General features: G+C 60.0%; 48 protein-coding genes (1 of these 48 running past the window's edge). 23 read left to right on the top strand and 25 right to left on the bottom strand.

What is annotated here, in order from left to right:
- Positions 1-598: 598 nt before the first annotated feature.
- From E5J99_RS09120 to E5J99_RS09130, 3 genes are all read left to right on the top strand, one after another.
- Positions 599-868 (top strand): hypothetical protein, encoded by a 270-nt coding sequence (locus E5J99_RS09120; protein WP_135497420.1) that lies wholly within the window; start codon positions 599-601, stop codon positions 866-868.
- Positions 869-1023: 155 nt separating this feature from the next.
- Positions 1024-1443 (top strand): response regulator, encoded by a 420-nt coding sequence (locus E5J99_RS09125; RefSeq protein WP_135497421.1) that lies wholly within the window; start codon positions 1024-1026, stop codon positions 1441-1443.
- A 450-nt stretch (positions 1444-1893) separates the two neighbouring features.
- On the top strand, positions 1894-4569 hold the full coding sequence (locus E5J99_RS09130; RefSeq protein ID WP_245318829.1) for an alpha-L-rhamnosidase-related protein: 2676 nt from the start codon (positions 1894-1896) through the stop codon (positions 4567-4569).
- A 79-nt stretch (positions 4570-4648) separates the two neighbouring features.
- On the opposite strand, the gene E5J99_RS09135 is transcribed toward E5J99_RS09130, so the two are convergent.
- The 7 genes from E5J99_RS09135 to E5J99_RS09165 all read right to left on the bottom strand — a co-directional run bounded on the left by E5J99_RS09135 (position 4649) and on the right by E5J99_RS09165 (position 15758).
- Positions 4649-5506, bottom strand: a complete 858-nt coding sequence (locus E5J99_RS09135; RefSeq protein ID WP_135497423.1) for a dienelactone hydrolase family protein — start codon at positions 5504-5506, stop codon at positions 4649-4651.
- A 427-nt stretch (positions 5507-5933) separates the two neighbouring features.
- Positions 5934-11027 (bottom strand): DNA repair ATPase, encoded by a 5094-nt coding sequence (locus tag E5J99_RS09140; protein WP_135497424.1) that lies wholly within the window; start codon positions 11025-11027, stop codon positions 5934-5936.
- On the bottom strand, positions 11014-11502 hold the full coding sequence (locus E5J99_RS09145; protein ID WP_245318830.1) for an endonuclease domain-containing protein: 489 nt from the start codon (positions 11500-11502) through the stop codon (positions 11014-11016). Before E5J99_RS09145 ends, E5J99_RS09140 begins: the two co-directional genes overlap by 14 nt.
- Before the next feature lie 87 nt (positions 11503-11589).
- Positions 11590-13761, bottom strand: a complete 2172-nt coding sequence (locus E5J99_RS09150; protein WP_135497425.1) for a flotillin family protein — start codon at positions 13759-13761, stop codon at positions 11590-11592.
- Positions 13762-13920: 159 nt separating this feature from the next.
- Complete coding sequence (locus E5J99_RS09155) at positions 13921-14562, bottom strand: hypothetical protein (RefSeq protein WP_135497426.1); 642 nt, start codon at positions 14560-14562, stop codon at positions 13921-13923.
- Positions 14563-14631: 69 nt separating this feature from the next.
- The gene (locus E5J99_RS09160; protein WP_135497427.1) at positions 14632-15339 is read right to left on the bottom strand and encodes a PspA/IM30 family protein; all 708 of its coding nucleotides are present in this window, start codon (positions 15337-15339) and stop codon (positions 14632-14634) included.
- Between the two features lie 11 nt (positions 15340-15350).
- The gene (locus E5J99_RS09165) at positions 15351-15758 is read right to left on the bottom strand and encodes a YbjN domain-containing protein (protein ID WP_135497428.1); all 408 of its coding nucleotides are present in this window, start codon (positions 15756-15758) and stop codon (positions 15351-15353) included.
- Positions 15759-15903: 145 nt separating this feature from the next.
- Between E5J99_RS09165 and E5J99_RS09170 the strand changes: the two genes are divergently transcribed.
- Positions 15904-16689, top strand: a complete 786-nt coding sequence (locus E5J99_RS09170) for an XRE family transcriptional regulator (protein WP_135497429.1) — start codon at positions 15904-15906, stop codon at positions 16687-16689.
- 464 nt (positions 16690-17153) lie between these two features.
- Here the strand turns inward: E5J99_RS09170 and E5J99_RS09175 are convergent, their stop codons facing one another.
- A complete protein-coding gene (locus tag E5J99_RS09175; protein ID WP_135497430.1) occupies positions 17154-18182 on the bottom strand; it encodes a 2-hydroxyacid dehydrogenase in 1029 nt (342 codons plus the stop codon).
- 243 nt (positions 18183-18425) lie between these two features.
- Between E5J99_RS09175 and E5J99_RS09180 the strand changes: the two genes are divergently transcribed.
- The 3 genes from E5J99_RS09180 to E5J99_RS09190 all read left to right on the top strand — a co-directional run bounded on the left by E5J99_RS09180 (position 18426) and on the right by E5J99_RS09190 (position 22558).
- On the top strand, positions 18426-19247 hold the full coding sequence (locus E5J99_RS09180; RefSeq protein ID WP_167852052.1) for a universal stress protein: 822 nt from the start codon (positions 18426-18428) through the stop codon (positions 19245-19247).
- A 197-nt stretch (positions 19248-19444) separates the two neighbouring features.
- On the top strand, positions 19445-22078 hold the full coding sequence (locus tag E5J99_RS09185; protein ID WP_135497432.1) for a cation-translocating P-type ATPase: 2634 nt from the start codon (positions 19445-19447) through the stop codon (positions 22076-22078).
- A gap of 84 nt (positions 22079-22162) precedes the next feature.
- Positions 22163-22558, top strand: coding sequence for a hypothetical protein (locus E5J99_RS09190; RefSeq protein WP_135497433.1), 396 nt, complete (start codon positions 22163-22165; stop codon positions 22556-22558).
- A 387-nt stretch (positions 22559-22945) separates the two neighbouring features.
- Here the strand turns inward: E5J99_RS09190 and E5J99_RS09195 are convergent, their stop codons facing one another.
- The 5 genes from E5J99_RS09195 to E5J99_RS09215 form a co-directional block, all read right to left on the bottom strand.
- Positions 22946-24514, bottom strand: a complete 1569-nt coding sequence (locus tag E5J99_RS09195) for a TolC family protein (protein WP_135497434.1) — start codon at positions 24512-24514, stop codon at positions 22946-22948.
- Entirely contained in the window at positions 24511-25911 is a 1401-nt protein-coding gene (locus tag E5J99_RS09200) for an HlyD family secretion protein (RefSeq protein ID WP_135497435.1), read from the bottom strand. The genes E5J99_RS09195 and E5J99_RS09200 overlap by 4 nt, the downstream gene beginning before the upstream one ends.
- A 134-nt stretch (positions 25912-26045) precedes the next feature.
- A complete protein-coding gene (locus tag E5J99_RS09205; RefSeq protein ID WP_135497436.1) occupies positions 26046-27776 on the bottom strand; it encodes a peptidase domain-containing ABC transporter in 1731 nt (576 codons plus the stop codon).
- A gap of 71 nt (positions 27777-27847) precedes the next feature.
- Complete coding sequence (locus tag E5J99_RS09210) at positions 27848-28522, bottom strand: TetR/AcrR family transcriptional regulator (RefSeq protein WP_135497437.1); 675 nt, start codon at positions 28520-28522, stop codon at positions 27848-27850.
- A gap of 94 nt (positions 28523-28616) precedes the next feature.
- Positions 28617-30101, bottom strand: a complete 1485-nt coding sequence (locus tag E5J99_RS09215; RefSeq protein WP_135497438.1) for an NADP-dependent isocitrate dehydrogenase — start codon at positions 30099-30101, stop codon at positions 28617-28619.
- Positions 30102-30331: 230 nt separating this feature from the next.
- Between E5J99_RS09215 and E5J99_RS09220 the strand changes: the two genes are divergently transcribed.
- The 6 genes from E5J99_RS09220 (at position 30332) to E5J99_RS09245 (ending at position 34137) form a co-directional block, all read left to right on the top strand.
- Positions 30332-31384 carry a prohibitin family protein gene (locus tag E5J99_RS09220; RefSeq protein ID WP_245318834.1) on the top strand — a complete coding sequence of 351 codons (1053 nt, stop codon included), beginning with the start codon at positions 30332-30334 and terminating at the stop codon, positions 31382-31384.
- A 51-nt stretch (positions 31385-31435) separates the two neighbouring features.
- Complete coding sequence (locus E5J99_RS09225) at positions 31436-31936, top strand: hypothetical protein (RefSeq protein WP_135497439.1); 501 nt, start codon at positions 31436-31438, stop codon at positions 31934-31936.
- 57 nt (positions 31937-31993) lie between these two features.
- Positions 31994-32518, top strand: coding sequence for a hypothetical protein (locus E5J99_RS09230; protein WP_135497440.1), 525 nt, complete (start codon positions 31994-31996; stop codon positions 32516-32518).
- 69 nt (positions 32519-32587) lie between these two features.
- Complete coding sequence (locus E5J99_RS09235; protein ID WP_135497441.1) at positions 32588-32902, top strand: hypothetical protein; 315 nt, start codon at positions 32588-32590, stop codon at positions 32900-32902.
- Positions 32903-32985: 83 nt separating this feature from the next.
- The gene (locus E5J99_RS09240; RefSeq protein ID WP_135497442.1) at positions 32986-33522 is read left to right on the top strand and encodes a hypothetical protein; all 537 of its coding nucleotides are present in this window, start codon (positions 32986-32988) and stop codon (positions 33520-33522) included.
- 99 nt (positions 33523-33621) lie between these two features.
- Positions 33622-34137, top strand: coding sequence for a hypothetical protein (locus tag E5J99_RS09245; protein ID WP_135497443.1), 516 nt, complete (start codon positions 33622-33624; stop codon positions 34135-34137).
- 903 nt (positions 34138-35040) lie between these two features.
- Here the strand turns inward: E5J99_RS09245 and E5J99_RS09250 are convergent.
- Complete coding sequence (locus E5J99_RS09250) at positions 35041-35271, bottom strand: hypothetical protein (RefSeq protein WP_135497444.1); 231 nt, start codon at positions 35269-35271, stop codon at positions 35041-35043.
- A gap of 671 nt (positions 35272-35942) precedes the next feature.
- Here E5J99_RS09250 and E5J99_RS09255 point away from each other — a divergent pair.
- On the top strand, positions 35943-36164 hold the full coding sequence (locus tag E5J99_RS09255; RefSeq protein ID WP_135497445.1) for a hypothetical protein: 222 nt from the start codon (positions 35943-35945) through the stop codon (positions 36162-36164).
- A 312-nt stretch (positions 36165-36476) separates the two neighbouring features.
- Complete coding sequence (locus E5J99_RS09260; protein ID WP_135497446.1) at positions 36477-38000, top strand: hypothetical protein; 1524 nt, start codon at positions 36477-36479, stop codon at positions 37998-38000.
- A gap of 51 nt (positions 38001-38051) precedes the next feature.
- On the opposite strand, the gene E5J99_RS09265 is transcribed toward E5J99_RS09260, so the two are convergent.
- Both E5J99_RS09265 and E5J99_RS09270 read right to left on the bottom strand, forming a co-directional pair.
- Positions 38052-39098, bottom strand: a complete 1047-nt coding sequence (locus E5J99_RS09265; protein WP_135497447.1) for a response regulator — start codon at positions 39096-39098, stop codon at positions 38052-38054.
- On the bottom strand, positions 39076-40686 hold the full coding sequence (locus E5J99_RS09270; protein WP_135497448.1) for a sensor histidine kinase: 1611 nt from the start codon (positions 40684-40686) through the stop codon (positions 39076-39078). Before E5J99_RS09270 ends, E5J99_RS09265 begins: the two co-directional genes overlap by 23 nt.
- A gap of 159 nt (positions 40687-40845) precedes the next feature.
- Between E5J99_RS09270 and E5J99_RS09275 the strand changes: the two genes are divergently transcribed.
- The 3 genes from E5J99_RS09275 to E5J99_RS09285 all read left to right on the top strand — a co-directional run bounded on the left by E5J99_RS09275 (position 40846) and on the right by E5J99_RS09285 (position 42930).
- The gene (locus E5J99_RS09275) at positions 40846-41181 is read left to right on the top strand and encodes a thioredoxin (protein WP_135497449.1); all 336 of its coding nucleotides are present in this window, start codon (positions 40846-40848) and stop codon (positions 41179-41181) included.
- A gap of 231 nt (positions 41182-41412) precedes the next feature.
- On the top strand, positions 41413-41847 hold the full coding sequence (locus tag E5J99_RS09280; RefSeq protein WP_135497450.1) for a BLUF domain-containing protein: 435 nt from the start codon (positions 41413-41415) through the stop codon (positions 41845-41847).
- Positions 41848-41958: 111 nt separating this feature from the next.
- A complete protein-coding gene (locus tag E5J99_RS09285) occupies positions 41959-42930 on the top strand; it encodes a 1-phosphofructokinase family hexose kinase (protein ID WP_135497451.1) in 972 nt (323 codons plus the stop codon).
- Positions 42931-43349: 419 nt separating this feature from the next.
- On the opposite strand, the gene E5J99_RS09290 is transcribed toward E5J99_RS09285, so the two are convergent.
- Both E5J99_RS09290 and E5J99_RS09295 read right to left on the bottom strand, forming a co-directional pair.
- The gene (locus E5J99_RS09290; RefSeq protein WP_135497452.1) at positions 43350-43718 is read right to left on the bottom strand and encodes a cupin domain-containing protein; all 369 of its coding nucleotides are present in this window, start codon (positions 43716-43718) and stop codon (positions 43350-43352) included.
- A gap of 11 nt (positions 43719-43729) precedes the next feature.
- A complete protein-coding gene (locus E5J99_RS09295; RefSeq protein ID WP_135497453.1) occupies positions 43730-43975 on the bottom strand; it encodes a Kazal-type serine protease inhibitor domain-containing protein in 246 nt (81 codons plus the stop codon).
- Positions 43976-44228: 253 nt separating this feature from the next.
- Here E5J99_RS09295 and E5J99_RS22150 point away from each other — a divergent pair, with 253 nt between their 5' ends.
- A complete protein-coding gene (locus tag E5J99_RS22150) occupies positions 44229-44663 on the top strand; it encodes a CsbD family protein (RefSeq protein WP_135497454.1) in 435 nt (144 codons plus the stop codon).
- Between the two features lie 164 nt (positions 44664-44827).
- Entirely contained in the window at positions 44828-45223 is a 396-nt protein-coding gene (locus tag E5J99_RS09305) for a YtxH domain-containing protein (protein ID WP_135497455.1), read from the top strand.
- 547 nt (positions 45224-45770) lie between these two features.
- Here the strand turns inward: E5J99_RS09305 and lysS are convergent.
- From lysS to E5J99_RS09335, 6 genes are all read right to left on the bottom strand, one after another.
- Positions 45771-47333: a lysine--tRNA ligase gene (gene lysS, locus E5J99_RS09310; RefSeq protein WP_135497508.1), complete on the bottom strand. Its 1563-nt coding sequence runs from the start codon at positions 47331-47333 to the stop codon at positions 45771-45773.
- Between the two features lie 222 nt (positions 47334-47555).
- Positions 47556-48596: a hypothetical protein gene (locus E5J99_RS09315; protein ID WP_135497456.1), complete on the bottom strand. Its 1041-nt coding sequence runs from the start codon at positions 48594-48596 to the stop codon at positions 47556-47558.
- Positions 48597-48825: 229 nt separating this feature from the next.
- A complete protein-coding gene (locus E5J99_RS09320; protein ID WP_135497457.1) occupies positions 48826-50970 on the bottom strand; it encodes a carboxy terminal-processing peptidase in 2145 nt (714 codons plus the stop codon).
- 354 nt (positions 50971-51324) lie between these two features.
- Positions 51325-52122 (bottom strand): hypothetical protein, encoded by a 798-nt coding sequence (locus E5J99_RS22235; RefSeq protein WP_394345945.1) that lies wholly within the window; start codon positions 52120-52122, stop codon positions 51325-51327.
- A gap of 192 nt (positions 52123-52314) precedes the next feature.
- A complete protein-coding gene (locus tag E5J99_RS09330) occupies positions 52315-52683 on the bottom strand; it encodes a hypothetical protein (protein ID WP_135497458.1) in 369 nt (122 codons plus the stop codon).
- A gap of 116 nt (positions 52684-52799) precedes the next feature.
- Positions 52800-53990: a proline dehydrogenase family protein gene (locus tag E5J99_RS09335; protein WP_135497459.1), complete on the bottom strand. Its 1191-nt coding sequence runs from the start codon at positions 53988-53990 to the stop codon at positions 52800-52802.
- 173 nt (positions 53991-54163) lie between these two features.
- Here E5J99_RS09335 and E5J99_RS09340 point away from each other — a divergent pair, with 173 nt between their 5' ends.
- The gene (locus tag E5J99_RS09340) at positions 54164-55261 is read left to right on the top strand and encodes a bifunctional 3-deoxy-7-phosphoheptulonate synthase/chorismate mutase type II (protein WP_135497460.1); all 1098 of its coding nucleotides are present in this window, start codon (positions 54164-54166) and stop codon (positions 55259-55261) included.
- Between the two features lie 28 nt (positions 55262-55289).
- On the opposite strand, the gene E5J99_RS09345 is transcribed toward E5J99_RS09340, so the two are convergent.
- Complete coding sequence (locus E5J99_RS09345) at positions 55290-55655, bottom strand: hypothetical protein (RefSeq protein WP_135497461.1); 366 nt, start codon at positions 55653-55655, stop codon at positions 55290-55292.
- Positions 55656-55851: 196 nt separating this feature from the next.
- Here E5J99_RS09345 and aroB point away from each other — a divergent pair, with 196 nt between their 5' ends.
- Together aroB and E5J99_RS09355 are read left to right on the top strand one after the other, a co-directional pair.
- Positions 55852-56898, top strand: a complete 1047-nt coding sequence (gene aroB, locus E5J99_RS09350) for a 3-dehydroquinate synthase (RefSeq protein ID WP_135497462.1) — start codon at positions 55852-55854, stop codon at positions 56896-56898.
- A gap of 161 nt (positions 56899-57059) precedes the next feature.
- On the top strand, positions 57060-57671 hold the 5' portion of the coding sequence (locus E5J99_RS09355; RefSeq protein ID WP_245318836.1) for a 3-phosphoshikimate 1-carboxyvinyltransferase. It continues 531 nt past the right edge of the window; 612 of the gene's 1143 nt are visible here — the first part of the coding sequence; the start codon lies at positions 57060-57062; the stop codon falls past the right edge of the window.

Below are 57671 nucleotides of genomic sequence, written 5' to 3' on the forward strand. Positions count from 1 at the left end.
CGCTATTTATGGGCCGAAACGCTTTTTGACAACTCGCCCAAGGACACCGTCCTGCTCAAAATCCCGCGCCACCAACTCCACATCTGGCAAGAGGCCCTGGCATGGGCCGCGTAGGGCTAAAGTCAAGATAAGATAGGCCACAAAAATCAGATTTCGAATCAGGTTGCGCTGTAGTAAGAAAGAAGCGCGAGCCTCCAGGTTACCCCGGTTAGTGAGGTAGGTGCTTATGGTTTGGTCGAAGCCGAAGAATAAATAGAAAATACCTGTAATAGCCAGTGTGAGGGGCAGAATATCAATTAAGTAAGCTAGTAGGCGCTGAGAAGCTGATGCCAGTAGTATCGGTGATTCAGATGGATAGTCTTGCGGAAAAGGAGTAGCAAATTCGGGCATTATAGCGAAGAGTGAGGGTAACGTAAAACAATTAGGTGTAGCTGGAGCCGGCGCTCCACGCTTTGAGCAAGGCCCGTGCGAGGGTGGGAATTACGCTCTTATCAGCGGTATGTAGCATATTTTTTGTTGCCACTACCACCCGCTTTGCCTTCCGCGTACAGAAAATCCGGCCACCACCGCTACTGAAGTGCCCCTACGTTTCTGCTCTATGGAAAACCACCTGCCCGCTACCCCGCCCAGCATCGGCCGGCCCCTGAGCCGCGTCGATGGCCACCTGAAAGTAACCGGGCAGGCCCGCTGCGCTGCCGAGCACGCCGTGCCTGGTGTAGTCCACGGCGTGCTGCTGACCAGCGAAATCGGCCCTATTGGCTTTACGGCCGCCGTGGCCAACGCCGTATACCACGCCACGAGGCAGCGGATTCGGGAGCTGCCGATTACGCCGGATAAGCTGGTGGGAGGACCCAAACGCGGGGTGTGAAGCCGCTCGGGTAGTGGTAGCGCACCAGTGCACCGCCTGGCCAAGGCTGAAATCCACGATTCCGGCTGAAGGTGAACGATGCGGCAAGACTTGCGTATGCACGCAGATTGACCGGTGCTGAAGGCGTCTGTTTCTGCTCTTACTCTTTCTTCCGCATGCAAAAACTGCCCTGTGTTCTCCTGGTTGATGATGACCCGATTACTAACTTTCTGAATCAGCGCCTGCTCGACGAGCTGGCGCTAACCGATAAGCTGTTGGTCGCCCTGAACGGCAAGGAGGCAATTGCCCTCATTGAAGAGCATTGTCCTTTCTCGGTGGGCTGCCCGGCGCTGATTCTGCTGGATGTGAACATGCCCGTCATGAACGGCTTCGACTTTCTGGATGCGTACCAGCAGCTTATCGGCGCTCAGCAGAAGCCCAGCGTGATTATTATGCTTACTACCTCGCTGCACCCACGCGACGTGCAGCGGGGCGAAACACTGAATATTGCCGGCTTTCTGAACAAGCCTCTCACGAAGGAGAAGATCAGAGAGATTCTACATACCCACTTTGGCCAGTCGGCTGCCGCCGGGTAACTAAGTCGCCTGCCGCCTCACTGCATCCAGTGTCGCTACCCCGCCAGCCGGGGTAGTGGCGTTTTAGGCCGGTAGGCAACGCACTTAGAAGCTGTTTGCGTTAGTGAAAAACTTCCGGACCGGTCATGCTGAGCGCAGTCGAAGCATCTCTACCGCTTCGTAGGAGTCGTTCAACGAAGCGGTAGAGATGCTTCGACTGTGCTCAGCATGACCGTTTTTAATAACGCAAACAGCTTCTTAGTCAGCGGGCTGCAACGCTTGGGCTGCTCGCACTACTTTAAGTGCTGAACGTATCCCGTTCGTTTTGGTGCGGGGCTGGCACGGCTGCGGCACTCTTTGCCAATCGTGCTGTAGTTTCGTAGTCTATTCATGTCCGTTTTGCTCGCTATGAAGACTCCTGTTTTTCCCGCCCGCCTTCTCCTTTCCCTGGTTGCTTTAGGATCTTGTCAGGTGCAAAAAAATACTCCTCCAACCGTAGCCACGGCAGTGGCGGCCGCCGTGGAGCCCGTGTGGCAGTCGGCGGCCTACACACTGTACCGGGATAGTCTGGTGCAGGGGAAAAACGTGGCGCGGGTGGTTTCGCGCACCGAGCTGACGTCGAATTACCAGAGTCCGGCCAACGAGTTTCAGAGCCCGCAGGTGAATTTCAAATTCAGCCTCAACGGCAAAGACAACGAAATGCAGCCCGGCCAGGACCACGTTTTCATGGCGCTGCCCACGGCCGGGCAGCCGTTGGAAACGCCGGTCATCACGTTCGGCCAGCAGTACGTGGATAAAACGCCGGTGCCGGCCAATACTTTTCTGGCCCCCAACACGCCGCTCCACATTCGGCTGGATATGCGACCCGTGCTGGCGGCCTTCCGAAAACAGGGGTTCTATTCGCTCTACACCGGCCAGAAGCTCTACAAAGAAGATCTGAAGCACGTTTTCGTGGCCGGCAATACCACGCCGCTGAGCTGGGATTTCGACAACCTCATCAACAAGCCTCAGCTGGAGCTGAAGGACCCCGACGGCAACGGCATCTACGAAACCACCGTGGTGCTCAATGCCCATTCCGACGCCAAAACGACGGCCGCCCGGTGGAAGCAAACCCTCGACACGTCGGCGTTTCCGCAGTATTCTTCCGAGTATCCGCTCACCGATGCCCTCTATAATCTGGCCCTGGAGGAAGCCAAGCGCGCCGTGGAGCCCGACGGCACCTTCCGCACCGGGCAGGAGTGGGCCGGCGTCTGGACACGCGACATTAGCTACAGCATCATCTTGGCCCAGGCGCTGCTACAGCCCGAAGTAGCCAAAACCAGCCTGCTGCGCAAAGTTTCGCCCGCTGGCCGTATCATTCAGGATACCGGTACCGGCGGCGCCTACCCGTGTTCCACCGACCGGATTATCTGGGCCGTGGCAGCCTGGGAAATCTACAAGACGACCGGCGATGAAGCCTGGCTGAAGCAGGTGTTTCCCATCATCCGAAAGTCGATTGAGGACGACCAGCAAAATGCCTACGACTTGGCAACGGGCCTCGTGCGCGGCGAGTCGTCGTTTCTGGACTGGCGCGAGCAGACCTACCCGAAGTGGATGCAGCCCGCCGATATTTACCAGTCGCAAAACCTGGGCACCAATGTGGCCCACTTCCAGGGCAACCAGATTCTGGCCCAGATAGCCGCCCATTCCGGCGACGAGCCGCTGGCCGCCAAGCACCGGCAGCAGGCGGCCCGCATCAGGGCGGGTATCAATGAGCACCTCTGGCAGGCCGACAAAGGCTATTATGGCCAGTACCGGTACGGTCGTTCCTTTCCCGTGCTGTCGCCGCGGGCCGAGGCTTTGGGCGAGGCGCTGGCCGTGCTGTTCGGCGTGGCCGACGAGGCGCGCAGCCGCACGGTAGTTGCCAGCACGCCCGTGATGGACTATGGGGTTCCCTGCATTTACCCACAGATTCCCGACATTCCGCCCTACCACAACAATGCCGTCTGGCCCTTCGTGCAGAGTTATTGGGGGCTGGCAGCGGCCCAGGTGGGCAACGAAACGGCTTTCATGGAAAGCCTGGCCGCGGTGGCGCGCCCGGCTGCGCTGTTTTTGACCAACAAGGAAAACTTCGTGGCCAGCAACGGCGACTTTGCCGGTACGCAGGTCAATAGCAGCGTGATGCTCTGGAGCCTTTCCGGTAGTCTGGGCTTGGTCTACAAAGGCCTGTTCGGCATGGATTTCCAGGCCGATAAGCTCGTCTTCCGGCCCTTCGTGCCCCAGGCGCTGCGCGGTCCGCGCAAGCTCACGGGCTTCACCTATCGCCAGGCCGTGCTTACTATCGAGATGGAAGGCTACGGACGCACTATCCGCAGCATCACGCTCGATGGTCAGCCGCTGCCCGCTGCCACCATTCCCGCTTCCCTGACCGGTGCCCACACCGTGCGCATTGTGCTCAGCTCGGAGGCTCCCGCCGCCGTGGCCAGCCACAAAGTAGCCCATCATGTGTCGCCCATGACGCCGGCCGTGCGCCATGCGGCCGGCCGCCTCACCTGGGCTCCGGTAGAAGGGGCCAAAGCCTACCAAGTGCTCCGCAACGGCCAGTTTGCGGCCCGCACGACCACTCCGGAATTCATGCTGCCGCCTGCTACTGCCTACGCCGAGTATCAGGTGCTGGCCGTCGATGCGCTGAACTACGAGTCGTTTGCCAGTGAGCCGCTGGCCGTGGGAGCCGGCGCGCACCAGCGGCTGTATGACCTGGGAGCGGGCAAGCTAAAATCAGCCAAGCCCTACAAAGGCTATACCGGGCAGGGCTTCGTTGAAATCAGCAAAACGCAGAATAACACCCTTTCGGTGCCCATTACCGTGCCCGCCGCCGGCCTCTACGCCCTGGATTTCCGCTATTCGAATGGCAACGGCCCCATCAATACCAGTAACAAGTGTGCCGTCCGGACGCTGCGTGAGGGCCGGCAGCTGCTCGGTACCGTGGTGCTGCCCCAGCGCGGCGTAGACGAATGGTCGGATTGGGGCTTTTCCAACCCTGTGCTGGTGCGGCTGGAAAAAGGCACGCACCCGCTGACATTGGCCCTAGAACCGGCCAACGAGAACATGAACGGCGACGTGAACCAGGCCATGCTGGACTACCTGCGGGTAACGAAGGTGAACTAAGCCGCCAATTCGACGGCGGAGAAGAGCGTGAAAAAGGCCCGGTAAATATGCTGCCGGGCCTTTTCTTGTTCTGTTCGTCTTACGCCAGCTTGTCCTGAAACAGCCGCAGGGTCCGTTCCCAGGCCAGCTTGGCTACCTCGGCATTGTAGCGGGCAGGGGAGGAGTCGTTGTTGAAAGCGTGGTTGGCTCCTTCGTAGATAAATTGCTCGTACGAGATGCCTGCCGCTTTCAGAGCCGCTTCGTAGGCCGCCGCCCCGGCATTTACTCGTGTGTCTAAGCCGCCGTAGTGCAGCATCACGGCAGATTTTATCAGCGGTACGTCTTCGGCTTTGGGTTGCGTACCGTAGTAGGCCACGGCGGCGTTCAGCTGCGAATCGTGCACGGCTAATTGGTTGGCCAGGGCCCCGCCCCAGCAGAAACCCACGCACCCGGTTTTGCCGTTGCTGTCCTGGCGGCTGCGCAGGTAGTTCAGCGCCCGCAGGTAATTGCTCAGATTCTGCTGCGCGTCGAGCTTGCCAATCAGGGTGCGGCCCTCGTCCTCATTGGTCGGCGTGCCCCCAAAAGCCGACAGCGCATCGACGCCCAACGCCAGATAGCCGGCCCGGGCCACGCGGCGCGTCACGTCTTTAATATGGGGGGTCAGGCCCCGGTTTTCGTGAATTACGATTACCGCCCCGCGCTTTTTGCGACCTTTGGGGTGCGCCAAGTGGCCTTTCATCACCGTTGCGTCGCCTGGCCACGTCACTTCTTCCACTACCAGGTTCTTGTCCGTTTCCTCACTGGTAGCGGCCTGGGCGTAGCCAGGGTCCAGCACCGACAAGGCCGACATGGCCAGCGCCATGCCGCCGGTTAGCTTCACCAGGCGCTCAATAAACTCTTTGCGGGTAAGCGGTTTGTGGGTGTATTCGTCAAACAGGGTAATGATGCGCTGATCCATACGGGACAGGTTAAACCGGAAGAATTTTCTGTAAGATATAGATAAGCCTCAGTTTGTTTAAACTGAGGTGATACAGGTAAGCGGGACGTATAGCTCTTCCGTCACAGGCGGTATCCTCAAGTGAAATGAGGCCATTGTCCGAGCAACGGCGGCAGGGAGCTAGGGGCTCGTTCGTCGCAATGCTTCGGCCCCCAAGGCTGCTGATACTGAGTACCCACGGCTGCTCAGTACCAGTAGCAGTTACCAGCAATGCTTTTGCCTTGACGACGCTGCCGCAGTTTATGATAAACGCCCACTGCCGGGGCAAAACGAAGCAGCTCGCGCCACAAGAAGCCGCGTAGTGCCCGCGTTCCGGTGGCTGCAGAAGAGGCCAACCATAGCTAGAGTAAGGCAACAGTTACTTATCTGGAAATTGCAAAGCTATTCGTCATTCCTTCTCCAGCACCTGCCGGATTCCGCCCAGCCCACTGGAAATGTTCTCCAGCTGCGTGAGCACGCTTTGCAGCTGGCCGCCGCTGCTGGTGCGCAGGTTGCGGGCGAAGGTGGCTTTGATGTCGGTCCAGCGGGTGGTTTCGGCGTCCTGGAGCCAGCCCAGCAATTCGCGCAGCTTGAGCAGGTTGGCTTCGGTGCCGCTGGTCAGGGTTTGGGCTTCGTTGTCGTAGTGGGTGGCCAGCAGGGCGCGCACTTCCTCGTCGTTCATGATGGGGCGCACTTTTTCGGCCAGCTTGGCCATGTTGCGGTAAGAGCCCTGGAGCTTGAAGGGCGGCTCGGTGCGGTATTCGTTGGCCTGGGCCGCCGAGCGGATGTACTCCTCGTTCACGCGGGCCACCACGTCGCGGATGCGCAGCAGCTTTTGCAGCACGGCCACGTACTCGTTGATTTCCTCGGGCGTGTGGTTGGCTTCGAAAACCAGGCCGGTGCTGTCGCCGGTTTCGGCCAGTTTTATCAAGGGATACACGTCGGCCTGGCTTTTGGCAGCGAGGCGGTTGAGGACGGGGTTGGCCACCAACGCGTTTTCGAGGTAGCTGAGCAGAAAGGTATTGGCCGTGTCGCCGATGATGTCGCCGAGGTTGTAGATGTCGGCGCGGTTGGCCAGCATGTCGGGGATGCGGAACTGCTCGCCCGATTCGGTGTAGGGGTTGCCGGCCATCACCACGGCCACCTTGCGCCCGCGGAAGTCGTAGGTGCGGGCGCGGCCCTGGTACACGCCCTCAATCTTGCGCTGGGCGTCGCAGAGCGAGATAAATTTCTGCAAAAACTCGGGGTTGCAGTGCTGAATGTCGTCGAGGTAAATCATGACGTTGTCGCCCATCTCGAAGGCCAGGTTCAGCTTCAGCAGCTCCTCGCGGGCGCCGGAGTTGGGCGCCTGGGCGGGGTCCACGCTGGTCACGGCGTGGCCGATGGCGGGACCGTTGATTTTCATGAAAATCAGCCCCAGCCGGTTGGCCACGTACTCCATGAGCGTGGTTTTGCCGTAGCCGGGCGGCGACACCAGCAGCAGCAGGCCCATGAGGTCGGTGCGCTTATCCGCGCCCGCCGTGCCGATTTGCTTGGCCAGGTTGGCGCCGATGAGCGGCAGGTACACTTCGTCAATCAGCTTGTTGCGCACGAAAGAGGAGAGGACCCGCGGCCGGAACTCATTGAGCCGCAGCTCTTCGGTGAAGCGGGCCAGCAACTCCTTTTTTAGGGTGCCGAAGGCTTCGAACAGCGGCACCACCGTGTGCGGGTAATGGTGTAGTCGGCGGCGGAATTCCGGAAAATTCAGCTGATAATTCCGCTCGTGAATGCGGGCGTGCGAGCCCTGCAGGCCGGTGAGGGTTTCACGCAGCGGCGTGCGAATGATGCGGGCCGGGTCGAAGGAATTGGTAAGCAGCAGTACCGCGCACTCGTTGACCGCTGCTTCGTTCACCCCATCCCCCGGCCCCTTCCCCTCCGGGAGAAGGGGAGCCTGACGATTCTGTTCTGGAGCCTGCGCTTGCGTCAGGCTCCCCCTCTCCCGGAGGGGAGGGGGCTGGGGGGTGGGGTTGGAGCGCACGAACGACTTCACCCACTGCCGCACCAGCTGAAACTGCGCCGCCGGTTGGTCGGCCAGCGCGGCTACCGAGGTTTCGTATTGCGCCGTCGCATTACGCTCCTTTAGCGACTGCTGGAACTGCTGGTGCAACTCGGCAGCTTCGCTGGAAATGATGAATGTCTCGCCACGGGTCAATTCGTAGAATAAATATTCGCCGGCCTCCGCTACCTCGTGAAGGGCGAAAAGCCCAGTGCCCGCCGCAAATTCCTCCACCGCTACCTGCAATTCCGCCTTCAGCACATCGAACTCCCGCGAGTCCGGAAATACCTGCAGCAGCACGCCGATGCCCTGCAATTGATGCTGCCAGGCCGCTTTCTTCTTGCGCCCCGCGAAGCCATGCCAGTAGAGCGCTGCCGCCGCCCGCGCCTCGGTAGAATAGCGCAGCAAGTCGGCGGTGCGGGTGAGGCGCACCAGGGCTTCGAGCAGCAGGGCCGCGTCGTGGTCGTGCACGCCCTTGAGGTAGCCCTCGGCGTAGCGCGGGGCCATGAACTGCTGCACGTGCGCGGTCAGCTCGGCCACGGTGAGGTGGGAAAGCTCGGCCACCGACAGCACGGCGGGGGCGCCATCTTGGGCTGGCGCGGGGTGCTGAGCGGCTTGCAGCATGAGCCAGGCCAGGTACTCGGCCCGGTACACGTCGGCGTTTTCCGACACCACCGTTTGGTCCCACACGGCGCGGGCGGCCAGCACGGCGGACTCGGTGATTTTCTGGAAAAAGTTAGTGCCGGTGAGGTGGTAGTGCAGGTCGCCGTCGCGCAGCACCACGGTCAGCTCCAGCGGCTGGGTGTTCACGGTGAAGGCATAAGTACCAAATTTGAGGGCCTGCCCCCCGTCAGTAAATAGCTCGGCGCGGTCCTTGAGCTGGCGCACGGCGTCTTCCTTCACCGTTTTGAGGCGGCTCTGGATGTCGTCGGCCTTCACCGGGTCGCCGAGGTTGAGCAGGTCCTGCACGGTCTGGCGCACCTTCTCCACCATCAGGTCCGAAGCAAAGTAGCCGTTGATATCCGCCACGGTTTCGAAGCGGCCGAGGCGGTTTTGCACCGCTTTCAGGATGCGCTCCGCCGATTGCAGCAGGGCCGAGGCGCGTTGGTTGCGGGCTTCTACCAAGCTCACCTTGCGCGACTCAAACGCCTCCGATACTTCCTCGCGCTTGCCCGCCAACTGGTTCAGGAACTGGTCAAATTCGGGAAACTTACCTTCCAGCTCTTCCAGCTGCATCAGGAGCTTGGTGCTGTACTCGTCGCACTTGGCCGGCGCGTCGCACAGGTCGAGGTAGTTCACCAGGGCCTGGTCGAGCAGCTTGATTTGCGCCGTGAATTCGGCCTGGGCTTCGGTGCCGGCCAGGGCCTGCCGCCGCCGCTTCAGCGCCGCCCGAATCTGGTTGAAGCTGGCGTAAATCGTCGAGATGTTGTCGATGATGCGCGTGGTCTGCGTGGGGTCCTCCATCGGCAGGTTGCTCACCACTTCAATCAGCAGTTCCAGCTCACTGGATACCGCGTTGGCCTGTTTTTCCAGCTCGTTGGCGTCGGCTACTTTCTGCACCTTCTCGATGGCGTCGGCAATGGCCTGCACGCGCACCGCGTAAGGCTTCAGCGCGTCGTCTTTCAGCAGGAAATCCACCGTTTGACCGGCCACGTCCTTGCTGGTTTGTTCCAGCTCGGCGGCGGCTTTTTCCACGGTGGGCAGTTCCACGTAGCGCAGCTCCTTGAGGGAGATGACCTCGCCGCGCACGCCGCGCAGCTCCGCCAGCAGCTGCACGTACTCGTTCACATCCGTAGCTGCGGTGCGCTTGACGCGGCCGGTCAATTCGTCGGCCTTGGCCAATACGCGTTGGGTTTCGGCCCCAGTGCTCTTGCGGATGCTCAGCACCTTGTCGAACTCCGCTACCGCCGCGTTGGCCGCCTGCTGAATGTCGCGCAGGGGCTCGGCCAGGGCCTGGGCGGCCGGTTCGCGCAGCCAATGATAGGTGTCGTTGAGGGTCGTCGTTAGGCGAATCAAGTCCAGGTAGAGGCCGGCGTAGCTGTCGTCTTTGGCCAGCAGCGTGAGCACCTCCTGCGACTCCGACATGGCCCGCACAATTTCCTTGTTGCCCAGCTTGTAGAGGTAGGAATCGGAGGTGACCGGCAGCTGGAAATCAGGCGCCACGTAGGGCGTCTGCCAGATTTGCACCGCGTGGTGCTTCTTGGGCTCGTCGTCCTTGCGGAAGTAGCACAGCTCGCCGTTTTCAAACAGCGCGTAGCCGTGGCAGCTGATGGGGTTATCGACCCGTTGCGCGATGATGTTATAAGAAAGCAGCAAATACGCGCCGTTTTCCTTGTTGTAGAAGACGTACAGGAAATCCTCTCCATTCGGCGAGACTATCCGCTTCTCAAAAAGCATGTCGCGCAGCCCTTTTTCAAACAGTTTTCCCTCGCCGGTTTGCAGGTAAAACCCGTGCGGAAAAATCAGGCCCTGGTTGTCCGGCAGTAACACGCAAGCCTCGGCTAAAGCGTCAAGTCGTTGCGCCGTTTGCAGCTTGGCATTGTAAAGAAAATACCGATAATCTTGTTCCTGATACGGCCGGATTTTCAGCAGGATGATATTGCCAACTACTGCGTAATAAATCTCTGAATCATCAAGCGTCTGGTCTTTGTCCGACACGGGCTCGGAGTAAATTCCGAGCCCCGTAGCCGTATTATTTTCAATTTTAATGGTGAGGTCGCCGTGAATAGTTTCCACAAAAACCTTATCCTCGATGCTGATATGCGGGTGTTTGCCGCTGCGCTGCATGTCGCGCGTGGTGCGCTTCCACGTAAACTCGTGCTGCGGCGGAAACCCGTATTCGTGGTCGCTGCGGTTGTCGATGTAGGTGAGCGTACCGGCCTGCAGCAGCCACTTAAACGTCTTAATGTCGTTCGCGCTTTTGCCCACCCGGAACACCATGAACAAATGGCTGCCGAGCACCGCGAATTTTACGAATTGCGTGTTCTTGTAGTACTTGTACAGGTTGCGGAATTCCTCGGCGAATTGCGCGTTGGAAACCAGGTCCAGCGGCAGCGGATGGAACTCGTGTTCCGCGTAAGAATACACGCCAAAAACATCGGATAATTCCACCTCGGTTTTCAGGCCGATAACGACGTTGTAGCCGAACAGGAAATTGCTGCCAACCGGCACCATGTCCCACGGCACGCAGTTGTTCTCGGTGCTGATGCGGCCGGTTCCAATCAACTTGGTGTCGATGGACCCAAAGACGGTTTTGCGCTCGATATTGAGCTTTTCGAGGCGCGCGCGAAGGTCCGCACCGCTTTTCTGCAGGCGGTTGCGCAGGATTTCGTAGGTACCGCCTTCTAGCTTGACCCCGGCGCCGTTTACCCCATCCCCCGGCCCCTTCCCCTCCGGGGGAAGGGGAGCCGCGGCGGCGCTGTTGGTTTGGCTGTTGGAATGGGTAGTAGAGATGTTATTTGGGCTCATAGTTGGGATAGAGCGCGGTCAGATGCTCGGCAATCTTCTTTAACACGTTGGCGGTGTCGTAAAGCACGGCTTCGTTAGTGAAGCGAATAACCAGGAAGCCACCTTCCTGTAATTCGTGGGTGCGGCCGCCGTCGTATTCGGCCTGGCTCTCATCGCCGTGTATGCTGCCATCGACTTCGATGATGAGCAATGCGGCTAGGCACACGAAATCGACAATGAATGGGCCGATGGCGTGCTGGCGTCGGAACGGGGCGCCTAGCTTGTTGCCGCGCAACTCCTGCCACAGGTGGTTTTCGGCAGGGGTGGGGTTCTTGCGGTTGTGCCGGGCGTAGTCTTTCAGCGAGGTCATCCAGCGCTTGGCATCGGTGGTGTACATGCCGTAGGGGTGGGGCGAGTTCACCCCATCCCCCGGCCCCTTCCCCTCCGGGGGAAGGGGAGCCTGACGGCGCTTTTCCGGCTCTTCACTAGGATTCATCTCTTCATCCCTCAATAATTTAGAATTTAGCAATATGCGCCGCCGTGGCTCCCCTTCCCCCGGAGGGGAAGGGGCCGGGGGATGGGGTCACAACTGCAGCGTCTTCACCGGCTTGTCGCCAAGCCCTAGCGCTGCCGCCGTGCTCGTAAGCTGCGCAATGGTGCTGCGCGTGGCGTCATCCCCAGCCTTGTTCATCATTTGCAGCAGCAGGGCCGAAATGCTCAGGTTCTTCATGTCGTCGGAGCTCAGTCCGAACTGGTCCACAAACCGGCGCAGGTTGGTTTTAAAATCCCCGCCGCCATTGCCTTCGTGGCCGAAGAAAGCATCTTTCACCGTGCCCAGCACGTCGGAATTATTCACCGCCCGGTCTATCATCTTGCCCTTGGTGATAGAGCCGATAATCTGGTCGAAGAACATGGTTTCGCCGCCCACAATGTCGATTTTGGCCGACTTCAGTGCCTCCGAGATAACGCCCGCCTGGGCGCTGGCAATGTCCTTCTGGATGTTGATTTGGGCCAGTTCCACGGCCTTGTCCTTGTCGAGGCGCAGCTTGAATTCTTCGTGGTCCTTGCCCACGCCGTCGAGCTTCTTCATGGCGTCGGCCTTGGCTTCGATGCCCTTGGCTTCCACGGCGAAGCGCTGCTCGTTCACCGTCACTTCGGCCAGGCCGCGCTTCTGGTCGGCATCGGCTTTGGCTTCGATGACGCTGGCTTCGGCCAGGCCTTTTTCCAGGTTCACCTTGGCGGCTACCACGCCGAGCTTCTCGTCGGCTTCGGCCTGGGCCGTGGCTTTCACCTGGATGGATTGGGCTTCGGCGGTGGCGGTGAGCTGCATCACGTTGGCTTCCGACTCGCCCTCTTTCTGGCGGGCGGCGGCTTTGGCCTGCATCACCTGGGCTTCGGCCAGGCCCACGGCGCTGGCTTTGCTGGCGTCGGCTTCGGCCATAATGCGGATGGCCTGCGAGCGGTGCTCGGCCGACGCTTTTTCCGCCTCGGCATCAATCAGCGACTGCTTGGCGCGGAACTCGGCGCCCTGTTTCTCCATGTCGGCGTTGCCCACGAAGGTAATGGTGGCCTGTTCGGTTTCCTGCTTGGCCTTGGTGATGGCCACCAGCTTCTCGCGGTCGGCCAGGGCCTGGGCGCGGGTGTCTTTGATGCGCTCCTCTTCGATGACCGTAGCTTTTTCCACCGTAATCCGCTCCCGGATGATGCCCTGAATGTTCTTGCGCTCCTCTTCCAGGGCCTTTTCCTTTTCAATCTGGGCCAGGGCCACGATGCGCTCCCGCTCGTTCACTTCCAGGGCGCGGGCCTGCTCCACGCGCTCCGTCTCGATGGCGTCGGTGCGCTGCTTATTGCGCTCGGCCACCAGAATCTGGCGGTCGCGGTTCTGTTCCGAAACCTTGATTTCCTCATCGGCCGAGATGCGGGCTTTTTCGCCCTTCTGGCGTTCCTCCTGGCGCACTTTCTCGGTTTCGGCGGCTTCGCGGGCCTTGATGTTGGCAATTTCGCGGTATTGCTTTTCCTGGGTTTCGGCCAGCTGCTTTTCGAGCTGCAGAATGGTTTCCTGCGCCTCCACGTCCTGTTTCTTGATGGTTTTCTGCTGGTCGCGCTGCAGCTGGTTGGACTGGATTTTCTGCTCCGACGTCAGGGCAATGATTTTCTTGATGCCTTCCGCATCCAGGATATTATCCTGGTTGAGGGCGTGCAGCGGGGTTTGCTCCAGGTAATCGATGGCGCAGTCGTCGAGCACGTAGCCGTTCAAATCCGTGCCGATGATGCGCAGGATTTCCTGCTTGAACTGCTCGCGGGAGTTGTACAGCTCGATGAAATCGAAGTGCTTGCCCACCGTCTTCAGGGCTTCCGAAAACTTGGCATCGAACAAGCCTTCCAGCGCCACGGGGTCGGAGGCGCGGTGGGCCCCGATGCTCTGGGCCACGTTCACCACGTCCTCGTGGGTCTTGTTCACCCGAATGAAGAAATTGACTTTCACGTCGGCGCGCATGTTGTCCTTGCACACTAGGCCTTCGGCGCCGGCCCGGGCAATGACAATGGTTTTCAGCTTGATGTCCATCACCTCGAGCATGTGGAGGATGGGCACCACGATGATGCCGGAAAACGACACTTTGGCGTCGCCCATGCCCGTGCGCAGCAGGGCTTCGCCTTGCACGGCTTTTTTATACATCCGGGCGACAACCGCCAGGAAGCCAAGCAGAAACAGGCCGATAATAATCAAAACGGCCCAGGAAAGAGAAGCTAACATGCGAGTAAGGGTGTAGAAATATGAGTGGTTGGTTTTTTAAAGATGTTCTGTCGGGGGGGGGGGCCACCCCCGGCCCCTCCCCTCCGGGAGAGGGGTGATTTCTGATATTTACTTATCGTCTGGCACCCCTCTCCCGGAGGGGAGGGGCCGCGGGTGGGGTTAATCAGTGAAAGGCTCAATCAAATAGCATTTCCGCGCCGCATCAAAGTCAATGACTAGCGCCGTTTCGCCCTTGGCCAGTGGCGCGTTGATGCTCCGCACATTCAGCATGAGCGGCGCGCCATCTATTTGCACCGATGCCTGGCCTAGCTTGTCGGCCGTGGCCGGCAGCAGCACCGTGCACACCTTGCCGATGACCACCGCGCCGCCGTCGTGGTCTTTTTCCAGGGCCGCGAACAGCTTTACGAAAGGCAGCGTCAGGAACTTCGCCACAAACAGGCTGCCGATGAACAAGGGCAGCAAAAATGCCAGGCCCAGCAACAGGGAAGTATTACCCGTGTAGTAGTTGACTAGAATACTGCCCACCCAGAGCGGCAAAAACACGAAGCTGAGGAACACCATCAGCGGGATGCGGCCCAGGTTGAAGAAGGCCAGGGCGCCGTTGAGCCAGCCGGTGCCCATGCCTTCGTGGGGCCCGTCGCTGTCGAAGTGCAGGTGGCCGTGGTCCTCAATGCTCAGGTCCACGGTCTTCATATCGAGCAGGCCCAGCAGCACCGTGAGCCAGTACAGCAGCACGAACACCAGCAAGCCCGTGGGCAGTAGATTAGGCGGTGAGATGGCAGCTTGTAAAAGTTCGGTCATGGGCATTAGTAGGGCAGCTTAAAGGTAGGCGTATTGCACTGATTCCAGTGCCCGCCCGACCTGTTCTGACTATTCACTGTAGCCAAGTTTCGCTTTTAAGGCCTTGAGATCTTCGCTGGCTTTGCCGATACCTGTCGCACCCAGTGCCTTGTCGATTTCCGCGTCGATGCTCTTGCCGGCTTGGGCGATTTCCCCGTAGGATTCGGCCAGAGCTTCCTGCACGGCAATCTTTTCCTTCATACGCTCCAGCAAGGCCACCGTGCCCGAGGAGTCGAGTTGGGCCAACTGCTTGTTGATGGTGATGGTGGCCGTGCTCACCGTCACGCGGGCCTTCAAGGTTTTGAGCTCGTTTTCCCACTGGCTGATAGTCGACTTCAGCGTGCTCACGTTCTGGTCCATCTGGGCCGCCGAGTGCTCGAATTTCTCCTGGTCGGTGGCGGCACGGGCAGCCTGGGCGTCGTTTTCGGCCTTTTTCAGCAGGGCTTCGCCAGCGAGGCGGTCGGCTTCGCCCGAGTTCAAGTCGCCCTTGTGAGCCCGCTGGAGCAGGAGCACGGCCTTGCTTTCGTAGTCCGAGGCTTTGGTGCGGAAGCTTTCGCCTTCGTTGCGCGCCCGGATGGCCATGGCCTTTACCTCGGCCAGGCCGTGCAGGCTTTTATCCAGGTCCTGGCGCAGGTCGCGCAGGCCCTGTTCGGTCATCTTGATGGGGTCTTCGAGCTGGTTCACGGCGGAGTGGGCTTCCGACTGACCGATTTTGAAGAGACGGTTGAGGATGTTCATGGCAAGGGAGGTTAGGCTGTGAGGGGCTTGGAAAACTGAATCAGCTCATCGGAAAACTCACTGAGCAGCAGGCCAAGGGAATTGACACAAGCCTCTAGCTCAGGCAAATCGAGGGTTTCGATTTGCAGGGTGTCGCGGAAGATGAGCTTACGGCCGCTCTCATCGAGGGCAAAGGCACCATGAATGATGTCACGGTTCTTTTGCAGCAACCGCTGATACACTTCCAACGAGGGGGCGGGCAGGTCAAGCAGGTACTGCTCCAGTATCAGCAGCGGGTCGCCGCAGCCGATGACGAGGTTCTTAATGGCCAGCTCCGGCTTGTCGACGACGAACACACCTTCCTGCTCGTCGGCGTGGCAAATGTCGAAGCCCAGTTCCAGCAGGTAGCCCTTGATGGCGGTAAAGTAGGTGTTGGGCATATAGTATGAACAAAAGACAGGTAGATTGCTCAAAAAAGTAGCGGTGGTTGCTGCGGCTTCCCGATACTTATGGTAGATTTACGACGCAATAATAAGCAAATTTTTGTTGTTGCTCATATTTTGAGCAAAATAATAGTGGGATACTATGTCCAACGTCGGGAGAAATATTCGCAAGCTTCGCACGGTCAAAAAGCTCAGCCAGGCTGCTTTTGCTGAGCTTTTTGGCTTGGCCCGTCCTAGTGTGGGAGCGTATGAAGAGGGGCGGTCGGAGCCTAAGATGGAAACTCTGATTCAGATTGCTCAACATTTTGGCTTATCAGTAGACTTGCTACTTACAAAAGAGCTGACGATAAATGAGCTGTACCACTTCGATATTTTTAAGGAGCAGTTACAGCAGCCAGCTCCGCCGCCCGAGCCGGTAGCAAAGGCCAGTACCCTACAACATGTGACGCCGCTGGTGCACAAGAACCGGGCGCTGGAATACATTGTGCACCACCACGACTCCTCTTTTATAGCGACTTTGCCATGGTTGCAGCTGCCACACCAGCTTACCGGGCCTACGCGGGCATTTGAAGTGTCAGGGGCCGATATGCTGCTGCACCGGCAGGGCTTGCGCCACCAGGATATCGTGCTGTGCAGCCGGGTCGATAAGGCTCAGCCACGCCTAAAAACCGGCACCATATATGTTTTTGTAACCCAAAGCAAGGTGCTCATCCGGCGCTTGGCCGAACGCCTGGAAGATGACCGGCTGCTGCGCCTGCGTGCCGATAATCCCGACTACGGCAGTCAGGATCTGGAACTGACTCAGGCACTGGAAATTTGGGAGGTACGCGGCGTGTTCACTACCCATTTGCGGGCCCCCGCTTTGCTGGATGAGCGGGTGGCGGAGCTAGAGCGCAAAGTGGAAGAATTGCTCGAGCGAGGCTTGTAGTAAGACAAGGGGCCGCTTCTGAACCTTTCGAGTACAAGGATCAGAAGCGGCCGCTTGCAGTAAAGACACAGTAGCTGCGTAAAAAGACTGCTTGCCTGAGCTTACGGAGCTAAGGCCTGTACGCTTTGCTGACTATGTTGGCGAGCGGCCCATAGTAGCTGAGTTGTGCGGGCGCTGCCGTAGAGGGCCTTCCCATAGGTAGGCGCGAAAGTCAAGCCCTGAGAATCTATTGTTACACTCTGGAACTATGCATCTAAAACAAGGAATATCATATCTGTACTTGCATGTTCTGAAATCTAACAAGGTGAATTGCAGAATACGAAAGTGATTCAACTTGTTACCGACTCCCTAAACAGCTTCACTGTGTGGCCAGGTAAATCGAGCTGCTGATACATGGATCTGCCAGAAAAAGCGAGCAGATAGCAGCGACTATTTTAAGCAGTTTCCCACTCCTGGCACCGTTATCAGGCTTGTATCGAAAGTGCTGGACCAGCATTAACAGCGGCCGTAAGCTCATTGTCCGGTCGTGTTCCAGCCAGCCATTCGTCCAGGGTAGCCAGCGACGTGCTGGCAATACTGGTTAGCGCCTCACTGGTCAGGAAGCCCTGGTGCCCGGTAATGAGCACGTTTGGCAGCGACAGGAGCTTCTTGAGCAGTAGGTCGTGGAGCGGCTGGGCGGAGTGGTCCTTGAAGAACAGGCCTTTTTCGTTTTCATACACATCCAGGCCCAGGTAGCCCACCTGACCCGATTCTACCGCTGCCAAGGCTGCTTGCGTGTCCAGAATAGCGCCGCGGCCCGTGTTGATGAGCATTACGCCGCGCTTCATTTTGCCCAGCTGTTCAGCATTGAGTAAGTGCCGGGTCGCTGGCGTGAGCGGAGTGTGCACCGAAATGACATCGGAAAGCGCACATAGCGTGTCCAGCGGCACGTATTCTAGCCCGTAGCGCTGGCGCAAGCTTTCGTCTTCCACGACATCGGTGCCCAGCAGGCGGCAGCCGAAGCCGTGCAACAGGCCCGCCAGGGTGCCGCCAATAGTACCGCAGCCGATAATGCCTACGGTTTTGCCGTGCAGATTGAAGCCGACGAGGTTATCCAGCCGAAAATCACCGCGGCGCACCTGGCTATCGGACTGCTGCAGGTGGCGGTTCAGAGCCAGCATCAGCGTCAAGGCGTGCTCAGCAATAGCAAAGGGAGAATAATTGGGCACGTTGGCCACCCGCAGGCCCAGGCGGTGAGCGGCGGGTATATCTACTTGGTCGTGGCCGGCGGCGCGTACCAACAGGTAGCGGACTCCCAGGCCTGCCAGCTTTTCCAGAATAGGCGCGGAGGCGTCGTCGGTGACGAATACGGCCACTGCGGCACTGCCTTGGGCCAGGGCAGCAGTTTCCAACGTCAGGGCATCGGCTACAAAATTCAACTCATAGCGCCCCTGTGCTTCTGCCATCAGGTAGGGCTGCTCGAAGGGGTAGGCGCTGAAAACGGTAATGGTCATGGCGAGAGATTAGGAAGAGGAAGTTCAGTTGAAACCGTAGCGTAAACGCGGCCAGAGCTTGACAGGGCAAGGCGTAAAGAGCGTTGTTTCTTCGCCCATCCACTGAAGATGCTGCAAGATTAAGGAATTGCCAGGGCTGGTCCCATGATTAAAATCAGGGCTATAACTGACGTTGCGCATGCCGATGGCCGCCGCATACCCGGTCCTTTACCGGTGGTTTCACCACTTGCTCAACCCCCACTGATGGCTCCTTCCCTGCTGATTCTTACCGACTTCTTTCTGGCCGCCAACCGCGCCCTCGACTACGCCACCAATCTGGCTGGGCCGCTCGGTGCCCGCCTGGTGCTGCTACACGTACGCCGCGACTCCATTCTTGATCCGGAGATGTTTACCGGCGAACTGTCCAATCTCAATAAAGAGGCAGTCGCCCTGGCCTTAAGCAGCATCACGAGTAACCTGTCGGTACCGGTAGTAGCCGAAGTGGGGCATGGCCGCGTGGCCTACGCCGTGGCCGATGCCGTGAGCCGCCACCACCCGACCCTGGTGGTGCTGGGCCGCCCCAATACCGAGGCTACCCCCGACGAGCTGGTCAGCACCACCGCCCTGGATATGCTGCGTACCGCCCCTTACCCCATGCTGGTGGTGCCCCACACCATGCCCACCACCAAGCCGCCGCGGCGGGTACTGCTGGCCGTAGATGGCGAGCCGTTCTCGCTGGGCCAGCACGCGGGAGCCATCCGCCACCTGCTTGCGGCCCTGCACGCGGAAGTGACCGTGCTGCACGTGACGGAAAAATCTGCCGCGGCTGAAAGCGCGGCGGCCGCGCTGGAAATGGTGCAGCGTACGGGCCTGACCACTGACCTGGTATCGCCCGTCCGGACCCTGAGCATGACCGCCCCGGCGCCGGCCGAGGCCATTCTGCAGGTAGCCCGGCCCGCCGACTATGATCTGGTGGTGCTCATTGCCCGGCCGCGCAGTTTCCTCGGCGAGCTGTTTCACCACAGCGTTACGGCCCAGGTATTATTGCACAGCGCCGTGCCCGTGCTGGTGCTGCCCGCCGTATAAGCACTGCTGTTACGCAGGCAACTTTGGCAACTGGTGTTTCAGGTTGTTTCTCGTTGCTTGTTTCTCGTTTCTGGATAAATGTGCGCCCAAAAAACGGCCAACCAGAAACAAGCAACAGACTGCGTAACATCAGTAAGCACCCAAATACCGCACCGGCCCCAAGCCCCGGCCCTTCGGGTCTCGTTCACACGCTACCCATGGAATACCACGTTGCCGCTGTTGCCGATGTCGCGCAGGAGCTAAAATCCACGCCCGCCGGGCTCGACGCGGCCACGGCCCGGCAGCGACTGGCTGAACACGGCCCGAATATCTTAGCCGACCCAAAGAAGAAAACCGTGTGGCAGCTGCTGCTGCACCAGCTGGCCGATGTGATGATCCTGGTGCTGCTGGTAGCGGCCGGGGTGTCGGGGGCCGTGGGCGAGTGGAAATCGGTCTACGTCATCCTGGCCATTGTCGTGCTCAACGCCGTCATTGGTTTCGTGCAGGAATACCGGGCCGACAAAGCCATGGAAGCCCTCCAGAAGATGGCCGCCAGCCAGGCCCAGGTGCTGCGCGACGGCCAGACGGTGGAAATTGCGGCGGCCGACCTGGTGCCCGGCGACGTGGCGGTGCTCGAAGCCGGCGACGTCATCCCGGCCGACGTACGCTTCCTGGAAACCCACGCCCTGAAAGTGGACGAGTCCTCGCTGACCGGCGAATCGGCCAACGTGGTAAAGACCCCGGACGCGCTGCCCGCGGGCGAGCTGCCGCTCGGCGACCGGCTGAACATGGGCTACAAGGGCACGTTCGTAACCAACGGCCGGGCCACGGCCTACGTGGTGGCCACGGGCATGAAAACGGAGCTGGGCAAGATTGCCACCCTCATTCAGACCGCTGAAACGGTGACGCCGCTGCAGAAGCGGCTGGCCACGCTGGGCAAGTATCTGTCGGCGGCGGCGCTGGTCATTGGGGCGCTGTTTTTCGGGGTGGGCTGGCTGCGGGGCGAGCCGCTGGGCAGCCTGCTGCTGGTGTCCATTTCGCTGGCTATTGCGGCCCTGCCCGAAGCTTTGCCCGCGCTGGTCACCGTGTCGCTGGCGCTGGGCGCCCGGCGGCTGATAAAAGACCAGGCCCTCATCCGCAAGCTGCCGGCCGTGGAAACGCTGGGCTCGGTCACCTACATCTGCACCGACAAAACGGGCACCCTCACGCTCAACCAGATGACGGTGGAGGACACGTACGCCGCGCCGGCGTTTACCCTGCCCGTGCTGGATAACCAAACCGGCCTGCTGGCGGCCATGGCCCTGAACAACGACGTAACCCAGGACCCGGACGGCCACTGGCTGGGCGACTCCACCGAAGTGGCCCTGGTGCAACATGCCGCCGGGCAAGACCACGCCCGGGCCGCCCTCGAAAGCCGGTTTCCACGCATCGCAGAGCTGCCGTTCGATTCCGAGCGCAAGTGCATGACGACGCTGCACCAGACCGATCAGGGCGTGCTCTGTCTTACCAAAGGGGCGCTGAGCGCGCTGTTCGATCAGCTCGACGCGGGCCAGCAGGCCGAAATCCCCGACTTGCGGCGGCGCGTGGATGAGTTGGCCGCCAAGGGCTTCCGGGTGCTGGGCTACGCGGGCAAGCTGCTGCCCGGGCTGCCGGCCGAAGTCACGCCCGCCACGGTCGAAACCGGGCTGAGCTTCATCGGCTTTGCCGGCCTGATTGACCCGCCCCGGGAGGAAGCCCGGCAGGCCGTGGCCGAATGCAAGGCGGCCGGCATCATCGCCGTCATGATTACCGGCGACCATCCGCTCACGGCCAAGGCTATTGCCGGGCAGCTGGGCATCTTATCCGGGCCCGATGAGCTGGTGATGACCGGCCCGGAGCTGACCCAGCTCGACGAGCCGGCCTTTGCCGCCGTGGTGGAAAAAGTGCGGGTGTACGCCCGCGTCGACCCGGCCCAGAAGCTGCGCATCATCAGCGCGCTACAGGCCAAACACCAGTTCGTGGCCATGACCGGCGACGGCGTGAACGACGCGCCGGCCCTGAAAAATGCCGATATCGGCGTGGCCATGGGCATCAACGGCACGGAGGTGGCCAAGGAAGCGGCGGCCATGATTCTGCTCGACGATAACTTCGCCACCATCGTGCACGCCGTGCGGCACGGGCGGCGCATCTTCGACAACATCCTCAAGTTTATCCGCTACATCCTGGCCGGCAGCGCGGGCGAAATCGTGGCCCTGTTCTTAGCCCCGCTCTTTGGTCTGCCCGTGCCGCTGCTGGCCATCCACATCCTGTGGATCAACCTGGTCACCGACGGTCTGCCCGGCCTGGCGCTGGCCTACGAGCCCTCCGAGAAGCACAGCATGCAGCGCCCGCCCATCGACCCGCGCCAAACCATCTTCGCCAACGGCCTGGGCTGGTTCATTGTCCTGGTCGGAATACTCGTTGGGGGCCTGACCATCGGGACGGAGGCCTGGGCCCTGCGCAACGGCATCGCGCACTGGCAAACCATGGCTTTCACGGTGCTCTGCTTCAGTCAACTGGGCCTGGCGCTGGCCATCCGCTCCCGGCAGGAGTCCATTTTCAGCATCGGGCTGCTCTCCAACAAACCCCTGCTGGGGGCCGTGGCGCTGACGGTGGGCCTGCACCTGATGATCCTTTACACGCCGTTTTTCAACGACCTGTTCAGCACGCAGCCGCTAACTTGGATTGAGCTGGGCATCACGGTGGCGGCGTCGAGCGTGGTTTTCTGGGCGGTGGAGCTGCAAAAGCTGATTAGCCGCCGCCGGGTTCAGCCGGTGGTGCCGGCTCCGGAAGCAACAGTTCGTGCGGCCCTGCCCGTGAAGGCGACGGCTTGAGACCGTTGCTCACCGGTAATTTCCTGCTGGGTGCCCCACCTACGCCGGGGCGGCACCCGGCCCTTGATACTCTTATTTTAGCTCATGCATCATCGTCTTCTGCACCAATCCGCTACCCTAACGCTGGACTACGACTCGGTCGATGACTACCTGCACGCCATTTGGGCCCCGGAGCAAGACCTGGATACTACCCGCGCCGGCTACGAACAAATGCTGGCGCAGCTGCAAAGCGTGCATTGCCACCGGCTGCTCGACGACCGGCGGCAAGCCTACCTGATGTGGGATGAATTGGCGGACTGGCTGGCCACTGACTGGTACCCGCGGGCACGCCGTGCCGGGCTGACGGCGCACATGGTGGTATTCTCAGCCGACTTCTACGGGCACCGCGCCACCGAGGTGGTTATGGCCGAGGCCGGGGGCGGCCTGATGCGGGGATTTAGCTCAGAAGAGGCTGCCCGCCGGGCGCTGCTGACCACCTAGAGTGGTTCTCAAGTTGCTACACGAGGTGCAACGCGGAGACGCGACCCTTCGCGTCTCCGCGTTGCACGACACTCGTTACCCGGCGCGAACAGGAGACGCGAAGGGTCGCGTCTCTACAACCCGTACACCAACCTGAAAGCTGCTCTAAATCGTTGATCGTGGCGAACAGGGGTAGCGCAGGAATTGAAAGCGGCCCTAGCGAAGGGGCCCGGAGACAATCGCACGGGGCGATTGGGCGTGGTTCCACCGGTCCCGCCCCTGGCGGCATGGGCTACCCCACCCGCTGGCTGAAGCGGAGGCTCATATGAAAGGACAACCCCGGCGCCTGGCCTGATTCGGAAATCTGGACCAAGAGGTGCGGGGCAGGCGCCCGACTGGAACTGCGGCTTATTCGACGCCGCCGGCCGCCCAGCGCAGCGTAGCTCGGGTTTGGGCATACTTGGCCTGCAGCTCGACCAGCTTCACGCGGGCCGCCACCAGGCTGGCTTCGCGGGTGTTGAGCAGAAACACCGAGCTTTCCCCGTTCTCAAAGCGGATTTGCTCGCCCTGGCGCAGGCGCCCGGCGTTCAGCACCACCTGCTCCTGCAGGACCAGCTGCTCGCGCAGGGCCTCCCAGTCGTTGGCCACGGTCTCCACGCCGGTCTGGATGTTGCGGGTATCCTGCTGCAGGACCAGCTCGGTTTCGCTCAGCTTGAGGCGGTTGAGCTGGAGCTTGGCCCGCTCCTGGCGCAGCAGCAGCGGGTAGGCGAAGCTCACGCCCAGCTTGTAGTTGTTCTGCAGGTACGTGCCCTGGAAGCTGGCGCCGGTTTCGGGGTTGAAGGGTTGGCCGGCTTGCAGCAGGTTGTAGTCGAGCGTGAGCTTGGGCAGCAGCTTATTGGCCAGCAGGCGGCGCTCCACGCCCAGCTGGACCAGCTTGGCGCGGCTCTTTTGCAGGTCGGGGTGCAGCTGCCGGGCCAGCTCGGTGAGGGCCGCCAGCGAATCGGGGGGCAGGGGCTGCCAGCCAGCGGGGCCGGGCAGGGCCTGCGGGCGCACGTCGGCGGGCAGCTCGCGGGGCTGCTGCTGCTCGTCCCAGAGGTAGTTGCTGAGCTGGAGCGTCGCGTTTTGCCACTGCACCCGGGCCTGTATCAGCTGGGCCTGGCGGTTTTGCAGCTCCGTGAGGGCCTCCACCGAGTCGATGGCGGCCAGGTCGCCCAGGCGGACCCGCTCGCGCACGGCCCGGAAGCGCACCTCGGCCAGCTCGGCATTCTGGCGCAGCAGCTCCTGCCGCTGGTAGCTCAGCGTCCAGTCCCAGTAGTCTTTGGCGGCCTGCAGCTGCAGCTTGTTCAGGGCCCCGCGCCGCTCGGCTTCGGCCAGGCCCTGCAGCGCCTGCGCCTGGCGCACCGCCGCCCGCCGCTCATCAATCAACAGGCCCTGGGCCAGGGGCACCGAAATGCCCACGTAGCTCAGGCCCGCCGGGGCCGTGTAGTTTTCGGGGTTGACGAAGGTGCCTACGCCCCGCTCGAAGCCCGCTTTCACGTCGGCTCCGAACCAGAGCGGCACTCGCAGCTGGGAGTCCCAGTCGTGGAAATACTCCTTGCCGCCAAAGGTCTTACCATAGTATTTACTGGTCGCCGCGGGGTCGAACTGGCCGCGGGCCAAGCGCACTTCCTGCAGGGCCCGCTCGGGCAGTAAGCCCGCCTGCCGGGCTACGGGGTGGCGCAGCGTTACAAAGGCCAATAAATCGGCGAGGCTGAATACGCGGCCGGTATCGGCCAACTCTACCGGGCGGGATACCAGGGCAGGCGCGCCCAGGGGGCCAGTAGGGTAGACCTGCCGGGCCTGACGCTGGAGCTGCTGCTGGGTGCGCGACGACTGTCCCGGCAGTGGGGCGCCTGGCCGGGTGGTCTGAGCTGCTGCCTGCCCGGCAGCAATACTCAGCAGCAATACGCCCAGCCTGAAAATGCGCAGGTGCTTCATTTCGCGTCTTCTTCAGTGGACGGCTCTTCCTTCGAGGCCTTTTTATCGCTTTTGCCCGCTTTTCCGGCGTCAGCCACGGGGCCGCCCACGTAGTTGGGTGGGAAGCCGTTCACCTGCCGCCACAGCTCGTACCAGATGGGTACATCATCCAGCAGGGCCCAGCCATACACGCCGGAACCGACGCGCAGGGGCTTGGGCCAGGCTTCATGGCCTGGGTCGGGGGTGACGAGGATGCGGTACTGACCCTGGGAGTCGATGTTGTCGATGACGGCCACCACGCCGCCGAACGTGCCGAAGCTGGTGCCGGGCCAGCCGCTGAACACCAGGGCCGGCCAGCCGTCGAACTGCAGCCGTACCCGCCGGCCCACGCGCAGCAGCGGAATATCCATGGGCTTCACGTAGAGCTCGGCGGCCAGCGCCGGCGCGTCGGGCATCACCGTCACGATGGGCTCCCCTTCCTTGACGATTTCACCGATACCTTCTTTCAGGGCCCGCACCACGTAGCCGTCCTGGGGGGCCGTAATCTGGTAGAAGCCCGCCCGGATGCTGAGGTTGGCCAGCTCGTTGCGCATCTTGGCAATCTGGCCTTCGGTATCAAACTGGTAGGCCGTTACCGAGCGCCGGTCCGACTCTGACTTGGCGAGCTTGTCCTGGTATTCGGCCGCCAGCGAGGCCAGCTCCAGCTGGGCGTTGGTGAGGGCCTGGCGGCTGGCGGCCAGCTTGTTTTCGGCGGATTGGAGCTTGGCGGTACTTTCCTGAAACTTGAGCCGGCGCTGCTCCAGCTCCGTGAGTGATTTCAGGCCCTGCTTATACAGCTCTTCCTGCCGCTGCTGCTGCCGCTCGGCAATGGTGAAGTCGTTGCGCGCGGCCACCAGGTCGGCGGCATCGGAATTAACCTTCAGCCGGCTTTGCTCCACGTAGTTGCGGGCCTTGCTCAAGCTGACCTGCAGACCGGCGCGCAACGCCGTTTGCTGAGCGCTGAGGGCGGTGCCTTTCGCCCGGTTTTCGCCCAGGGAGCCAATCTTGGCGTCGAGCTGCTCGCCGGTACGCTGCACGAGCTTGGGGTCGAAGTATTTTTCCTTGACTTCCACGATGTCGACCAGCGTGTCGCCCTTGCGCACGTGCTGGCCCTCGCGCACCCGCCAGCGCTGGATGCGGCCGGCAATGGTGCTGGGTACGGTCTGGGGGCGGTCCTGGGGGCGCAGGGTGGTGAGCGAGCCGGTCGAGCGGATGTTCTGGGTCCAGGGCAGGAAGCCGGCCAGCAGCACCAGCAGGCCCAGCCCGGCCGTCCAGCGGGCCAGCGTGCGGCCGGCCCGCGGGGTTTGTACCCGCGCATAGGAGCGAAAGCGCCCGGTCAGCGGGTTGGATTCGGCCAGAGGATGTTCGGCGAAAGGCATGTATTCTCGAGTTAATAAGTAGTAATTAAGAAGTAGCGACGATGATAAATGATTCAAAAGTGGTCGAACCAGCGCTGATGGAACTGGCTATAACGGCAGCTTTTAACTTTTTACTCGTCATTCTTAATTGAAATTTACGCCAGCAGCTCCTGTAGCTCGGCCTGTCGGGCTACGTCGGCAAACGCGCCATCGGCTACCAAGGTGCCTTCGCGCAGTACGGCCAGCCGCGGGCACAGGCCCAGCAGGCGCAAATCGTTGGAGGCCAGCACCACGGTCCAGTGGTGCTCAGGAGCCAGCACGCGGCGCAGGATGCGCAGCTGCTCGGCAGGCTCCACATTGGGCAGGAAATTGTCAAGCAGCAGCAGGCGCGGACGGCGCACCAGCGCCCGGGCCAGCAACAGCTTCTGGCGGGCGCTGTCGGCCAGCGGCGTGCCGATGCCCAGCGGTGTGTTCAGCCCCAGCGGGCGGGCATACACATCGTCGCGCATTCCCACCAGCTCCAGGGCCCAGGCCACGTCGTCGGACGCAACGGTATTCTGACCTAGGGCGAGGTTGTCGAGCACGGTGCCGTCGAACAGGTGCTGGGGGGCAATGGTGTCGCCCACGTGCTCGCCCAGGGAGGTGGGCGCCAGGTCCTGCAGGGCCAGCCCGTCGTAGGCCACCACGCCGGTGTAGCCGGTGAGTAAGCCGGCCAGAATGCGCAGCAGCGTGGTTTTGCCCGAGCCGTCGTAGCCGGCCAGGCCCAGGTGCTCGCCCGCCCCGATGGTGAGCGTGAGCTCGTCGAGCGGGTGGCGGTGGCCGCTAGGGTACTGGTAGCTGAGCTGGCGCAACTCGGCCCGCAGACCGGCGCGCACGGCCGGCAGCGGCAGCGTGGTGCCGCCGCTGCCGGTCACCAGGGGTAGGTCCAGCACGTGGCCGATTTTGTCGAGCGCCGTTAGCGCATCGTACACCACGTCGAGCTTGAGCAGCACCTTCTCCACGGCCGAGATGGTGAGAATGATGATGATTTCGGCGGCCACGAACTGGCCGATGTTGATCTGGCGGTTGATCAGCAGCCAGCAGCCGATGATGAGCAGCGTGGCCGTAATCAGGACTTTGAACGCCACGAATCCCCAGAACTGGGTGAGCAGCACCCGAAAGTGGCTTTGGCGGGCACTCAGGTAGCCCTCCACCAGCGTGTCGGTGCGGTCCAGGGCCAGCTCCTGCCGGGGCGGATGGTGGAAGGTCTGCACGGTGCGGGCCACATCTTCGAGCCAGGCCACTACCTTATACTTGTACTTCGACTCCTGCAGGCTCGTGCTCAGGCCCTTGGGGCCCGTCACGCGAATCATCAGAGCCAGCAGCAGGACCAGCAGCACCCCGAACGCAATAAAAATGGGGTGGTAGAAGGACAGCAGAATCAGGCCGAACAAAATCTGCAGCGCCGCGGCCGAAAACTCCACCAGAATGGTAGCCAGCCCTTTCTGCAGGGTGGGCGCGTCGAGCAGGCGGTTCATCAGCTCGGGCAGGTACTGGCCGTCCAGGGCTTCGGTACGTATCCGCGGCAGGCGCAGGGCAAAGTCGAGGCTGATGCGGGCAAACAGGCGCTGCTGAATAAACTCGACCAGATACACCTGCATCACCTGCAGGCCGCCCACCAGCAGCGTGCCCGTTACGATGAAGGCGATGAGCACGACCAGCGAAGTGCTCACGGCCCCGCTGCTCACAAAGCCGATAACCGATTGCACACCCAGCGGCAGCGACAGGTTGATAACCCCTGCCAGGGCCGCGTACACGTAGAGGTAGGTGATGTCGCGCCGCTCGGAGGCCAGTAGCCGCCACAGGCGCTGGCCGGGCGTGAGAAAGGAAGCATTGGGGTCTGCCATGCAGGAAGAAGTAGTCGGGTACTTAAAGAGGAGCCGGGCCTTCCGGCCGGTCCGGAGCGCGGGTGCAGCCGCTAGGCCAGGGTGGCAAAAGCCACTTGGGTGAGGAAGTCTTGCAGGGTGTTTTCGTCCTTGTCGCCGGTGATGGCATCGGTGAGCGAAGGTAGGTGCTGGGCGAAGAACAGCTGCTTGCGCGCCGACTCCAGCAGGGTGCTCACCAGCGCGTGGGGGTAGGAGTAGGCGGGGTTGATTTCCTGCACCACGGCTACGATGCCGGCCGCCAGCTGCTTGTACTCCCGAAACAGCCCTTCCCGGTTGTCGCCGTCCACATCGCGGGTCAGGTAAGATTTGGACGCTTCGTGCACTACGATGCGGTAGAGGGCGGCCTCGTCGAGCTGGGTGGTGGCCGGGTCGTCCTCGTGGGCCCGGGTGAGAATGCCCAGAATCAGCCGCAGCCGCTCGCGGGCGTCGGGCACGTTGTGGGTGTGAAACCGAATCTGGTAGCGCAGCCAGGCCCAGTGCCAGCTCACCAGGTACACCAGCAGCTTGTGCTTGTTCTCAAAATAGCGGTAGAGCGAGGCCTCGGTGGACTCCATCCGTTGGGCCAGCTTCTTGAAAGTAAACTGCTCAAAGCCGATTTCGTCAATCAGCAGCACGCTTTCGGCTACCAGGCGGCGGCCCAGGTCGGTGCCTTGGGGGTCGCGCAGGTAGAGTTTTTCGTTTAAGTCGATGCGGAGGGTGGCGTGCATACGGAAGGAAGACTAGTGAGCGTGAAAGGAAACCCCACCCCAAAGGAAAGGTTTACTGCGCGTTTGGGTGGCATCTTTTTTCCCGGGCGCGGTACTATTCGCCTTGGCCCAGCGAAAAGGCCCGTTGCCCGTCCATCAGATACAAGTGCTCCGTTTTAATGATATAAAAGTTAAAATCGACCAAGCGGTGCAGCAGAAACAACACGTCCATAAAGGGTACGGGGGTAAATTCCAGCTGTGAGCCGCTCACCAGGGCATCGGCGGCCACAAAGCGGCAGCGCCAGTGGTCGGTGCAAAAGGTTTCGGGGTGGCCGTCGGGGTACACCTTCACCCCGCGGTTGGTAATGAGCTTGAGCTGCATGCGGCGGCCGGTGAGGATTTCCAGCTGCCGGCCGAGCGCGTCGGCCTGCTTGCCGTCCCAGCGCAGGAACACGTCCACGCCCACCAGCTGCTGCTGCACGGGGGCCTTGTCATACAAAGGCGCGGGGCTAACCGTGGGGGCCGGCGTCGCCGCTTCCCGCGCGGGCATGGCCGCCAGCTGCCGCGGCTCCCGGCCGAGGCGCGCAATCACGGCATCGGCAAATTCCACGGTGCTGACTTTCTGCTGGCTGGTTTCGGGGCAGTAGATGTCGGCCGGGTGCAGGCCGTCTTCCAGCGTGCACAGCCAGGCGTTGTGGAGGCGGGCGGCCACGTCGTGCTGGCCCAGGTGGCCCAGCATGAGCACGGCGGCCTGCAGCAGCCCGGAGGGGTTGGCCACGTTCTGCCCCGCAATGTCGGGGGCCGAGCCGTGGATGGCTTCGAACAAGGCCCCGCCGTCGCCGATGTTGGCCGAGCCGGCCAGCCCTACCGAGCCCGTGAGCTGGGCTACCACATCGGAAATGATGTCGCCGTAGAGGTTCATCGTCACCACCACGTCGTAGCGCTCGGGCGTGTCGGCTAGGCGCGCCGTGCCGATGTCGATAATCTGGTGGTCCTGCTCGATGTCGGGATACTGCTGCCCGATTTCCATGAACACACGGTGAAACAGGCCGTCGGTGAGCTTCATGATATTGTCCTTGGTCATGCACGTGAGCTTCCGGCGGCCGTGCTGCCGGCAATACTCGAAGGCGTAGCGCACAATCTTCTCGCAGCCGGGCCGCGACACCAATTTGAGGCACTGCACGACGTCGGGCGTTTGCTGGTGCTCAATGCCGGCGTAGAGGTCCTCCTCGTTTTCGCGGATAATGACCACGTCCAGGTTGGGGTGGCGGGTCGCCACGGCCGGGTGTAGTGAGCGGTTGGGTCGCACGTTAGCATACAGGCCCAGGGTCTTTCGTAGCGTCACGTTCAGGCTTTTGTAGCCCCCGCCCAGCGGCGTGGTGATGGGGGCCTTAAGCAGCACCCGCGTGCGGCGCAACGACTCCCAGGCGGCCGGGTGAATGCCGGAGCTGTAGCCGGCGTGGTATACCTGCTCGCCGACTTCGATGAATTCTGGCTCCAGCGCCGCCCCGGCGGCTTCCAGCATCCGCAGGGTCTGGGTCATGATTTCGGGACCGATGCCGTCGCCGACGGCTACCGTGATGAGGGTTTTGGGCTGCATGGAGGGTGAAGTATAGGGGAGGAGTAGCCATGGCCCAATCGGGCCCGGCGGCTACAAAACTAGGCATACTTTTCTAAATAATAGTTTTACTTCTTATAAAAGAAGTAGATTAATATATTTAGGTAGCTTTACTAAAAATAATTGGTACCTGCTGCAACCTTAATATCTCGACTCTTGTATGTAATAGTAAAGCTACTAATAATGGTAGTTTAACTTAATCGTCATCCGCCATGATACAGTTGCCGGTTTTCCGCTCCTGCTTACTAAGGCGTCCCTTCGCCACGCTCCGCCCCACTCTTCCGCTCACGGCGCTGGCCGCGCACAACCTGCTAGGCCGCGAGAAGGTGCGCGTGCTGCTGGAAACGTTCCACTCCTACAGCCTGCACCGTTCCCTGATGACGCTTCGCCGGCCGCTAGCCATGCTACTGCTGGCCGGGGCCACGGCGCTGAGCAGCTGCACCACGGTGCGCCAGGGCGAGGTGGGCGTGAAGCGCACGCTCGGCCGCCTCGACCAGCAAATCGTGGTGTCGGGCCCGAAGACGTTCAACCCTTTCCTGACGACCATCATCAAGGTGCCCGTCACGACCCAGAACCTGGAAATCCGCTCCAGCCTGCCCTCGAAGGAAGGCTTGTCCATTGCCTCCGATATTTCCATTCTCTACCGCGTGAAGGCCGACCAGGTGCCCAATGTCCTGCAAACCACCGGTCTCGCGTATGAGAACATCCTGATTCTGCCCGTTTTCCGCTCGGCCGCCGCCGACGTGTGCGCCCGCTACTTCGCCAAGGACATGCATAGCGCCGAGCGCTCAGTCATTGAGAAGGCTATTCTCACGCAGATGAACGGGGTGCTCACCACCCGGGGCTTCGAGATTGAGAACGTGCTGCTCAAAAACATTGCCTTGCCCGCTGGCCTGGCCAAGGCCATTGAGGACAAGCTCGAATCGGAGCAGGAGGCCCTGCGCATGGAGTTTCTCAAGCAGCGCGAAACCCGCGACGCCGAGCGCCGCGTGATTGAGGCCGAGGGCCAGAAGCGCATAGCCGTGGTGCGGGCCACGGGCGAACAGGAAGCCGCCATCATTCAGGCCAGGGGCAAGGCCGAGGCCATGCGCATCGAGGCCCAGGCCGTGCGCCTCACCAACCAGCTCATCAACCGCGACCTGAGCCCGGCCGTGCTCCGGTACAAATCCATCGAGGCGTTCCGGGAGCTGGCGAAGTCGCAGAACTCGAAAACCATTATCACCGGAGGTGGCAGTACGCCTATCGTCAACATGCTGGCCCAATGATGCGGTCCGGGTCGTAGCTTCTTTCATTTCACCTCCTGCTTCATTTCCGCCATGTGCCGCTTGCTGCTGTTGCTTTTCGCGTTGCTGATGCCTGGCCTGCCCGCTACGGCCCAGGAGCTGGAGATGGTGCAGAACCGCACCTTCCAGGTGAAGTACGCCGTGCCTCCGCTCTGGACCGTGACGCACCAGCGCACCGACTCGGTGGAGGTGCTCCGCTACCACAGCCCCGAGGACGACGCCCGGCTGTGGGTGGGCCAACTCCGGGGCCGCCACGCCGGGCTGCCGCCCGCCCGCGCCCTGCAGCGGCTGCTGCGCCACCTGGGTGCTACCCGCCACGAGGAGCACCGGGTGTCGTCCCACGGCTTCGACTTTCTGGAGAGCACCGGCACCTGCTTCATCGGGGGCCGCGAGCTGCGCTACGATGCCCGCGTAACCACCTACCAGGGCCACGTGCTGGTGATGTACGTGTATGCCACCCCCGCCGCTTTCACCACCCAGGCTCCGCTGCTGCACCGGGTGCTGGATAGCCTCACGCCGCTGCGGAGCGAGTAGCGGCTTCGTCCGGCCTACTTTATCCCTTTTTCTTCACCCTGTTATTCCCTGCCCGCCATGAAAAAGCTGCTCTTGTTGCTCGCCCTCTTGTGGCCGTTGGGCCTGCGGGCGCAGTCCGAACCCGAAATACAGTACGAAACCGTGCACAGCGCCCAGTACCAGCTACAGTACCAGGTGCCGGCCGGTTGGGACCAGGTGCGGCAGGCTAGCGACACCACGGTTGCCCTCACTCACTTGAGCCCCGGCCGTGACCTGATGCTCTACATCAGCCAGCTAAGCGGGGCCGCCGCCCGCATGACGCCCAACCAGGCTTTGTACCACTTGGCCGAGCAGTTCGGCGTCCCGGTCAACAAGCAGTTTGCGACCACCTACAACGGTATTCAGTTCCTGGAAACGACCGGCACGGGCAACCGCGACGGCCAGTTGCTGCGCTACGATGCGCTGGCCGCCCGGCACCGGGGCCACGTGCTGCTCATCTGCGTTTCGGGCACCCCCGATGCCTTTATGACCCACGAGCCCCTGGTGCAGCACGTCCTGCACAGCCTGGCACCCTACAAGGTCCGCCGGGAGCCTAGCCGCTAGCGGCGGGCCCCCGGCGAAGTTGGCCGCCGGTTGTCCTTTCTTATTAAATCCTCCTTTTTCGCGCTTGCCATGATCCTGTTCAACCTGCTCACCTTGAGTAAGCAGCACGCACAAACTGCCACCCAGCTGGTGCTAACCGAGCGCCTGGCCACGGATGTGTTTCTCGATGAAGCCATCGGCAACCACTGCCTGGCCACCGACGGCACCATCGGAACCCAGCCCCTGTACCGGGTGCTGTTCCTGACCAAGGCCCTGCTCTACCGCCGCATCGAGCTGCTGCTGGAGGCCCGCTTCCCCGGCAATGACTTCCGCATCTATGCCACGCCCGTCACGCACGTCAACGACGCCGAAGCCAACCGGGTGCGCCAGCTCTGTGCCGTCTGATTCGGCCGGCGGAACACAATGACCGGGCTACCGAAACCGGCCAGTCGCTAACGGCCCATTCTTTCTGCTTTTCTCTTATTCCCATGAAGACCTTCCCCTTTCCTCCGCACTGGATTTTCCTGGCCTACCTGGTCCTCACGTTTTACTGCCTGGGCGCGGCCGTCATGAACGAGTTTGTGGAGTACCAGAGCTGGGCCGACCTCGGCCCGTACCTGAGCGCGGCCGATTTCGCGACCTGGCACCTGGCCACCGCCCAGCACACCGTGCCCTTTCTGACGGTGCCGGCCATGCTGCTGAGCGGGGTGCTGGTGCTGCTCTACTGGCACCTGCCCCCCGCCGTGCCCCGCGCCGCGTTGTGGCTGGCTATGGCGTGCCACGTCGTGTTCTGGCTATCGACGGTGCTGGTGCAGTGGCCCCTGGAAGGCGCCCTGAGCCAGGGCAGCTTTTCGCCCGACCTGATGGAGCGCCTGCTGCGCAGCGACTGGGTGCGGAAAGGGCTGTTGCTAGTGGAAGCGCCGCTGGCCATTTACATGGCGCACCGGGCCTTGCGTCCCGCCAGTGGGGCGGAGGTAGGCCGGCCAGTCGGGGCGGGCCGGCTGCCGGTTCTCTCCCAGGGGTAGGCCGGGCCGCTCCGGTGCCCGTGATGGGACCTGCCCGGCCTTGGGTACGGCAATCCTGGTACATTATTTTTTCTTGCTCCACCTCACTTTTCCTTCGCCATGAACCGCTTTCTTTTCCTGCTAGTCCTTCTGCTGCCGCTGGGCGCACGCGCCCAAACTGAGCCCGATGGGCCCTTGCAGTGGGTTCGCCTGCCGCAGTACCAGCTTCAGTACCACGTGCCGGCTGACTGGACCCCGGTGCGCCAACTTACCGACACCAGTCTGGTCGTCACTTATTTCAACCCCGATCGGACCCTGCGCTTCACCGCCGGCAAGGTGCGGAATGCTGCCGCCCACACTACGCCCGCCGAGGCCCTGGTGCAGTTGGCCCGGCAGTACGGGATAGCCGCAAACCCGCCGGTAAAAGCCACCTACGACGGCGTTCAATTCCTGGAAACCACCGGCACGGGCCGCCTCGACGGCCAGCCGCAGCGCTACCGGGCGCTGGCCGCAGCGCACCGCGGGCACCTGCTACTCGTTTACGTCACGGGGGCTCCCGAGGCTTTCGTGGCGCACCAGGCCGAAGTACGGCGGATTCTGCACAGCATGACCTCTTACCGGGGGCGGGTCCGCTGATGGTATCCTCCCCCACCTACCTGGCGGCCCGAAGCGGGCATGCAAGGGCGCCAGCATTCTGAAAGCGTCGTACGTCGTGCCACCCGCCGTGTGGCGCAACAGAAACAACTCATCCTGCCGCGCTATGCCGGTCGAATTTCCCAGCAACGAGCGGGCGGCTTGCTATGGCAATTACCACACCGACCAGAGCCCGGAGCGACTCACCCGGTTTTTTGACCTCAGCCCCCAGGACAGGTATTTCCGGCTGGGCACCGTCGGCCTTACGACAAGCTGGGGAGTGCCGTGCAACGCTGTATGCTGCGCTACCTGGGTGCATTTTTTGCCGGACCCTACGCAGCTGGCAGCCGTCGTGGTGCAGACTCCAGCAGGCCCTTTTCTCAGTGTGAGGGAAAAACGGACAAGCAGAACGTAAAAAAAAGTATGATTGCTTTCACGGATAATGATTTGCTATCGAAGCTATTTAGAAAGTAAACTAGAACGTCCTGTCTGCCATTCTGCGTAGCAAGCAAAGAAGAGACATCTCGCGTGCACTAGTAAGGTGAGTCTACGGCATACGAGCTGTCTCACGCTGTTCGACATGACCTCCTATTGGATTTTAGCGACTGGACTTGTTTGCAAATACAGAGAAAGTAGATTGGGGCGTCATGCTTCGACAAGCGGACGTCAGATGAAGCATGACGTTCTTTTTTGTGTCATTCCCCATTCAGGAACAAGTCTGCTTCCTAAATGGCTTCATCATAAAAAACAGAACGTCGGACGGTAAAATTTTGCCGTTGGCCGTCGGGCCACGCCTTATAATTTTGGGCAGAAGCCGGCCCCCACAGTCATTTGTTTTTTCAGAGCCGGTTACTCCAGCCTCTCTTTTCGCAACCGGGCCAGGACTATTTTAACAGCCGCCCTGCGCTATCCGAACTTCTGGGAGTGACGGGAGGCGCAGTCCGATAGCGTGGGCAGAGCATAGGCCTGCTTCTGAATGGCCTCGCCCATAGCTTGCTGGAAGGCATCCAGGAGCTGCGTGCGGGCGGCCTCGGGCAGGCTCGGCAGTACCTGCTCAATAGCTGTACGGTACACGTGGGCCATGAAATTGGGGCCGTAGCGCGCAAAAGACCGGTCGTGCACGTTGCCAAACGACACCCGCTCCGCCGAGGAAATGGACAGCTACAGGGCCAGCCATTGCTTCGCGTTGTTCTCCAAGTCGAATTGTAATTCCTGCGTCATGGGCTGGTGAGAAGCGGCGGTAGGGCAAGCGGCTTTCTTACTGGTTCAGAAAGCTGCTTGCCCTACCGCCAGTGGATGGCCCAAAACTACCGGCCCCCTTTCGGCCCCCACATGACAAACCTCACCCACCGGCATGAGCTTCATCAGCCCCGGCCGTGGCCCAGGCGGCCAGCGAAACGCGCCGCCGCGTTCGCCGTGATACTTTGCCGGGGACAGGACTTCAATTTTGAGCGTTCACGAAACTCATCTTTGCGGAGCATTTCGTGAACCATGAATCGTAGACGGGTTTCTTAAACTCGCCCCGCGCTGTAGGGGCAAGCTGGCCACCAGATGTAAGCTGATTCCTGTCGTTCACGAAAAGGAGCGTTTCTCTTGGTTGCTTGGCAGGCTTACCTTCGCCAACCCACGCGGTTGATTTGCGTTGCTTATGGAACCTGCCCCAATGCTAGTCTTTGCCGCCTCTACACACTCGCGCCCGCGTGCCACTGCTTGCAACGCTGGCTGTACTCGGGGCTATCCTGTGGGCCCTTCACGTCAACTAATATGGCATCGGGTTCATCGCGGCCTTTGTCACCCTATGCGGCGCCATGCCTCTCCGTGGCGGGGTGCTGCGCAACGTCGTGTTGGATGCCCAAACCGTCACGTTTGAGTTCGCTTCCTTCGGCCGTCGGGTCCACCGGACCGCGCCCCGGTCGAGCGTAACGGGCCAGTACCAGTGCACTGTGGGGCCGAAGGGAATTACGTTTATGGCGCTAGCCATTACGGACATCGGCACCAATGAAACCATTGCCAAGTGCAAGCCAACGTGAGCGGATGGCAAGAGCAGGACCTAGTAGCCTTGGCCGAAACATTAAGCCAGCCCGTCCTGGAGTTGCCAGCCATACCCGGGTAGGTACTGGGACAATTCGCGGGCTCACCCAAACGGTGCTGCCGGAAACGCGCTCCGTTTGGCGAAAGAAGCTTCTGCTCATCTCATCGCGTGTTAAAAGAACTGCAATTACCTATAAACAGGTGTTGTGCTGGCCGTTGTAATCCCATAACTTTGTTTTGCAGTAGTTCTCGTTGCGCAACATTTTCCCCATGCAGCCGGCGTTTTGTGCGGCGCACCCTTCCCCTCTTCCATGAAATTACGGCTCCTCACGGTTCTGCTGTTCGCACTCGTTCGAACGGCCGGGGCCCAATGCTCCAACCTGAACTTCACCTCCCAAAGCCAAGTGAATGCCTTCGCCGCGACGGGGTGCACGACGGTCACTAGCCTGGCGTTGCGCGGCATCAGCAATACGACGCCGGGAGACGACCCAATCGTGGACCTGACCCCGTTAGCGGGCATTACGACCGTTACCGGTGACGTGACCCTCGTGTTGCAAGACTTGGTCAATATTCAGGGGCTGAACAACATCGCCACCATCGGGGGGCAGTTGTACATCCAAGGGGCGACCAGCCTGACCGACCTGTCGCTGAACGTGGGCCCCAGCAACGCCTTTAGCGGCCTGACCGCCATCGGGGGCGGGCTCTACATCAGCGGCAATCCGTCTCTGGTCAACATCTCCGGCTTCTTTCGCCTGCGCTCGGCGCCCAACGTCTCCATTACCGGCAATGCCGCCCTGGCCACCATCACGGGCTTCAACCTGCTGCAAGACACTGGCTTGCTGCGGATTGCGAGCCTGCCGGCCCTGCGCTCCATCACCGGCTTTGGCTCCCTGGCCACGCCCCGCGCCTCGAGCACCGTTCAAATCAGCGACAACGCCCTCTTGGAAGACATCCTCGGGCTGGCCGCGTTGACGGCCGTCGATTTGTTAACCATCAACAACAACCCCTCGCTGCAGGTCTTGGCCGGGTTCAACAACCTGCGCAACGTGGGCACGCTGAACATCAGCGGCAACGGGGTGCGGTCGATTACCGGGTTTGCCGGCGTGACCCTCTCGAACCGGGCCGACATCACCAACAACCCGCAGTTGCAAGCCATCACCGGCTTTGCCGGAGCGAGCGCGCCCGGGCTGTACATCAGCGACAACGCCCGCTTGCTGGACATCGCCGGCTTCAACGCCGGCACCTTCGCCACGGTCGGCATCAGCGCGAACCCGGCTCTCACGGCCCTTTCCGGCTTCCGAAACACGGAGTTCACGGGGGCTGTGAACGTCATTAACAATGCTCAGCTGGACAGCGTGACGGGGTTTGCTGGGCCCCGGGCGCCCACGGCCATTTCCCTCTCAAGCAACCCTCGCCTGCGGGGATTCACCCGGGGCTTCGTCTTTGGGTCTTATACCACCCTTAGCAGCCTGACCATTTTCGGCAACACTATGTTATCGGCCTGCGCCCAGCCGTGGGTGTGTGCCTACCTGCGCCGCGGCGGCGGTGCCTTTATTGCCAGTAATGCCCCCGCCTGTACACCGGCCACTATCTTGCAGAGTTGCCAGGTGCTGGCCGCAAGGGCTCCCTCCGAGCCAGGGCAACCTTATCCGAATCCCGTCACGGACGTGCTGCACCTGAACACCCCCGGCCCGTACACCGTGCGCGACCTGCTGGGCCGGGTGCTGCGGAAGGGGCAAGGTGCTGAGGTGCCGATGGCAGACTTGCCGACCGGGGTGTACTTGGTGGAAACCGGTCAACCGGCCAAACGCACCATCCGAATCTTCCGGCCGTAACCGGTCTAACCGGAGCTTTCACAACGCCTCGTTGAAAACACCCCAACCCACCTACCACCGGGCCCGGCGTAGCTTCTCGGGCTCCAGCACCCGCACGTTTTTCGGGGTCAGCTCAATCAGCCCGTCGGCTTTGAACTCGCTCAGGGTCCGAATCAGCGACTCGGGGGCGGTGCCGACCAGGGCGGCCATGTCGTCGCGCGAGAGCTGAATGCTGCCCTCCGGCCCGGCCTGCTCGTGCAGGCGCAGCAGCGTGTCGGCCACCCGGCGGCGGATGGAGCTGTAGGCCATGGCCAGCAGCTGCGTTTCCCGCTCGCTCACGCGGCCCGCCAGCAGGCGGATGAACTGCTGGCCCACGGCGGGGTGGCGCAGCAGCAGCTGCGTAAAGTCGTCCTTGGGAATGTAGATCAGCTCCGCGTCGTCAACGGCCACGGCCGAGTCGCTGTGCGCGGTGTGCTGCAGCAACGGCAGGTAGCCAAAAAACTCGCCGGGGCCATAAAAGCCGGTTATCAGCTCCTTGCCGCCGTCGGTGGTTTTCACGGTTTTCACCCGGCCCGTCTGCACGAAATACACCCGCGTCGGCTCGTCACCTTCGAGGTAGATGTCCTGTTTTTTGCGCAGGGCGTGCACTTTGCGGTCGGCCGAGAGGCTGTGCAGGTTGCCCACGGCGCGGGCATCGTCCAGAAACTCGCCCAGGCCGCCCTGCTGCAAGTCGTACTCGGGCTTGAGGTGCTGGAAGCGGTTGAGCCGGCCGGTGATGGCGCTCAGCAGCTCGGCCCGGTCGAAGGGCTTGGTCAGGTAGTCGTCGGCGCCCAGCTCCATGCCACGGCGCAGGTCGGTGCGCTCGGTTTTGGCGGTGAGGAAGATGAAGGGCACCCCGGCCAGTTGGGCATTCTGATTAAATATCTGGAGCACGCCATAGCCGTCGAGCACGGGCATCATAATGTCGCACACCACGAGGTCGGGCCTGGTGGCCAAGGCCTGCGCCACGCCTAGCTGGCCATTTTCGGCCGTGAGCACCGCGAAGCCGGCCATTTCGAGCAGCTCGGCGGTGTTTTCGCGGATGATTACGTCGTCTTCAATCAGCAGAATGGTTTTCATAGGGGATGGTGATGGTGACGGTGGTGCCCACGTTCAGCTCGCTGTGCAGGGCAATAGTGCCCCCCATCAGTTCTAAGTACTTGGCAATGATGTAGAGGCCGAGGCCGGTGCCCGGCACGGTGCTCACATTGCGGGCCCGGAAAAACCGCTCGAACAGATGTTCCTGGTCTTCCTGGGAAATGCCCACGCCCTGGTCCTCCACGCGGAGCGTGAGCTGCCGGTCCTGGCACGCGGCATGGACGTGGACGACGGTGTTTTCGCCGGAATACTTGATGGCGTTAGACAGCAAGTTGACCAGGATTTTGCGCAGCAGCGAGGCATCGAGCCGGATGAGGCCGGCGCACTCGCCCTCGCACTCGATGCGCTGGCCGGCTTTGAGCAGGCCCTGCACGCCGGCCACTGTTTCGCCCAGCAGCTTCTCCATGTCCAGCGTGGCCGGTGTGGCCTCCACCCGGCCTTCCTCAATGCGGCCCACCGACAGGAATTCTTCCAGAATGTCGTTCAGGTGCTTCACCGAAGAACGAATGCGGTTTACGTGCTTCAGCTGCTTCTCCTTTTGCGGGCCCTGGGCGTAGTCGGCAATGAGCTCCGCCGAGGTGAGCACGCCGGTGAGGGGCGTGCGAAACTCGTGCGAGGCCATGCTCACGAAGCGGGATTTCATCTCGCCCAGCTCCTGCTCGGCGGCCAGGGCCTGGGCCAGTTCCTGGCCCCGCTTTTCCAGCTGCTCCAGCGTAAGCATTAGGGCGTGGGTGCGGTCGGCTACCGTTTGCTCCAAGTCGGCGTTGAGGCGGGTCACGCGCTGCTGCTGGGCCACCAGCTCCTGCGCGGCGTCGTGTTTGGCCGTCACGTCGAGCACGTAGGCCACCACATACAGCTCCTCGTCGAGGTGGAAGTAGCTCAGGCTCACTTCCACGGGGAAGTCGGTGCCGTCCTGGCGCTGGCCGAGCAGCACGCGGTTGTGGCCCATGCCGCGCACCTGCGGGTGGGCGTTGAAGCTCTCGCGCAGCTGCTGGTGGTGCCGGCCGGCGGCGTTGGGCACCAGCATCTCGATGCGCTGGCCCAGCAGCGCAGCCGGCGGGTAGCCAAACTGCTGACCGGCCAGCTCATTGGCCGACACAATGTCGCCGGCGCGGTTGCAGACGATGATGCCGATGGTGGCGTTGGTGAACACGGCCTCGAAGCGCCGCACGCTGTGGGCCAGCTCGCGCTCGGCCTGCTGCAGGCGGTTTTGCTTGGTGATGTGAATCAGGAAGAACGGCCGCTCGCCGTCCAGGAAGTAGGTCAGTTCCAAGTAGGCGCTCAAGGCCTCGCCGGTGTGGCGGCGGATTTCCGCTTCCACGGCCCGGTGGCCGTCGCGCCGGGCCTGCTCGCAGAGGGCGGCCCACTGCGCGCCGGTCCAGGGCGGCGAGCGGAGCGAGTGGTCGGGGTCGGCCAGGAACACTTCCTCCGAGGGGTAGCCCAGCAGGCGCACGCCCGCCGGGTTCACCTGCGTGAACCAACCCAGCGCCGGGTCGTAGAGCCCAAAGAATTCCTTGGCCTGGGTGTACAGCAGCTCGGTCAGGACGCTGGAAGAAGGGCTTGGTCGCATGGGAAAGGAGTAGGCCAGTGCGGTAGGGTAGGACGCCTCGGCAAGGTCGGCATTAATCTGCCCGGACCTGACAATTATCAGTTCACCGCCTGATGGGCATCATACGGCTCGCTTCTCCCGTACGATAATTTTGCAGCTACTTGTTTAACTCCGGGTCCAATGACAGCCACTCCCCTTCCACCGCTACAGTCCGCCGACGCCGCGATGCTGCTGGTGCTGCTGCCGCCCGTCGGCACGGCCCCGCAGGTGCGGGTGGCCACCCTGGCGGCGCTGGCCGCCTTGCAGCGGGAGTTGGGCGCGGCCATCCGGGTGCTGACAGTGGACGAGGCGAGCCACCCCAGCGTGGTGCACAGCTTCCACACCACCGATTTGCCCTGCTTCGTGCTCGTGCGGCAGGGAGTCGAGCTGCTGCGCGAGTCCGGCCTGCCCGAGGGCGAGGCCATCGTGCCGCTGCTGCTGCGTAAGCTCGGCTCGGCGCAGGTAGTCGCCGAATAGCAGTTGGTTTTTCTGCTGGATCGTAGCAGGAATTCCCGTGAGAGCCAGCGTCAGCGTTACCCTTCAGCCGGCCCTTTGCCCCGCATTGGGCATCTATTCGCCGTCAATTCCGTTGAGGAGCAGGCAGAAGCTAGCCAAGGATCAGGGCTTTCCCTGCCAATTTCCTTCAGGTCAGGCGGTTGCCCACAGCATTCGTACGGGAGGTTGCCGTTCAATTTCCTTGTCGTTGCCATGGGCCTTTATCACCTCATCTACCAAAGCCGGGCCGTTACGCCGTTCACCGACGCCGAACTGACGGCACTGCTGCTTTGGTCCCGCGCCAACAACCGGCAAGTACACGTCACGGGCCTGTTGCTGCACGCGCCCGACGGCCGCTTCCTGCAAATCCTGGAAGGCGAGGACGCCGACGTGCGCCAGCTCTACTACGAAAAAATCCTGTCCGACCCGCGGCATTACCAGTGCCAGGTGCTGGGGGAGGGCAGTTGTGCCGAACGCAGTTTCGCGGACTGGAACATGGGCTTCCGGCTCGCATCGGTGGCCGACCTGCACGACCTGCTGCAAAGTGGCTCGTTGAACTCCCCCACCCACCACGGCCCCAAACCCACCATTCGTCCCGAGCTGATGGAGCGATTACTAGAGTTCGTGGAAACCAAAGCCGCCTATTAACGGACGGGCCAAGGTCAGCTTGGTGCCAGCCGGTTACCGTTTTTTGCAAAGCGGCCAGACCTGTACTGAATATCTGATTTATTAGTCTGTCAAGCCGTACCGCCTCTTACTATGCAACACGTCGTCACCCTCACCCTGAACCCGGCCATTGACAAAAGTACGAGCGTGCCCCAGCTAGTGCCGGACCAAAAATTGCAGTGTGCGCCGCCCAAGGTAGAGCCCGGCGGCGGGGGCATCAACGTGGCCCGAGGCCTGCAGCGCCTCGGGTTGCACACGCGGGCCGTGTTCGTGGCCGGCGGCCCGCCCGGCGACGTGCTCCAGCAGCTGATGGCGCGCGAAGGCTTAGCCACGCACCCCGTGCCCACGGCTGCCTGGACCCGCGAAAACCTGACCGTGGTCGATGGCTCCACTAACCAGCAGTTCCGCTTCGGTATGCCCGGCACCACCGTTACGGCCGAAGAGCAGGTGCGGGTGCTGACCACGCTGGCAGTCATTGCGCCCCCTCCCGACCTGTTGGTGGTCAGCGGCAGCCTGCCCCAGGGCATGGCGCCAGCGTTCATGGGCGACATAGCTCGCTGGGCCCGCCAGGTTGGTGCCAAGCTCATTGTGGATACTTCTGACGAAGCCCTGCGCCGCGCCGTGGACGAAGGCGTGTACCTGCTCAAGCCCAACCTGGGCGAACTGGCCAGGCTGGCCGGCGTGCCCTCCCTCGATAGTGCGTCAGCGGCGGCGGCGGCGCAGGTTCTTATCGGTCAGGATAAGTGTGAAGTTGTAGTCGTGTCGCTGGGGCCGGTCGGTGCTTGCCTCGTCACGCGCGATATAGTAGAGCATATTGCCGCCCCGGCCGTGAAAAAGCAAAGCACCGTAGGAGCCGGCGACAGCATGGTGGCTGGTTTGGTGTTCGCGCTCTGTCAGGGCCGGCCCTTGCGCGAGGCCGTGCGCTTGGGCGTGGCCTGTGGCACGGCTGCCACCATGAACCCTGGCACCGAGCTGTTTCACGCCGCCGACGCCGACAGGCTATTTCAGTGGCTGCTCCACAGTATGCCAGCAGCGGCACCCATTACTCGTGGAATGGTACAGTAGAACTCAATGGTTGGGTTTTAACTCTACTCCAAGCGCCACCCTTACTCTGGAACTATACACCTAGGGGATGTGGCCAGTAAACAGAAAGCACGTCATGCTTCGACAAGCGGGCGCCAGATCAAGCATGACGTGCTGCACAGACCAAAATAGCTATTTTCGGTCACTATCTATACAGCCTAGGGGGTGTGGCCAGTAGCACTTTTGAGTACTTTGCTTTCTTCACACGTCACGTTTGCTCTGGGGCCCGCTTGTCGAAGTATCTCGCGTGCGGCACGCAAATTATTGTACCGGAGCACGCAAGATTCTTCGTTCATTGCCTGGTGTGCAGACTGCTCGACAGGATGTGGTATCTGCTTACTGCCCATACAGCCTGAGCGAGCGGGCACCTCCTGTCCGTGGGTTGTGTGTTCGTGGTTATATTATTGTTCGCGGTTTACGGTGTCCATTGTAAAGGCCGGTACGCAAATCGACCAATACTCGCACTCAGCATCAAACGGATTGGAGTATTGCACCCGCGCCCCGGCCTTGATGAGCAACGATTCGCCGGCTCCCAGCTCGATAAGGTCGCCATCGACTTCAAACTGCTTGCGGCCCCGCACGACTATGGTTATTTCGTCGAATTCAGGGTTTTGATGCGGCTCGCTCCAGTGCGGCGGAGCTACCATATGCGCCACGCTGTACGCGTCGGTTTGCGTGCTGGCCCAGCCAATGTGCTCCTCAATGAGCTTACCATCGGTGGTAGGAACCCGAAATGGATTCTGTTGACGGAAATACCGCTTTTCAGACATAAAACAGAAGGTTATTTGGTAGTGGAGCCCGGGCACTCGCCTTGGCTGTAGGTCCTTACGCCAGCGTTAGTAGCCACGCAGGCGTTGCTATAGGTTTTGCCGTCGCAGCCGCACACCGGCGCAAAGTCCATCGTGCAGATACCATCCGGCCGGATGTTGGCCGGATTGATACAGGCAGTGGCTTGCGTGGGCGGCGTGGCGCGCTGGCAGGACAGAAACGAGAAAAACAACAGAATGGCTGCACCAAATCGGAACATGGCAAGGCTGGAGAAGTGAGGAGGAACAGCAAACACGCTGACTGCAAACGGGTAACGTAAGAGTAGATATTTTACTTTAACTATTTTTATCTTTGGGTTATAACCCCGGCCGCTGCCCTTCGTATAGGCAGACTGACTGACCCCTTAGCGGTTGTGCTTGCCGTGGAGCAAGCCGGCTGCCGGGCTGCCCCAATCCGCACCACCTAGTCTGACCAACCACTGTTCCATCATTCATCCATTCTCTTTCAACACCATGTCATATCACGAAGAAGACAACTCGGGTAAAATTCTTTTAGCTGCTTTAGCTGGTGCCGGTGCTGGTATCATTGCCGGTATGCTGATGGCCCCCGATAAAGGCAAAGCTACCCGCGACAACCTGCGCAGCGCAGCCACCAAATATAGCGGTACGTTGGGCGATCAGCTCTCGAAATATGGCGAAGAGCTTGACACGAAATTCAAAGGCTACGTTGAGAAACTCGAAGATATGGGCGTTACCGGCATCGGCAGCAGCCTGAACCTGAAAGGTGACTGGAACGAAGCCAAAGGGAAGCTGAAACAGCAATATGCACAGCTGACCGACGACGACCTCGACTACACCGAGGGTAAGGGTGATGAGCTCGTAGGCCGTCTGCAAACCAAGCTAGGCAAAGGCAAGCGTGAAATCACGAAAATGCTGAACGACTTGTAAGCCAGCAGTAGCTCAAGCAAGCACGCAAACTGCCCCGCTTCCGCAAGGAGGCGGGGCAGTTTTATTGGTACAACCTTCGGCTTGTATCCGCGTTATATTTTTGCGGGCACCACATTGCGGCGGCCTTTCTGGTTTCACTTATTTCACGACCTACCCATTTTCGTATGAAAGACAATAGCGGTAAAGTAATTCTATCCTTGTTGGTAGGGGCCACGGCCGGCGTTGTGGCGGGCCTGTTGCTGGCCCCCGAAACCGGTACCGAAACGCGCACGGGCCTCAAAAAATCGGCTTCCAAGTGGAGCGACGACTTGGGTAAGCTGCTCAAAGATTCGCTGGCTCACCTGAATACTCCGGCGGCCGGTGAGGTTGCCCCCGCACCGCATCAGGATGGCCGCAATGCCGCCGATGAGCTCCTCAAGTCAATGAGCCAGGATACTAGCGCCAGCTCTCATGCTACTTCCAATAAATCTGTGGCGAGCTTCGAGGAAGGAGACTCTGACTACGATGGCTCCGGCAGTGACGCTCGCCACAGTGGCTCCGGCTACGGCAAGTCGCTATAATTTTTTTACGCAGATGCGTAACCTTCTGATAACAGACTCGTTAACCCTATTACGACGAGCTTGAAAGAAGGTCGGAGAAGCTGGTAAAGTAAAATTGCCGACAGTAGGAGCTTCTGGCAGAAGTAGTTCTAATCCGCCAGTAAAATCAGACTTGTCCATCGCAGGTTTCTTTATCAAGACCCGATTGGAAGGGTAAGCGAGTTGACGTAAGGAAGGCCTCCCACGATTTTACGTGGGAGGCCTTCCGATTTTTCAGCTGGTCGGGTTTTTTTTCATTCAAGCAACAAAAGATGCTCCTCGCGTAACCATTTTTCAGTCAGCTCGTTACAGTACTTGTAGCCGACTTATAAGGAGTTGGGATATAGTGAAAGCAGAATTGCCGGCTGTAGCACCGCTACCAGAAATTCGAACCCTCTGCTAGTGAAACCAAACAGTAGCGTGTGAGCTTCTTTCCCTTGTTCCGTTAAAACGACGATAGGTTAGTTATCAAAAGAAAAGCCTCCTGCGACTTACGCAGGAGGCTTTTCGATTTTTACCCGGGTTCTGTTTACTCTGTCACCTCCGGCTTAGGCGCATTTTCCGACTTGGTGTATTCCGGCTTCATCTGCGGGAAGAAAAGCACGTCCTGAATGGAGTTGGAGTTGGTCATAATCATGCTCAGGCGGTCGATGCCGATGCCCAGGCCAGCCGTGGGCGGCATGCCGTACTCCAGCGCCCGCAGAAAGTCCTCGTCGAGCACCATCGCTTCAGTATCACCGCGCTTGCCCAGCTCCAGTTGATCCTCGAAGCGCTGGCGCTGGTCAATTGGGTCGTTGAGCTCGGAGAAGGCATTACAGATTTCCTTGCCGTTGCAGATAGCCTCGAAACGCTCTACCAAGCCCGGCTTCGAGCGGTGCTTCTTGGCCAGCGGCGACATTTCCACCGGATAGTCGGTGATGAACGTGGGCTGAATGAGCTTGGGCTCCACATGCTCGCCGAAAATTTCGTCGATGATTTTGGCTTTGCCCATGCTGGGGTCCAGGCCCACTTTCAGTTCCTTTGCGGCCGCCCGCAACTCGTCCTCACTCTTGCCCTCAATGTTGAAGCCCGTGAAGTGCTCGATGGACTCGGCCATCGTAAAGCGCTTCCAGGGCCGCTGGAAGTTAATGAGGTTGTCGCCGACCTGTACTTCGGTCTTGCCGTGCAGAGTCATGGCCACGCGCTCCACCATTTCTTCCACCAAGTCCATCATCCAGTAGTAGTCCTTGTAGGCTACGTACAGCTCCATCTGGGTGAACTCCGGGTTGTGAAACCGGCTCATGCCCTCGTTGCGGAAGTCCTTCGAGAATTCGTAGACGCCATCGAAGCCGCCTACGATGAGGCGCTTGAGGTACAGCTCGTTGGCAATGCGCAGATACAGCGTCATGTCCAGCGTGTTGTGGAATGTCTTGAAGGGTCGCGCCGCCGCGCCGCCGTACAGCGGCTGCAGAATCGGGGTTTCTACTTCCAGGTAGCCTTTGTCGTTGAGGTAGTTGCGCATGGCCTGCACCAGGTGCGTACGCTTCACGAAAGCCTCACGCACGTGCGGGTTCACCACTAAGTCTACGTAGCGCTGGCGGTAGCGCTGCTCAGGGTCAGTGAAAGCGTCATACGTCACTTTCTCTCCGGTGGCTTCGTCCACGCGCTCCTTCACCACGGGCAGGGGGCGCAGGCTTTTGCTTAGCACCGTCAGGCTGGTTACGTGAATGGAGGTTTCGCCCACCATCGTCACGAACACATGGCCTTTCACGCCGATGAAGTCACCCAGGTCGAGCAGCTTTTTGAATACCGTGTTATACAGCTCCTTGTCTTCGCCGGGGCAAATTTCGTCGCGGTTGATATACAGCTGAATGCGGCCCGAGGCATCCTGCAGCTCGGCAAACGAGGCTTTGCCCTTCACCCGCATCGACATCAGCCGGCCCGCCAGGCTCACCTCCTGAAAGTTGTTGAGCTCGGGGTGGTAGTTGTCGAGGATTTCCTGGGCGTAGAAGTTGACGTCGAATAACTCGGACGGATAGGGTTCAATGCCGAGCTTTTGAAGTTCCTCCAGCTTCTGGCGGCGTATCTGTTCCTGTTCGCTGAGGTGCTGCATGAGAATGGTCGTTGTATAAGCCTGCAAAGGTAGTCTGAATCGCAGATTTTCACAGTCGATTCCAATGCTCTGTCCCGATTTGACCGTCGGCACAGCCTCACACAACCAAAAGGCAAGCCACAGCTTGGCTTTTGGTACCGGGCACCAACAGAAAGCGCCATCCCAAAGGAATGGCGCTTAGGTCTATATGGAGTAAGGCACAGTGTAATAGTGATGCGCTGCTTAGGCAGCTATACCCATCTGCTGCGGCGGCTCCTGGCCCGTGAGCAGTGGCTCAATGCGGGTATGCAGGCGCTCGGCTACGAAGGTGTTCTGCAAGTGCTTAGGCAATTCTTGTACCAATTGCTGGTAGCGCTCCAAGCCCATTGCCTTGGCGATATAGCTCTCATGAATGCCGTTGAGGTAGCTCACGATGTTGAGCAGCGACTGGTGGAATAGCTTGAAATCAATTTCTGCCTCCACGTAGCGCTCAATCTCCCGGCTGGTCTGTGAAATGCGCAGACGGCCCAGCAGATCGAAAATAGTGGTGTAGCCCAAGCGCCACGTAATCTGCTGCCAGTGCGAAGCGGTCCACTTGTCCAGCACCTTGCCTGTTTTCTGGCTGCGCAACGCCGTGTTGGGGTTGCCCTGCACTTGCTGCCGCGTCCACTGGGCCTTCATCTTGCGCGTTGTGCGCAAAAACTGGCCGATCTGCGCTTGCGCCTCTATTTCCTTGCCCGCTATATGTAGGCCGGGCTTGTAGCCCGCCAGCGGTAGCCGATGAATACTGAAGTCGCCATAAGCCCCAGCGGCATAAAACGAAACCGGGCGCGGGTACGCATTGCGCACCACCAGTCGGCCCACTTCCCGCCGTATCAGCGACGGATTGTTCGACCGCGTGCCCGTGGTGTACAGGAATGCCTGCAGGCCCGACAGGATAGTGTGGTACGCCTGCGGAAAAGTCCAGTGCAGTGCGTTGCGCAGGTACTCTTCGTCACCGAGCTCTGCCGTAGCCCGCAACGCGTACTCTGTGCTCCAGCAAGCCTGTAGCATTTTGCTTACAGCCTGCAGGTCGACTTCCGTCAACTCGGCCTGATGCGCCCGGAAGAAGGGGAGGTGCTGCAAGCCGCCGGTGGCATCGTCATTCTCCTGAATGTGGTAGTTGATGGCAAAAAAGTAGTTGAGAAACACCTGCGCCGGGATAGACTTGCGCCATGTTTCCTCCGCTTGCTTTTGCTCGTCCGTAACGAGCGGAAAGATGATGTTCTCGGTTATCGTCGTCATGCTAAGTAAACAGGAGAGTATTGATTTGAGTTGCACATTTGCTAATTATTTTCGCAAAACTAAAAATGTGTTAAGTATATGATAATAAGATGTTTATTAGTAAAATTAGAGCTCTGGTTTGCCGTGGTTTACATAAGCTATTTGCTAACAAGGTTGGGTGTGAATAAAAGCCCGCAAAAAAGCCCCCGTACCAGCGGCACGGAGGCTTCAAAACAGCTGAGGCTGTTGCTTACATCTGTTCTTTGATGACTGCTACGGCTTCCCGCAGTGTGATATCATTCTTTAGATTTTTCGTGAAGCGGCCAGCACGATTCACTTCTACTGTGTCGGAGCCTAGCTGGCGGACATCAATAGCAAGCGGCGCGATGGTCATAGGCTGGGCGGCTTTCTGTACGTTCTCGTACTTCTCCGATTCTACCTTTGCCTGCTCCTGCTCGGCGCGGAACGATGCCAGCTTCAGCGACACCATCGTGTCGTCCTTGCGTTTGCGCATACGCTGCACCATCTCGTTCATCAGTTTGAAGCTTGGGCTGCTGGCCACTCGGCCCTGGCTAGCCGTGCGCAGCTTGTCGACAGCTGGGGCAGCACTCCAGGACTTGTAGCGGGCCGGAGAAATCTCGTCCCACTTCAGCGGGTAATCTGACTCCTTCTCGCCTTGGTCGAGGTAGCTATAGGCATCCGGTAGTATGATATCCGGCACCACACCCTTGAACTGAGTCGAGCCGCCATTGATACGGTAGAACTTTTGAGTAGTAAGCTTCAACGAGCCGAAAGGCTTCAGGCTATTGAAATCACCTAGCATATCGTCCAAGTCGAAGATGCGCTGCACGGTGCCTTTGCCATAGGTGCTGGCTGAGCCCATAATCACGCCGCGCTTGTAGTCCTGAATGGCTGCTGCCAGAATTTCGGAAGCCGAAGCACTGTATTTGTTCACCAGTACTACCAATGGTCCGCTATACTGCACGCGGGGGTCACGGTCGTTAAGAATACTCGGTGCGCCCTGGGGTGAGCGAACCTGCACTACGGGGCCACTTTCAATAAACAAGCCCGCCATTTCCACGGCGTCCTGCAACGACCCACCGCCATTGAAGCGCAGGTCGAATACCACCCCATCCACGTTTTCCTGCCGTAGCTTCTCCAACTCTTTCTTCACGTCTTCGGCCGAGCTGCGCCCACCGTTGTCGTTGAAGTCGGCATAAAAAGTAGGCAGCCGTAGGTAGCCGATTTTCTTGCCGTTTTCCTGAATTGTAGCCGATTGAGCATAAGTCTCTTTCAACACTACTACATCACGGATAATAGCAATGATTTTGGTGCTGGCATCCGGCTTTTTCACCGTCAAGCGAACCTCCGTGCCCTTTTTGCCTTTAATCAGCGCTACGGCCTTATCCAGCCGCAACCCTTCCACCGATACTGGTTCGGCGGCTCCCTGCGCTACCCGGGTAATAATATCACCGGCCTTTAGGTCGCCCTGGCGGTAAGAAGCACTGCCAGGAATAACGTCTGTCACCTTGATCTGACCATCTTTCTCCTGCAACGAGGCTCCGATACCTTCGAAGCGGCCCGTCATGGCTACATCAAAGCTTTCCTTGTCACGGGGGGCGAAATACTCGGTGTGCGGGTCGTACGTATTGGCAATGGTGTTGGCATAAACTGCCAGACGCTCATTAGCATCGGTCTGAGCCAAGTCTTTGAATTGCTCCTCAAAGTACTTCAGCACCCGCTTGCGGGCCTCAATTTCCATTTCGGCCGGCGTGCGGATAGCTTCGGATGTGGTAACGGCCGAAGGCTGTACGGAAGTCGAAGCTAAAGGCTTATCCTTCTTCTTTTTCTGCTCGTCCATCATTTCCGATACCCGAATCAGGGTTTGGTATTTCAGGTATTTGCGCCACTCTTCACGCTGAGCTGCCGCATCGGCCGCAAAAGACATCTTATCGGGCTCTGTCTCGAATGACTCCTCTTTAGTAAAGTCAAAGGGCTTCGACAGTATGTCCTTATATAGTGCCTGGATGTCTTTGGTGCGCTGCTCCATCAGCTTCGTACTCAGGTCCAGAAACTCGTGGGTGCCGCGTCGAACCTGGTCGTCGATGTCGCCTTGATATTTGCGCAACTGGGCCACATCCGATTGCAGCAAGAACTTCTTGTTGTAATCAACGCGCTTCAGGTACAAGTCAAATACGCGCTTAGAGAAAGTGTCGTCCACTTTTTCAGGCTGGTAATGGGCGGCACTCAGGCCTTGCAGCATGGCTTTGATCAGCACCTCATCCTTTTGGGGCGGACTGGTATCATTGCGCCGATACAGCTTATAGGATGCCAGCATAAAGATTGCCAGCACCAACGACGCGTACAGGCCTACTTTCAGTCGGGGGGAAGACATGGGAATCAGAATGGAATGGAGGAAAATCAAATGTAAACAAAAGCCGTTCCTAACGCTATGAGGCCGTCAGAGTGTCGGTTTTAGACGAAACGCCAGAGCGGCCACAATAAGTGCCCTTGGCGCACTTTCGGTGGTAAGGGGCGATATTCGGGCATCGAGGTTGCACACACAAATCGTACTTTGTCTTTTCGCTAGACGGTAGTAGTTACGGGTACCATACTAACAGCGCAAAGCGCATTTTGTGCGGCTCTACAGTATACGATGAATAGCTGATAACAGGTCAAACAAAAAGGACCTCCCGCAACGTGCGGAAGGTCCTTTTTAAGCTAAAGGGTTTTCGGAGTTACCGATAACCTAGTACTGGCGTACACGGTCACCGTTGCTGCGACGGAACTCATCTTCGAAATAACGAGCGTCTTCAGCATTGCGCGGCTTCACGCCCATCACGATACCACCGTTTTTGATGTCGCTCTCGTATTCAGCAGCGTGCTCTTCGGGAATGCCCGAACCAACGAGTGCGCCTACTAAGCCACCCGTCAGGCCACCAGCACCAGCACCGGCCAGCGCTGCTGCGATAGGACCGGCAATTATTAAGCCGAGGCCTGGAAGAGCTACTGAAGTGCCGATAGCAGCAATAGCACCGATGATAGCACCAGCCGTGCCACCGATGGCCGAGCCAACACCAGCTCCTTCCATGGCTTTGTCGCCAAGGTCGGTGTCAGCCGTATGGTCGCCGAAATGATTCTTGCGGGTTTCGTCCGACATCAACAAGTTAACGTCGTCTTTGGCGTAGCCACGTGACGAGAGGGACTGGTAGGCCTTCTCGGCACTGTCCCGGTCACGGAACGTGCTGGTCAGCGTGCTGCCTTCGCGGTAGTTGTTACCCGATACTGCGTTGGCCGCATCGGAAGCCGTATTTTGTACACCATCTACAGCGCGGCCTACAGCAGCACCAGCAGCACCGCCTACGGCTGCACCTTTTTGCGTGGCGCTATAGTCGTGCGAAGATGCGCCGGTACCGGCATTGTACGACGTGCCTTCGTTGCTCGAGCTTGAGCTGTTGCCCATGCCTGTGCCCGAATTGGTGGTGCCGTAGTTAGAGCCTGCGCCAGTACCAGTGTTCTGTGGGTTGTTCGAATCGTTGGTGTTCATAGGAAGGGTTGGTTGAGTGAGGAAAGGAATAGTAAGTACCAGCTGAGAGAGCAAAACCACCACGAGGTGTCTGCTTCAGCTTCGGGGTTCTTAACGTGTCCTTTGAATCGGGGGTTACAAAAATCCGTGAATCGGTTGTATTCCCACTTGCCAAAGCTCAACTGTACACTTCTAAATCACTATAGTCGGTGTTTAGGAAAACTGCTCGAAACTGCCGGGAGCCAGCCAAAACGCCCGACATTCGCGCCGTAGCGTTTTCAGGAATTCCGGGTCCTGCTTCAACGTTCGCCATTCGCCCAGGCCCAGCCGTTCGCATAGCTTGTAGAAGTTGTCGCCTTGGCCTTTCGAGCCTTCCACTTTCACCAGGCAGCTCAGAATAGGCCGGCCCGCCTGAAATTCGGCTTCCGAGATTTCGGACAGCAGCTCGTTGAGACGCGCCTTCTCGTGGGAAATGTCCAGGTTGAGGCCTAGCTCTGCTTCTTGTACCAGATTAAGGTAACTGGTAGTGCCGACCTGATGGCGGGCAAATCGAATTAAATGGCTGCGTACTCGGCCGATCATCGTAGGGAGGGAGAGAAATTGGTGCTGAAAGTAACAAAAAAAGGCCCACAACCCAGAATTATCATTCCTGAGGTGTGGGCCGCCGGCAACCAAAACTGTGCCGAGGAGGGAAAACCTTATTTTTGAGTCTTCCGGCGCGCTATTTCTTTTTGGATCAGCAGAAACTCGCGGCTGCTCTGGCCCGCTATGGCTGTATTCTCGTCCGCGCGCCGCAGCAGGTAAGGCATTACTGACTCCACGGGGCCGTAAGGGACGTATTTAGCCGTGTTGTAGCCCGCATTAGCCAAGTTATAGGTTAGGTTGTCGCTCATGCCGTAGAGCTGCGCAAACCAGACGCGCGGGTCGCCGGGGCGTATGTTAGCCTCCTGCATTAAACCCGTGAGCAGCAGAGAGCTGGCCTCATTATGGGTGCCGGCACAAATGCTGATCCGGTCGGCATGAGCTATGCAATAGCGCAGTGCATCATCATACAGCTGGTCGGTAGCGTCTTTGCTGGCATTGATGGGGTTTTGATAGCCGCGCTGCGTGGCTACCCGGCCCTCTTTTTCCATGTAAGCGCCCCGCACCAGTTTGCCGCCCAGAAAATAATTGCCCCGCGCAGCCGCCTCACACGCCTGTTCGATGGCCTCTAACCGGTCGTGGCGGTAGAGTTGGTACGTATTCCAGACGATGGCTGAGTCGTGGTTGTATTTGGCCATCATTTCGTAGGCCAAGGCATCAATCGTGCCCTGAAACCAGCTTTCTTCGGCGTCGATAAACACCCGAACCCCGTATTGATGCGCTCGGGCACAAATGGCTTCCACGCGGGCTTTCGACCGGTCGTAGCTGGCCTGCTCGGCGCTGGAAAGAGCCTTGCCGCTCTGCACTTTCTCCAGCAAAGCACTATCGGCAACGCCAGTGACTTTGAACACGGAGAAAGGAATGTGAGTAGAGCGGTGCGCTAAGTCGATGGTTGCCAAAATCTCATCCCGCGTGTGGTCGAAACTGTGGTCGTTGCCTTCGCCTTCCACCGAGTAATCGAGAATGGTGCCGATGTTGTAGCGCCCCAGTTCCTCAATGGCAGGCAGGCATTCGCGGATGGTCTCGCCGCCGCAAAACTGCTCGAAAATGGTTTTCTTAATCAAAAACTTCACCGGTAGCTTCCATTTTAGCGCCGATTTCATCAGGCCGCCCCCGGCTTTGACCAAGGTAGTGTTGTTCATGGCCGCGAACAGAGCGTACATCTTGCGTAGCTCAATATCCGATTTGGAGGCGAAAGCAACGGCCGTATCGGTAAAGGAAATGGGCGGGGATTGGGTTACTGGCATGCGGGTGGCTAGCTTTGGGCGGGCTAATGAGAGAGGCCTGTTTGGCAAGGCGAAGATAGCCGTTAAACATCGTTTCGGGCCGCATAGTTACCAGGTTGCCCCGCCTTTTTGGGTGCTGGCTTGTGCTGGCCGAAAGGAGGTAGCCCACTTCTCTGTTCTTTTTTACCTCATCTATGGAAAGCGTACCTACTGCTGATACATTTTTCACCCGGCTGTTGGCCGCCAAGGGCCAGCCGATGCTTATCGCGGGGCCCTGTAGCGCCGAAACGGAGCAGCAGGTGCTAACGACGGCCAAAGCGCTGAAGGCGTTGGGGAACATCGATCTGTTCCGGGCCGGTATCTGGAAGCCCCGCACTCGCCCCGGTTCCTTCGAAGGGGTAGGAGCACAGGGCTTGGCTTGGCTGCGCCGCATGAAAGAGGAAGTAGGATTGCCCGTGACGGTGGAAGTGGCCACGCCCCGCCATGTCGAAGAGGCTCTGGCGCATGGCGTAGACGTACTCTGGATCGGGGCTCGCACCACGGTAAACCCGTTTGCGGTGCAGGAGCTGGCCGATGCCCTGGCGGGCACCAATATCCCCGTGATGGTGAAGAACCCCGTCAATCCGGATGTGGCCTTATGGGCTGGGGCGTTGGAGCGGCTAGAGCGGGCCGGTATTCGGCAGCTGGCGGCCATCCATCGGGGCTTTAGCACCTTTGCTCCGTCGCGCTACCGCAACGCGCCTACCTGGCAGTTGGCTATTGAGCTCAAAACGCGCTTTCCGCACTTGCCACTAATATGTGACCCCAGCCACATTGGGGGCCGGCGCGACCTGCTGCTGCCTATTTCCCAAAAAGCCCTCGATTTGGACTACGATGGGCTCATGATTGAAACCCACCCCGACCCCGACCATGCGCTCAGTGATGCCGAGCAGCAAGTGACCCCGCAGCGCCTGGGAGAGATTTTGGCGGAGCTAAAGTATCGCTACCGCTCCAGCGACAACGAAGATTACCTGAACAAGGCCGAGGAGCTGCGGCAGAAAATGGATGTGGCCGACCGGGAAATCATTGAAGCCCTGGCGCGACGCATGTCTTTGGTAGAGGAGCTGGCTGAATACAAAAGGGAAAATAACGTTAAGATCCTGCAGCTCGACCGCTGGAACGAAATTTTTACTTCCCGGCTGCAATGGGCAGGGAAGCTGCGGGTAAACGAGAAGTTTGTGGCGGAGCTCTATAAGCTCATCCATTTGGAGAGCATTCGAAAGCAAACCGAAATTCTACAGCGCCCGGACTAACTGTCCTCGATTGGTCGGCCGGTGAGCTTTAGCGCTTGCCGGTAAACTCGGTGTACTGGCCCTTGTGCCCTCCTTTGTAGTACACGTTGCCGCCTTTGCCATTCTCGGTATCCTGCAGAACAAGCTTATTACCCGAAACAGAATAAAACTGCTGGCTTTTGTAGCCACGATAGATGATCATATTCTTGCTTTTACGCCAGCCGTTGCCCACGGCTTTCAGCCGAAACTTAGCCGCTCCGATCATGGCTCCGTCCTGATAGAACCGGGCCCGGCCGCGTCGGTCAAACTCAACGACCACCGTGTGGCCGGTAGTAGCCGGAGTGGCGCTACCGGCCGCGTTGGCACTTTGCACCCATTCCCAGCGACCAACCAGCTGGTCTTCCATTGTTGGCATTGCATCGCGGCTGCAGGCTGAGCCACTGGTGGCTACGGCAAATACATAAAGCCAAGGGGAGCAGGGCGCTTTCATAAGAGTAGTGAAAGGAGTTGTTTTCTTTGTGATGTGGAATAATGGCACGTCTATATTTTGCACCAAAGTAAGTTTTATTTGGCTTAAATACTTCTTGTTAGGTGTATTTTTTTGTTTAAAGATGAAAAAATTGGATAATAGAATTTCAATTGGTTTTCAGGCATTGGATGAGCTGGCGTCTGTGCTCCGGCAGCCAGCCGTAAGCCAGGTTTTTGTGCTAGTCGATTCCAACACGGTGCAGCACTGCTACCCGCTGGTGAAGGCCTATCTGCCGGAGCACACCTTGGTTGAAATTCCGGCCGGGGAGGAACACAAAACCCTAGCCAGCTGCGACTCGGTATGGTGTCGCCTCACGGAGAAAGCCGCCGACCGATTTGCCGTTGTGGTGAACCTGGGCGGTGGCGTAGTAACTGACCTGGGCGGGTTTTGCGCCGCTACTTACAAGCGGGGCATTCGCTTTGTGCAGGTGCCGACCACGTTGCTGGCCCAGGTTGATGCGAGTGTGGGTGGTAAAACCGGTATTGACTTCCTGGGTTTCAAAAACCAGATTGGCGTATTTCAGGAGCCAGCGGGCGTTTTTATCGACCCACGCTTTCTGACCACTCTGGACGGCCGTCAGCTGAAGTCGGGCTATGCCGAAGTGGTGAAGCACTGGCTGATTGCGGATGCTGAAGCATTTGCGTTCCAGCGCCACGCGGGAGTGGTAGTCGAAGACTGGACGGACATCATCCGGGCGTCCGTCGCTACTAAACAGCACATCGTGGAGGCCGATCCGCTGGAATCGGGGTTGCGGAAAGTGCTTAATTTTGGCCATACTGTCGGCCACGCCCTGGAAAGCTACCTGCTACAGCAGCCCGGCCGCGAAATACTGCACGGGGAGGCCGTAGCTGCCGGAATGGTGTGCGAAGCCTGGCTATCGGCGCAACGAGGCATGCTGAGCGCGCAGGAGCTGGAGCAAATAGAGGTTTTCCTGTTTTCGGTATTCGAGAAAGTACAGTTTGTAACCCTTGAAACCGCTGTTATTGCCCAACTAGCCCTGCAGGACAAAAAGAACAGCGGTACCACCATTAACTGCACGCTGCTCGACGGCATCGGGAAGGCCGTGTACGACCAGCCCGTGCCTGTGGCCGAAATAACGGAGGCGCTGCGCTACTATCACCGGCTATAAGCCGGTAATTTGCCGTCAGATTTTTTCTCCAGCCTAACTGATTTTCACTCATCGATACTTCTTCTTCCTTACACCTAAGCTGGTCGGGCCGGCCCCTCAGCGGCAGCGCCCAACTACCAGCCTCCAAAAGCGAAAGCAACCGGGCGCTGATTATTCAGGCCTTGGCCGGGGGCGGACAGCTGCACAACCTGTCGGACGCCAACGATACGGAGCTGATGCAGCGCCTGCTGGCGGAGCCCGCCACAGCCGACACGCTCAACGCTGAGGATGCGGGCACTGTCATGCGCTTTCTGACGGCGTATCTGGCCATTACCGGGCGCCAGGTGCTGCTCACGGGCACGGCCCGCATGCGGCAGCGGCCTATCGGGGTGCTGGTAGATGCCTTACGGCAGCTCGGAGCCCGCATCGACTACACGGAGCAAGCCGGGTTTCCGCCCCTGCAGCTACAAGGGCGCACGCCCCAACCGCCCGCAGAGGAGCCCGTGGAGCTGCGCGTACGCGGCGACATCAGCAGCCAGTATATTTCGGCTCTAATGATGATTGGGCCGCAGCTGCCTGGCGGCCTGCGCCTGCGCCTGCTTGGCAAAGTTGGCTCCCGTCCGTATATCCGCATGACGCAGTCGTTGATGCAGCATTTCGGAGCCCAGTGCCGCGACCTGGGCGAGGTGGTGGAAGTGCGGCCCCACGCCTATCAGCCCGCCGATTATACCATTGAAGGCGACTGGTCGGCGGCCAGCTATTGGTATGCTATGGTGGCGTTGGCTCCGGCTGGC

This window comes from Hymenobacter elongatus (assembly GCF_004745955.1).
Taxonomy (GTDB): domain Bacteria; phylum Bacteroidota; class Bacteroidia; order Cytophagales; family Hymenobacteraceae; genus Hymenobacter; species Hymenobacter elongatus.

What these genes read in the sequence shown, in the direction of transcription:
- E5J99_RS09315 (WP_135497456.1), bottom strand. Translation starts at nt 48,596, where the DNA reads ATGACGACGATAACCGAGAACATCATCTTTCCGCTCGTTACGGACGAG.
- E5J99_RS22235 (WP_394345945.1), bottom strand. Translation starts at nt 52,122, where the DNA reads ATGAACACCAACGATTCGAACAACCCACAGAACACTGGTACTGGCGCA.
- E5J99_RS22150 (WP_135497454.1), top strand. Translation starts at nt 44,229, where the DNA reads ATGTCATATCACGAAGAAGACAACTCGGGTAAAATTCTTTTAGCTGCT.
- E5J99_RS09295 (WP_135497453.1), bottom strand. Translation starts at nt 43,975, where the DNA reads ATGTTCCGATTTGGTGCAGCCATTCTGTTGTTTTTCTCGTTTCTGTCC.
- E5J99_RS09225 (WP_135497439.1), top strand. Translation starts at nt 31,436, where the DNA reads ATGTGCCGCTTGCTGCTGTTGCTTTTCGCGTTGCTGATGCCTGGCCTG.
- E5J99_RS09155 (WP_135497426.1), bottom strand. Translation starts at nt 14,562, where the DNA reads ATGACCGAACTTTTACAAGCTGCCATCTCACCGCCTAATCTACTGCCC.
- E5J99_RS09335 (WP_135497459.1), bottom strand. Translation starts at nt 53,990, where the DNA reads ATGCCAGTAACCCAATCCCCGCCCATTTCCTTTACCGATACGGCCGTT.
- E5J99_RS09120 (WP_135497420.1), top strand. Translation starts at nt 599, where the DNA reads ATGGAAAACCACCTGCCCGCTACCCCGCCCAGCATCGGCCGGCCCCTG.
- E5J99_RS09255 (WP_135497445.1), top strand. Translation starts at nt 35,943, where the DNA reads ATGCCTCTCCGTGGCGGGGTGCTGCGCAACGTCGTGTTGGATGCCCAA.
- E5J99_RS09230 (WP_135497440.1), top strand. Translation starts at nt 31,994, where the DNA reads ATGAAAAAGCTGCTCTTGTTGCTCGCCCTCTTGTGGCCGTTGGGCCTG.
- E5J99_RS09210 (WP_135497437.1), bottom strand. Translation starts at nt 28,522, where the DNA reads ATGCACGCCACCCTCCGCATCGACTTAAACGAAAAACTCTACCTGCGC.
- E5J99_RS09165 (WP_135497428.1), bottom strand. Translation starts at nt 15,758, where the DNA reads ATGCCCAACACCTACTTTACCGCCATCAAGGGCTACCTGCTGGAACTG.
- E5J99_RS09190 (WP_135497433.1), top strand. Translation starts at nt 22,163, where the DNA reads ATGCATCATCGTCTTCTGCACCAATCCGCTACCCTAACGCTGGACTAC.
- E5J99_RS09170 (WP_135497429.1), top strand. Translation starts at nt 15,904, where the DNA reads ATGTCCAACGTCGGGAGAAATATTCGCAAGCTTCGCACGGTCAAAAAG.
- E5J99_RS09345 (WP_135497461.1), bottom strand. Translation starts at nt 55,655, where the DNA reads ATGCCAACAATGGAAGACCAGCTGGTTGGTCGCTGGGAATGGGTGCAA.
- E5J99_RS09290 (WP_135497452.1), bottom strand. Translation starts at nt 43,718, where the DNA reads ATGTCTGAAAAGCGGTATTTCCGTCAACAGAATCCATTTCGGGTTCCT.
- aroB (WP_135497462.1), top strand. Translation starts at nt 55,852, where the DNA reads ATGAAAAAATTGGATAATAGAATTTCAATTGGTTTTCAGGCATTGGAT.
- E5J99_RS09185 (WP_135497432.1), top strand. Translation starts at nt 19,445, where the DNA reads ATGGAATACCACGTTGCCGCTGTTGCCGATGTCGCGCAGGAGCTAAAA.
- E5J99_RS09245 (WP_135497443.1), top strand. Translation starts at nt 33,622, where the DNA reads ATGAACCGCTTTCTTTTCCTGCTAGTCCTTCTGCTGCCGCTGGGCGCA.
- E5J99_RS09200 (WP_135497435.1), bottom strand. Translation starts at nt 25,911, where the DNA reads ATGCCTTTCGCCGAACATCCTCTGGCCGAATCCAACCCGCTGACCGGG.
- E5J99_RS09235 (WP_135497441.1), top strand. Translation starts at nt 32,588, where the DNA reads ATGATCCTGTTCAACCTGCTCACCTTGAGTAAGCAGCACGCACAAACT.
- E5J99_RS09340 (WP_135497460.1), top strand. Translation starts at nt 54,164, where the DNA reads ATGGAAAGCGTACCTACTGCTGATACATTTTTCACCCGGCTGTTGGCC.
- E5J99_RS09140 (WP_135497424.1), bottom strand. Translation starts at nt 11,027, where the DNA reads ATGAGCCCAAATAACATCTCTACTACCCATTCCAACAGCCAAACCAAC.
- lysS (WP_135497508.1), bottom strand. Translation starts at nt 47,333, where the DNA reads ATGCAGCACCTCAGCGAACAGGAACAGATACGCCGCCAGAAGCTGGAG.
- E5J99_RS09240 (WP_135497442.1), top strand. Translation starts at nt 32,986, where the DNA reads ATGAAGACCTTCCCCTTTCCTCCGCACTGGATTTTCCTGGCCTACCTG.
- E5J99_RS09220 (WP_245318834.1), top strand. Translation starts at nt 30,332, where the DNA reads ATGATACAGTTGCCGGTTTTCCGCTCCTGCTTACTAAGGCGTCCCTTC.
- E5J99_RS09215 (WP_135497438.1), bottom strand. Translation starts at nt 30,101, where the DNA reads ATGCAGCCCAAAACCCTCATCACGGTAGCCGTCGGCGACGGCATCGGT.
- E5J99_RS09265 (WP_135497447.1), bottom strand. Translation starts at nt 39,098, where the DNA reads ATGAAAACCATTCTGCTGATTGAAGACGACGTAATCATCCGCGAAAAC.
- E5J99_RS09180 (WP_167852052.1), top strand. Translation starts at nt 18,426, where the DNA reads ATGGCTCCTTCCCTGCTGATTCTTACCGACTTCTTTCTGGCCGCCAAC.
- E5J99_RS09270 (WP_135497448.1), bottom strand. Translation starts at nt 40,686, where the DNA reads ATGCGACCAAGCCCTTCTTCCAGCGTCCTGACCGAGCTGCTGTACACC.
- E5J99_RS09305 (WP_135497455.1), top strand. Translation starts at nt 44,828, where the DNA reads ATGAAAGACAATAGCGGTAAAGTAATTCTATCCTTGTTGGTAGGGGCC.
- E5J99_RS09275 (WP_135497449.1), top strand. Translation starts at nt 40,846, where the DNA reads ATGACAGCCACTCCCCTTCCACCGCTACAGTCCGCCGACGCCGCGATG.
- E5J99_RS09175 (WP_135497430.1), bottom strand. Translation starts at nt 18,182, where the DNA reads ATGACCATTACCGTTTTCAGCGCCTACCCCTTCGAGCAGCCCTACCTG.
- E5J99_RS09205 (WP_135497436.1), bottom strand. Translation starts at nt 27,776, where the DNA reads ATGGCAGACCCCAATGCTTCCTTTCTCACGCCCGGCCAGCGCCTGTGG.
- E5J99_RS09135 (WP_135497423.1), bottom strand. Translation starts at nt 5,506, where the DNA reads ATGGATCAGCGCATCATTACCCTGTTTGACGAATACACCCACAAACCG.
- E5J99_RS09280 (WP_135497450.1), top strand. Translation starts at nt 41,413, where the DNA reads ATGGGCCTTTATCACCTCATCTACCAAAGCCGGGCCGTTACGCCGTTC.
- E5J99_RS09125 (WP_135497421.1), top strand. Translation starts at nt 1,024, where the DNA reads ATGCAAAAACTGCCCTGTGTTCTCCTGGTTGATGATGACCCGATTACT.
- E5J99_RS09150 (WP_135497425.1), bottom strand. Translation starts at nt 13,761, where the DNA reads ATGTTAGCTTCTCTTTCCTGGGCCGTTTTGATTATTATCGGCCTGTTT.
- E5J99_RS09145 (WP_245318830.1), bottom strand. Translation starts at nt 11,502, where the DNA reads ATGAATCCTAGTGAAGAGCCGGAAAAGCGCCGTCAGGCTCCCCTTCCC.
- E5J99_RS09330 (WP_135497458.1), bottom strand. Translation starts at nt 52,683, where the DNA reads ATGATCGGCCGAGTACGCAGCCATTTAATTCGATTTGCCCGCCATCAG.
- E5J99_RS09195 (WP_135497434.1), bottom strand. Translation starts at nt 24,514, where the DNA reads ATGAAGCACCTGCGCATTTTCAGGCTGGGCGTATTGCTGCTGAGTATT.
- E5J99_RS09260 (WP_135497446.1), top strand. Translation starts at nt 36,477, where the DNA reads ATGAAATTACGGCTCCTCACGGTTCTGCTGTTCGCACTCGTTCGAACG.
- E5J99_RS09320 (WP_135497457.1), bottom strand. Translation starts at nt 50,970, where the DNA reads ATGTCTTCCCCCCGACTGAAAGTAGGCCTGTACGCGTCGTTGGTGCTG.
- E5J99_RS09160 (WP_135497427.1), bottom strand. Translation starts at nt 15,339, where the DNA reads ATGAACATCCTCAACCGTCTCTTCAAAATCGGTCAGTCGGAAGCCCAC.
- E5J99_RS09285 (WP_135497451.1), top strand. Translation starts at nt 41,959, where the DNA reads ATGCAACACGTCGTCACCCTCACCCTGAACCCGGCCATTGACAAAAGT.